The 57,671-nt window shown below is 54.2% G+C and carries 45 protein-coding genes and 10 pseudogenes (1 of these 55 running past the window's edge); 26 read left to right on the forward strand and 29 right to left on the reverse strand.

Features of this window, described 5'->3' with window-relative positions:
• Nucleotides 1-353: 353 nt before the first annotated feature.
• The 3 genes and pseudogenes from NJU76_RS25680 to NJU76_RS25690 all read left to right on the forward strand — a co-directional run bounded on the left by NJU76_RS25680 (nucleotide 354) and on the right by NJU76_RS25690 (nucleotide 2,287).
• Nucleotides 354-1,265 carry a ParA family protein gene (locus tag NJU76_RS25680; RefSeq protein WP_254534016.1) on the forward strand — a complete coding sequence of 304 codons (912 nt, stop codon included), beginning with the start codon at nucleotides 354-356 and terminating at the stop codon, nucleotides 1,263-1,265.
• A gap of 14 nt (nucleotides 1,266-1,279) precedes the next feature.
• A complete protein-coding gene (locus NJU76_RS25685) occupies nucleotides 1,280-1,714 on the forward strand; it encodes a DUF8160 family protein (protein ID WP_254534017.1) in 435 nt (144 codons plus the stop codon).
• A 92-nt stretch (nucleotides 1,715-1,806) separates the two neighbouring features.
• Nucleotides 1,807-2,287 (forward strand): annotated as a pseudogene (locus NJU76_RS25690) (transcriptional regulator).
• 25 nt (nucleotides 2,288-2,312) lie between these two features.
• Here NJU76_RS25690 and NJU76_RS25695 read toward each other — a convergent pair.
• The 3 genes from NJU76_RS25695 to NJU76_RS25705 form a co-directional block, all read right to left on the reverse strand.
• Nucleotides 2,313-2,636: a DUF6788 family protein gene (locus NJU76_RS25695; protein ID WP_254534018.1), complete on the reverse strand. Its 324-nt coding sequence runs from the start codon at nucleotides 2,634-2,636 to the stop codon at nucleotides 2,313-2,315.
• 66 nt (nucleotides 2,637-2,702) lie between these two features.
• Entirely contained in the window at nucleotides 2,703-3,674 is a 972-nt protein-coding gene (locus NJU76_RS25700) for an IS1595 family transposase (protein WP_254533813.1), read from the reverse strand.
• 354 nt (nucleotides 3,675-4,028) lie between these two features.
• On the reverse strand, nucleotides 4,029-4,505 hold the full coding sequence (locus tag NJU76_RS25705) for a hypothetical protein (protein ID WP_254534019.1): 477 nt from the start codon (nucleotides 4,503-4,505) through the stop codon (nucleotides 4,029-4,031).
• 358 nt (nucleotides 4,506-4,863) lie between these two features.
• Between NJU76_RS25705 and NJU76_RS25710 the strand changes: the two genes are divergently transcribed.
• Complete coding sequence (locus tag NJU76_RS25710) at nucleotides 4,864-5,220, forward strand: calcium-binding protein (protein ID WP_254534020.1); 357 nt, start codon at nucleotides 4,864-4,866, stop codon at nucleotides 5,218-5,220.
• Between the two features lie 389 nt (nucleotides 5,221-5,609).
• Nucleotides 5,610-6,596, forward strand: a complete 987-nt coding sequence (locus NJU76_RS25715; protein ID WP_254534021.1) for an HNH endonuclease — start codon at nucleotides 5,610-5,612, stop codon at nucleotides 6,594-6,596.
• A 116-nt stretch (nucleotides 6,597-6,712) separates the two neighbouring features.
• Here NJU76_RS25715 and NJU76_RS25720 read toward each other — a convergent pair.
• Nucleotides 6,713-7,063: pseudogene (locus tag NJU76_RS25720) on the reverse strand (IS1595 family transposase); the annotation flags it as partial.
• A 117-nt stretch (nucleotides 7,064-7,180) separates the two neighbouring features.
• Here NJU76_RS25720 and NJU76_RS25725 point away from each other — a divergent pair.
• Complete coding sequence (locus NJU76_RS25725; protein WP_226778710.1) at nucleotides 7,181-7,528, forward strand: DUF7964 domain-containing protein; 348 nt, start codon at nucleotides 7,181-7,183, stop codon at nucleotides 7,526-7,528.
• Nucleotides 7,529-8,265: 737 nt separating this feature from the next.
• Here NJU76_RS25725 and NJU76_RS25730 read toward each other — a convergent pair.
• From NJU76_RS25730 to NJU76_RS25740, 3 genes and pseudogenes are all read right to left on the reverse strand, one after another.
• Nucleotides 8,266-9,368 (reverse strand): annotated as a pseudogene (locus NJU76_RS25730) (IS630 family transposase).
• 333 nt (nucleotides 9,369-9,701) lie between these two features.
• Complete coding sequence (locus tag NJU76_RS25735) at nucleotides 9,702-11,027, reverse strand: Cdc6/Cdc18 family protein (RefSeq protein WP_254534022.1); 1,326 nt, start codon at nucleotides 11,025-11,027, stop codon at nucleotides 9,702-9,704.
• Between the two features lie 699 nt (nucleotides 11,028-11,726).
• Entirely contained in the window at nucleotides 11,727-11,927 is a 201-nt protein-coding gene (locus NJU76_RS25740) for a hypothetical protein (RefSeq protein ID WP_254534023.1), read from the reverse strand.
• Between the two features lie 698 nt (nucleotides 11,928-12,625).
• Here NJU76_RS25740 and NJU76_RS25745 point away from each other — a divergent pair.
• Nucleotides 12,626-13,879, forward strand: coding sequence for a Cdc6/Cdc18 family protein (locus NJU76_RS25745; RefSeq protein WP_254534024.1), 1,254 nt, complete (start codon nucleotides 12,626-12,628; stop codon nucleotides 13,877-13,879).
• A gap of 219 nt (nucleotides 13,880-14,098) precedes the next feature.
• Here NJU76_RS25745 and NJU76_RS25750 read toward each other — a convergent pair whose 3' ends face one another.
• The 4 genes from NJU76_RS25750 to NJU76_RS25765 all read right to left on the reverse strand — a co-directional run bounded on the left by NJU76_RS25750 (nucleotide 14,099) and on the right by NJU76_RS25765 (nucleotide 17,066).
• Nucleotides 14,099-14,299, reverse strand: coding sequence for a hypothetical protein (locus tag NJU76_RS25750; RefSeq protein WP_254534025.1), 201 nt, complete (start codon nucleotides 14,297-14,299; stop codon nucleotides 14,099-14,101).
• Nucleotides 14,299-14,463 (reverse strand): hypothetical protein, encoded by a 165-nt coding sequence (locus NJU76_RS25755; RefSeq protein WP_254534026.1) that lies wholly within the window; start codon nucleotides 14,461-14,463, stop codon nucleotides 14,299-14,301. The genes NJU76_RS25750 and NJU76_RS25755 overlap by 1 nt, the downstream gene beginning before the upstream one ends.
• 367 nt (nucleotides 14,464-14,830) lie before the next feature.
• Nucleotides 14,831-15,682 (reverse strand): DUF2971 domain-containing protein, encoded by an 852-nt coding sequence (locus NJU76_RS25760; protein WP_254534027.1) that lies wholly within the window; start codon nucleotides 15,680-15,682, stop codon nucleotides 14,831-14,833.
• 292 nt (nucleotides 15,683-15,974) lie between these two features.
• The gene (locus NJU76_RS25765) at nucleotides 15,975-17,066 is read right to left on the reverse strand and encodes an IS630 family transposase (protein ID WP_254534028.1); all 1,092 of its coding nucleotides are present in this window, start codon (nucleotides 17,064-17,066) and stop codon (nucleotides 15,975-15,977) included.
• Nucleotides 17,067-17,115: 49 nt separating this feature from the next.
• Here NJU76_RS25765 and NJU76_RS25770 point away from each other — a divergent pair.
• A pseudogene (locus NJU76_RS25770) lies at nucleotides 17,116-17,892 on the forward strand (IS1595 family transposase); the annotation flags it as partial.
• Nucleotides 17,893-17,979: 87 nt separating this feature from the next.
• Here the strand turns inward: NJU76_RS25770 and NJU76_RS25775 are convergent.
• Nucleotides 17,980-18,933, reverse strand: a complete 954-nt coding sequence (locus tag NJU76_RS25775; RefSeq protein ID WP_254534083.1) for a hypothetical protein — start codon at nucleotides 18,931-18,933, stop codon at nucleotides 17,980-17,982.
• Between the two features lie 90 nt (nucleotides 18,934-19,023).
• Nucleotides 19,024-19,221 (reverse strand): annotated as a pseudogene (locus tag NJU76_RS25780) (HNH endonuclease); the annotation flags it as partial.
• Between the two features lie 105 nt (nucleotides 19,222-19,326).
• Here NJU76_RS25780 and NJU76_RS26680 point away from each other — a divergent pair.
• Both NJU76_RS26680 and NJU76_RS25785 read left to right on the forward strand, forming a co-directional pair.
• Nucleotides 19,327-19,449 (forward strand): hypothetical protein, encoded by a 123-nt coding sequence (locus NJU76_RS26680; protein ID WP_256567248.1) that lies wholly within the window; start codon nucleotides 19,327-19,329, stop codon nucleotides 19,447-19,449.
• On the forward strand, nucleotides 19,446-19,595 hold the full coding sequence (locus NJU76_RS25785; protein WP_254534029.1) for a hypothetical protein: 150 nt from the start codon (nucleotides 19,446-19,448) through the stop codon (nucleotides 19,593-19,595). Before NJU76_RS26680 ends, NJU76_RS25785 begins: the two co-directional genes overlap by 4 nt.
• Nucleotides 19,596-19,737: 142 nt before the next feature.
• Here the strand turns inward: NJU76_RS25785 and NJU76_RS25790 are convergent, their stop codons facing one another.
• A complete protein-coding gene (locus NJU76_RS25790; RefSeq protein WP_254534030.1) occupies nucleotides 19,738-20,568 on the reverse strand; it encodes an IS5 family transposase in 831 nt (276 codons plus the stop codon).
• Between the two features lie 145 nt (nucleotides 20,569-20,713).
• Between NJU76_RS25790 and NJU76_RS25795 the strand changes: the two are divergent.
• From NJU76_RS25795 to NJU76_RS25805, 3 pseudogenes are all read left to right on the forward strand, one after another.
• Nucleotides 20,714-20,875: pseudogene (locus NJU76_RS25795) on the forward strand (IS4 family transposase); the annotation flags it as partial.
• Nucleotides 20,876-20,922: 47 nt separating this feature from the next.
• A pseudogene (locus NJU76_RS25800) lies at nucleotides 20,923-21,982 on the forward strand (IS630 family transposase).
• A pseudogene (locus NJU76_RS25805) lies at nucleotides 21,983-23,125 on the forward strand (IS4 family transposase); the annotation flags it as partial.
• Between the two features lie 136 nt (nucleotides 23,126-23,261).
• Here the strand turns inward: NJU76_RS25805 and NJU76_RS25810 are convergent.
• Nucleotides 23,262-24,088: pseudogene (locus NJU76_RS25810) on the reverse strand (transposase).
• Nucleotides 24,089-24,463: 375 nt separating this feature from the next.
• On the opposite strand from NJU76_RS25810, the gene NJU76_RS25815 reads away from it, so the two are divergent.
• Nucleotides 24,464-24,847 (forward strand): PDDEXK family nuclease, encoded by a 384-nt coding sequence (locus NJU76_RS25815; RefSeq protein ID WP_254534031.1) that lies wholly within the window; start codon nucleotides 24,464-24,466, stop codon nucleotides 24,845-24,847.
• 166 nt (nucleotides 24,848-25,013) lie between these two features.
• Here the strand turns inward: NJU76_RS25815 and NJU76_RS25820 are convergent, their stop codons facing one another.
• From NJU76_RS25820 to NJU76_RS25830, 3 genes are read right to left on the reverse strand one after another with little or no spacing between them, the layout of a single operon-like run.
• Complete coding sequence (locus tag NJU76_RS25820; RefSeq protein ID WP_254534032.1) at nucleotides 25,014-30,362, reverse strand: DEAD/DEAH box helicase; 5,349 nt, start codon at nucleotides 30,360-30,362, stop codon at nucleotides 25,014-25,016.
• Nucleotides 30,362-34,663 carry an Eco57I restriction-modification methylase domain-containing protein gene (locus tag NJU76_RS25825; RefSeq protein ID WP_254534033.1) on the reverse strand — a complete coding sequence of 1,434 codons (4,302 nt, stop codon included), beginning with the start codon at nucleotides 34,661-34,663 and terminating at the stop codon, nucleotides 30,362-30,364. The genes NJU76_RS25820 and NJU76_RS25825 overlap by 1 nt, the downstream gene beginning before the upstream one ends.
• A gap of 2 nt (nucleotides 34,664-34,665) precedes the next feature.
• Nucleotides 34,666-37,527 carry a helicase-related protein gene (locus NJU76_RS25830; protein WP_256567249.1) on the reverse strand — a complete coding sequence of 954 codons (2,862 nt, stop codon included), beginning with the start codon at nucleotides 37,525-37,527 and terminating at the stop codon, nucleotides 34,666-34,668.
• Nucleotides 37,528-38,099: 572 nt separating this feature from the next.
• Between NJU76_RS25830 and NJU76_RS25835 the strand changes: the two genes are divergently transcribed.
• Nucleotides 38,100-38,705 carry a site-specific integrase gene (locus NJU76_RS25835; protein WP_254534035.1) on the forward strand — a complete coding sequence of 202 codons (606 nt, stop codon included), beginning with the start codon at nucleotides 38,100-38,102 and terminating at the stop codon, nucleotides 38,703-38,705.
• A gap of 395 nt (nucleotides 38,706-39,100) precedes the next feature.
• On the opposite strand, the gene NJU76_RS25840 is transcribed toward NJU76_RS25835, so the two are convergent.
• Nucleotides 39,101-40,174, reverse strand: coding sequence for a transcription initiation factor IIB (locus NJU76_RS25840; protein ID WP_254534036.1), 1,074 nt, complete (start codon nucleotides 40,172-40,174; stop codon nucleotides 39,101-39,103).
• An 858-nt stretch (nucleotides 40,175-41,032) separates the two neighbouring features.
• Between NJU76_RS25840 and NJU76_RS25845 the strand changes: the two genes are divergently transcribed.
• From NJU76_RS25845 to NJU76_RS25865, 5 genes are all read left to right on the forward strand, one after another.
• Nucleotides 41,033-41,329 (forward strand): hypothetical protein, encoded by a 297-nt coding sequence (locus NJU76_RS25845; protein ID WP_254534037.1) that lies wholly within the window; start codon nucleotides 41,033-41,035, stop codon nucleotides 41,327-41,329.
• Between the two features lie 423 nt (nucleotides 41,330-41,752).
• Complete coding sequence (locus tag NJU76_RS25850; RefSeq protein WP_254534038.1) at nucleotides 41,753-42,073, forward strand: hypothetical protein; 321 nt, start codon at nucleotides 41,753-41,755, stop codon at nucleotides 42,071-42,073.
• Nucleotides 42,074-42,598, forward strand: a complete 525-nt coding sequence (locus NJU76_RS25855; RefSeq protein WP_254534039.1) for a PIN domain-containing protein — start codon at nucleotides 42,074-42,076, stop codon at nucleotides 42,596-42,598. It abuts the gene before it with no gap.
• 399 nt (nucleotides 42,599-42,997) lie between these two features.
• Nucleotides 42,998-43,225, forward strand: a complete 228-nt coding sequence (locus NJU76_RS25860) for a hypothetical protein (protein WP_254534040.1) — start codon at nucleotides 42,998-43,000, stop codon at nucleotides 43,223-43,225.
• A gap of 12 nt (nucleotides 43,226-43,237) precedes the next feature.
• Nucleotides 43,238-43,924 (forward strand): DUF6338 family protein, encoded by a 687-nt coding sequence (locus tag NJU76_RS25865; RefSeq protein ID WP_254534041.1) that lies wholly within the window; start codon nucleotides 43,238-43,240, stop codon nucleotides 43,922-43,924.
• A 201-nt stretch (nucleotides 43,925-44,125) separates the two neighbouring features.
• On the opposite strand, the gene NJU76_RS25870 is transcribed toward NJU76_RS25865, so the two are convergent.
• On the reverse strand, nucleotides 44,126-45,394 hold the full coding sequence (locus NJU76_RS25870) for a phage NrS-1 polymerase family protein (RefSeq protein WP_425604351.1): 1,269 nt from the start codon (nucleotides 45,392-45,394) through the stop codon (nucleotides 44,126-44,128).
• Nucleotides 45,395-46,032: 638 nt separating this feature from the next.
• Nucleotides 46,033-46,434 (reverse strand): hypothetical protein, encoded by a 402-nt coding sequence (locus NJU76_RS26815; RefSeq protein ID WP_340681274.1) that lies wholly within the window; start codon nucleotides 46,432-46,434, stop codon nucleotides 46,033-46,035.
• Between the two features lie 186 nt (nucleotides 46,435-46,620).
• Here NJU76_RS26815 and NJU76_RS25880 point away from each other — a divergent pair, with 186 nt between their 5' ends.
• The 3 genes from NJU76_RS25880 (at nucleotide 46,621) to NJU76_RS25890 (ending at nucleotide 48,684) form a co-directional block, all read left to right on the forward strand.
• Nucleotides 46,621-46,926 carry a hypothetical protein gene (locus tag NJU76_RS25880; RefSeq protein WP_254534042.1) on the forward strand — a complete coding sequence of 102 codons (306 nt, stop codon included), beginning with the start codon at nucleotides 46,621-46,623 and terminating at the stop codon, nucleotides 46,924-46,926.
• Nucleotides 46,923-47,555 (forward strand): hypothetical protein, encoded by a 633-nt coding sequence (locus NJU76_RS25885; protein ID WP_254534043.1) that lies wholly within the window; start codon nucleotides 46,923-46,925, stop codon nucleotides 47,553-47,555. The genes NJU76_RS25880 and NJU76_RS25885 overlap by 4 nt, the downstream gene beginning before the upstream one ends.
• Nucleotides 47,556-47,817: 262 nt before the next feature.
• Nucleotides 47,818-48,684, forward strand: coding sequence for a DUF8008 family protein (locus NJU76_RS25890; protein WP_254534044.1), 867 nt, complete (start codon nucleotides 47,818-47,820; stop codon nucleotides 48,682-48,684).
• A gap of 673 nt (nucleotides 48,685-49,357) precedes the next feature.
• Here the strand turns inward: NJU76_RS25890 and NJU76_RS25895 are convergent.
• The 4 genes and pseudogenes from NJU76_RS25895 to NJU76_RS25910 form a co-directional block, all read right to left on the reverse strand.
• Nucleotides 49,358-50,707, reverse strand: a complete 1,350-nt coding sequence (locus NJU76_RS25895; protein WP_254534045.1) for a sodium/calcium exchanger protein — start codon at nucleotides 50,705-50,707, stop codon at nucleotides 49,358-49,360.
• A gap of 248 nt (nucleotides 50,708-50,955) precedes the next feature.
• Nucleotides 50,956-51,150 (reverse strand): HVO_2922 family protein, encoded by a 195-nt coding sequence (locus NJU76_RS25900; protein WP_254534046.1) that lies wholly within the window; start codon nucleotides 51,148-51,150, stop codon nucleotides 50,956-50,958.
• A gap of 379 nt (nucleotides 51,151-51,529) precedes the next feature.
• A pseudogene (locus NJU76_RS27290) lies at nucleotides 51,530-51,772 on the reverse strand (IS630 family transposase); the annotation flags it as partial.
• Entirely contained in the window at nucleotides 51,766-52,941 is a 1,176-nt protein-coding gene (locus tag NJU76_RS25910) for an inorganic phosphate transporter (RefSeq protein WP_254534047.1), read from the reverse strand. The pseudogene NJU76_RS27290 and the gene NJU76_RS25910, both read right to left, overlap by 7 nt.
• Before the next feature lie 380 nt (nucleotides 52,942-53,321).
• Here NJU76_RS25910 and NJU76_RS25915 point away from each other — a divergent pair, with 380 nt between their 5' ends.
• Complete coding sequence (locus tag NJU76_RS25915; protein ID WP_254534048.1) at nucleotides 53,322-53,591, forward strand: hypothetical protein; 270 nt, start codon at nucleotides 53,322-53,324, stop codon at nucleotides 53,589-53,591.
• Nucleotides 53,592-53,594: 3 nt separating this feature from the next.
• Here NJU76_RS25915 and NJU76_RS25920 read toward each other — a convergent pair whose 3' ends face one another.
• From NJU76_RS25920 to NJU76_RS25930, 3 genes are all read right to left on the reverse strand, one after another.
• A complete protein-coding gene (locus tag NJU76_RS25920) occupies nucleotides 53,595-54,086 on the reverse strand; it encodes a PIN domain-containing protein (protein ID WP_254534049.1) in 492 nt (163 codons plus the stop codon).
• Between the two features lie 6 nt (nucleotides 54,087-54,092).
• Entirely contained in the window at nucleotides 54,093-54,395 is a 303-nt protein-coding gene (locus NJU76_RS25925; RefSeq protein WP_254534050.1) for a ribbon-helix-helix domain-containing protein, read from the reverse strand.
• A gap of 86 nt (nucleotides 54,396-54,481) precedes the next feature.
• A complete protein-coding gene (locus NJU76_RS25930; RefSeq protein ID WP_254534051.1) occupies nucleotides 54,482-56,191 on the reverse strand; it encodes an ATP-binding protein in 1,710 nt (569 codons plus the stop codon).
• Nucleotides 56,192-56,361: 170 nt separating this feature from the next.
• On the opposite strand from NJU76_RS25930, the gene NJU76_RS25935 reads away from it, so the two are divergent.
• Together NJU76_RS25935 and NJU76_RS25940 are read left to right on the forward strand one after the other, a co-directional pair.
• A complete protein-coding gene (locus NJU76_RS25935) occupies nucleotides 56,362-56,877 on the forward strand; it encodes a helix-turn-helix domain-containing protein (protein WP_254534052.1) in 516 nt (171 codons plus the stop codon).
• 5 nt (nucleotides 56,878-56,882) lie between these two features.
• Nucleotides 56,883-57,428, forward strand: a complete 546-nt coding sequence (locus tag NJU76_RS25940) for a PIN domain-containing protein (RefSeq protein ID WP_254534053.1) — start codon at nucleotides 56,883-56,885, stop codon at nucleotides 57,426-57,428.
• Between the two features lie 60 nt (nucleotides 57,429-57,488).
• Here NJU76_RS25940 and NJU76_RS25945 read toward each other — a convergent pair whose 3' ends face one another.
• Nucleotides 57,489-57,671, reverse strand: partial view of a HalOD1 output domain-containing protein gene (locus NJU76_RS25945; protein ID WP_254534054.1) — the 3' portion only. Its footprint extends 36 nt past the window's final position; only the last 183 of its 219 coding nucleotides appear in the window; its start codon lies beyond the right edge, outside the window — the gene reads right to left on this strand; the stop codon is at nucleotides 57,489-57,491.

Here is a 57,671-nt window from a genome sequence, read left to right on the forward strand (position 1 = left end):
AGTGAGTAACTGAAGCATTGAATTGAGGATTCAGGAATCCACGCAACTCAAGTCACAGATTCATTGAATCCTTGAATCCATGAATCCATGAGTGTTTGAATCAGTGAGTGCTTGAAACATTGAATCGGGGATTCCAGAATCCCCGCAATCCAAGTTACAAATCATTGAATCTATGAATCAGTGAAATACAGATGCTGTGAATCTGTGAATCAAAGATTCAATGACAGTAACTGTATGACATGAAATCGTATCTCTCAGCCCGACAAACATCGATACTCGCCATAATCGTGTTGAGAGAAACACAACAAAGTGTCTGACGTGGATTTATGAGTCATTGATTCAATGATTGAGCTATGACCGAGTCACCTCGTGGATGGGGCGTCACACCATCGACTGGCATCCCCACGATCGCCTTCGGTAACCAGAAAGGCGGGACTGGAAAGACAACTGCAACGATCAACAGTGCCGCGGCGCTGGCCACTCGCGACCACGATGTTCTTGCAATCGATATGGACCCACAAGCCGACATGACGAAAGGGCTTGGACTGGGTCCAGGCGACGACAACGATCCATCAAGCCCGAAGAACGAACTCCCCAACACACTGGTCACCGATGACGAGAACCTGCTCGACGTACTCGTCGACAATCCGCGCACGCACGACACTAGTCTTTCGGAGATTGTGATTGAAGCCGACGAGTACGACCATCTGAATTTCGACCTGATTCCCAGTCACAAGGATATGGGCCTTGCTCGAGATTGGATGGACGATGCGAATGCCCGTCTCTCGCTGAAACTTGCCCTCGAAAAGATGGTTGACGACGGATACAACTACGATTTTATCGTAGTCGACTGCCCTCCCGACCTCTCAGTCCTGACGGACGCGGCATTCATCGCGGCCCAGAACGTCTTCCTGGCTGCACAGACCCAAGCAACATCACGGGATGCACTGGACGACCTGTGGGATCAGCTGGAGTCCATCGAGGACAACCAGCACATCGAGATTGCTATCGTCGGGCTCCTTGCAAATATGTATCGTGACGACGGTCAGTCGCAAAAGTTCCTCAACGCATTCGACGAGTCTTTCGCGTCAATGGCACCGATTTTCAAACTCCCGATGCGAGTTGCGATTCAGCGCGCGTGGGATAACGGACGAGATATTTTCGAATGGGAGGATGCAAACGACCAGCAAGTAGAGCGCGATATCTTCCTCGAGATTGCAGAAACGATGGAACGGGCGTTCGACAAAACGCAGGTGGAGGTGTAAGTATGCCTCGAGGAATGGATGAGCGGTTCGACGATCCTTCAGACGAACGAGAAGAGGAGGACGGTGGCACCGAGGAAGAGTCCATGGAGACGTCGACAAAATCAGAGGGTCGTGAAACCGGAGCAGCCACCGATCAACAGTCGAACCAACAGAGGACCGCATCCACGACGACCACCGAATCGTCTATGAGTGGAGCAGACGAATCAGACGACGAAACGCTGAACATCCGCGAAGATTGGGATTCAGCCACGATATACGTTGAACCAGAGCAAAGCGAAGACATCGAGATCACATTTACTCGCCTGAAGAAGCAGCTTAAACGGGAGGACATTACGCTGGAGAAGAACAAGCACTTCTATCACGGGGTTTTTGAGGTGGCATTCGGCGAGCACCAGGAAGAAACAAAAGAGAAGATTCGCGAACTCGCAAAGCAAGACGTCGATCAGTGAATCACTGATTCACAGAATCTCGAAAGTTGTGAGAATGGCACACGTCTGTGGAGGCGCCCGATATTGACCTTCGCCATCCTCACAACGAGGTAATGAGTACGTCCGATCACCCGCCAAGCGACCTGGAGTCCGTTCGGAAGCAGTTCAACGTCGTCACCCAAGAAACGCGATTTGCGCTCCTCCAGGACATCCTCGGGCACCCATCGGAACTGCCTCGGGCATCCGTCGGAACTGCCGACGCTGAAGGAACTCGACTACGTCAACTCGAGCAAGAGCCAGACGACGATCCGCCAGCACCTCCAGCAGTTCGTCGACGCCGGCATCGTCGAAGAAGTGCTCCTGCCCGATGACCGTCGGCGGAACGACCTACCGTACAAGTTCTACGGAATCAGCGAGAGCGGTCGGCAGTTTCTCGAGGAGCATAAGCTCCTCCGAGCGCAGGATACCCTCCGAGAGATCTACGACCGGGTGGAGAAAACCGACGACATCACACGCTATGAGACTGCTCCGCGACCCGAGCGTAGCAGCTCCCGTCGTTCACTTCGCAGCCGGGAGATCCTCCCAAACAACTAGCCATTCGACTGGGGTGCTATTTCGTTTACTCGTCTGGATTCACTGGGGATTTGTATTTTGACTTGACGCGATCTCCCTCTCGCCACTGCCAGTAGTAGTAACGGTTATCGTTAATCTCCTTGATCGTGACCGTCGCTTTCGAGGGGACGTCATCGGGAAGATCATCGGGGCGCTCGTCGATCTCGTCTTCGTCCTCCGCTTCGGCAAGGCGGGCCTCACGCTCGCGATACTCGGCGAGTTCCTCGGCATAGCGTGCAACGTGCCGGAGCAGTTCAGGCGAGTAGTCGTTGAGCGTGTCGACGACGTCTGTGGGAAGTTCCGCTGAGGGCGCCGGTGGTTCGTAGGACATGAGCCGATCTCTGTTAACCAACACAGACGCCAGAGACATAGATGTGTTGGTTAAACCGCTACGCTCTTATGTAGAGCTGGGGAATGCCCCCATAGCAAGGCAGTCGATGACGCTTACGAGGGATGCGCCAGCGAGATTCAATGAACGGATGATTCCAAATGTGTGAGCGGCCTGCTCCAAGCCGTGCTTGGACAGGCCGCGGAACTTCCGTAGCCACGGTTTGATGAGTGAAAAGAGGCACTCAACCTGGTTAATATGGACACCGTCAGGCGAGACGTACGTCTCGTCGTGCACAACGATCTGGTGAGTGTACTCCATCTGCCGATACGCTTGGAGACCATCAGTCCAGACCTCTCCCAGCGGCTGGGAGAGGTCTTCAGCCTCCTGTATTACTGGATCAAGGTCTGTTTCGTAACTGATGCCAAGCTGGCCGTGAACAACCCGTAGCACGTCGCGGCACGCCGCGACGAGCGTTATCTGGTCGCCGTGTCGTCCACGCCAGCGCGAGCGTCCTGATCGAGACGACCCGCCGCGGTGACGGCTGTTCCGCGGCGGGTCTTGGCCTTTGTATCCTGAACAGACGCTGCTGGATTCATCGATTTGTACCGGTCCGTCGATTTCCTGCTGGAACTGGTTCCAGTCGACCGGGAAGCCTCGCTGAACCGCGGCTTCGACCTCTCGAATGGCGTAGTAGACGGTCTTGTACGCTCGATCGAGCAGTGTCGCAATTTTCGAGATACTCAACAGCGTGTCGGCATAGAGGATGAATGCGAGAAGCACCTCTCCAGTGGTGAGGTGCTTCTCGTGAAACGGTGTTCCGTAGGTGCAAACCGGCTTGAACCCACAGCTTCGGCAGATAACACGATTCGATGACGGCCACGTTTGGATGCTTGGATCACCGCATTCTGGACACGGAGCCTGCTCCCAGAATTTCTTGAGTCGCCGCTCGATTTGATCATCGAGCGGCTTCGTCTGCAGTTCAACCACTCCAAGATCAACGAGCTGTTGCAGCATCTTCCCGAATGCTGGCTGAGACATATTCTCTTGAGATCAGCCATCACAGTGTAACCGTGGGGCATTCCCCAGCTCTACATAAGAGCGAACCGCTACCAACCGCTCTCAACAGTCCTCAATCCTCAAGCAGCTGTACCGCTACTCGAAACTCTCCATCTCATAACACTTCTCTGTCTGCTCGCTGGTAGGTGAGAATAACGACGCCCGCTCCGACTGACTTGGTGTCCACGAGTCGCAACGTCGTCGTCTCGCCGCTTTCACTGAAAACGAGGGGTGTGAGCACCAACCCGTTTTTCACTGAAAATCAGGGGTGTCCCTCTTTCATTCCTCCTCGAACGTATCACGGCAGCACCGAAGATCAGCGAATATGGGAAAAATTTACGTCACACGGCGGACGGCACTTTCTACCTGACTTTTTGGAATCCACTCCTCCGATAATTTGGGAACGTCCTCTCGCTGCTCGAATTCCTGTTGTTTCGCCTGCAACCGATTCTCCAACCAATCGTGCCGGGATTCATCAGCGGCGGCGTTCTCAAGGCCTTCCTCAAGTTTGTAAATGCGGTGGGCGAGCTGCATGAGCGGTGGTGCGGCGGCCGAGTCAGCGAGCCGGATTGCCTTTTCTGATTCGCGGTCGATTCGGCCAACGAACTCGATGGGCGTTCCGCTATCGACGTATCCCACTTTCTCTTCTGCGAGCCACTCTGGGAGCTGGATCAAGAGTTCGTCTTCGCCAAGCTGGCCGAGTAGCTGCCATCGTAAACGGGTTTCCGTGGTATCGGACTCATTGCTGTCACCCTGCCACTCCTGAGCAAAGGTCTCATAGTCACTATATTCGGTGATTTCCAGATCAGGCATTGTTTTCAGTACGGACTGAAGCAGAATACGGGTGTCGCATGAGTGGTCTGCGTCACTTCTGAATCGTGGCTGCGTCGGTCCGCTATTCGAATTCGGCAACTCGAGCGAACGCTTTCGAAACGAGTATTCAAACCAAACCCCGATCACTCTTAGCCGCCGACGCGACAGCTCACTGAATTCACTAGACGAATCAGCACCAAACTGTTCCGTGCCAGGACAGAACAAGCGACTCAGATCACGTTAGCTTTCGACGCTTTGTGAGGTACTGAGGACTGAGCGACTCTTGGATTGGTTGGCAAGTGGTTTCAGCCACCTCCCTACCCCGAGCATCTTGAGGCTAGGATGAGTACTGGTGGGTATGGCATGGACCGAGAAAGACGAAGAGCGGGAAGAGCGAATCAGTATGCGTATCATCGTTGATACATATAGCCCTGAAGAGCAGGCGTGGGGATGGCACGCCTATTTGGACGATACGATGGACTTCCCGTTCGAAGCGCGCTGTGTAACCGAGCGAGAGGAGTCTCCCCTCAAAGAAGGCGAAACGATACGCGTGGTTGGAATGTCCCCGACAGATCCGACTCTCAGTCAGATGTTTGTGACGATAGAGTGGATGGACAGAGAACTAGGCGTGCCGCTGGAGCAACTGGAGCCTCTCGAAGCTGGTCATGATACAGAACAAGCGATTGCAGACTGGCAGTACTGGCTCGACCGCTGACAACCGTGACTCCCTGAAAGAACCTTCCACAACCGTGAACCCTCCAGGAGTCGAGCCCCCGAAACACAAAAAACTGAAGTACAATTCCGCACTCTTGGTCAGAAATCTATTTGTGTGGTGAAAGTAGAGCCCAGTGATGAGCCCATAGAAGTTGACGGCGACAAACTATACGTGAGGACAGGAAGTGACACAAATCAGCTCAGCACCAGAGTTTCTAACGATTATATCAAGAAGCATTTCAGGAATTAACTTTCATATCTCCTAGCAAATTCCTCCTATCAAAGCGGATTAACCCGGAACCTCAGCAAAAAACACATTTCTTCTACTTGTTTTACAGAAGATATATTTGCGGAGAAAGATCCATACAGTAGTACTGTCACTGTCACCCCATGCCAACTGATCGGCTTCGCAGTATTGTCCCAATGTTTGGCGGTGGAACGCGCTACGTTGAGACGTTGGACGCGATTCTTGAGTTCGTGGAGGCGCATCACCCGACGTCGGATGAGCTCGTTGGGTGGCATCGCGGATCGTTTGCGAACGTGTCGAGTCGGGAGTCGATTATGCGGCGGGTGAGTTATCTGCAGCAGGTTGGCTTCCTTCAGCAGGCAGACGAGCAGTGGATGCTCGGGGATGCTGGCCACGAGTACATTGAGCAGGGTGATGTGGGGACGTTGCTTCGGATTATGTGTGATTGGAACGTGGGGCTTCGGAGTCTGCTGTATGCGTTATCTGCTGGGTCGATGACGCTCAGGGAGGTGAGTGACCAGCAGTTGGATACGCATCCGGAGTTGGGGTGGAGTCGCGGGGAGACGGACATGGCGAGACAGCGAGTGAATTGGTTGCGAAGCATGGGGCTCGTGGAGGAGCGAGGTGATTCGTACGTGTTGACTGATGAGGGCAGGTCGTTCGTCGAGAACGCCGTTGCAGAGTGGAGTGACTCAGACTGGACACCGGCGACGAGCGATGCCGAGGTAAGTGCTGGGACGTACACGACGACGATTCACGCCCGAGCGGTTGATCCTGAGTTCCGTGCGACGGTGATTTCGCGTCATGACCGAGAATGCCCGATCTCGGGTGTAGATCACCCTGGTTTGCTGGACGTGGCTCACGTGTTATCGTGGAGTGACTACCCGGAGTACAGGGCGGATTTGACGAACGTGCTCCCGCTGAGTAAGACGCATCACGCTGCGTTTGACCGTGGTCTGTTCACGATCGATCGAGACTACCGACTGCATGTGAATCCGTCGTTTGAGACGCAAAGCGAGTTGCTGCAGCGAACGATTATCGAGCAAGATGGTGAACAAGTTGCGCTTCCCGATGAGTGCTTGAATCCGGAGTACCTCGCACAGCATAACGCGTCACTCGTGTGGGTGTAGAATAGAGATTGAACTGACGGGGCAACGTGGTATAATATAGCGGTTAGTACGGCTGTGTTGAATCGCTGTAAGGCGTTGGAATCCGCTGTTTGACGGAGCGTTTAATATTGTAGTGCTCATCCCGATGACTCGCAACTTAGGATTTTGCTGAACCAGTTGGTGCGATCGTTCAACAAGAGGGACAAGAAGTTGAGGTATCCCTGAAGATGATGTTTTGAGACACCTCGGAACTTCGCCAGCCACTGGCGAAGGAAGCTATGACGGTTCTCGCAACTGTTTACACGAGCGTCGCCGATCACGTACGTCTCATCGTACGTGATCGCCAGATGAGCGTCAATTCCGTCGTACTCGTCGATGCCATCGTAGATCGTATAGTCATCAGTGCAGAGAATCACCGTCTCATCACCTCGGTCGGCTATTTCCTCGTCCACGTCTTGGAGATTCTCTCGAACCAAAAACTCAACTCGTCGATGTTAGATGCAATTAACAGTCAGTCCAGATACTGAAACCGAAGGAGAGACTCCCCATTAGGGTATTTGGACCCACGCCGAACGGTTATTTACGCGCCAAGAGCTACTTGGAGTATGGCTCAAGATGGATCCCTTGTTGAATCGCTTCCAGACCGCCCCCTCAAGGATACTGAGCGTGACTCACTCGAACGACACGAGAGCATCCAGTCAATAATGCCTCAGACGACGAAATTTGATCCGGAACACGGGATGGTTATGGACACTGCGATGTTCATTGGCTACGACTGGGTGACAGCCGTGACCTACGAAGCAGGTCACGGCTGGAGGGTTGTCTACGAGAGCGGTATGGAAGATAACATCCTCTCAGATGGGTTTCTGCGAAGCGAGGAACTCTACGAAGAGCATCCGATTCAGCAAGGAATGGACGCTATGAGTGCTGTTGCCTCGGAAGACGAAGAATAGTTTCTTTTTCAAACATCTTCTCTGAGGACGATCGTAACGGGTGTCAGCTGTATGGTGGTTTGTAGAATTTGAGATCTCGAAGTTGTGCTCGTCCAGTTCGGGAAGGAACACTTCGACCGAGTCCCTGTCCATCAACAGTAACCAACAAACTCCTCGTTACTGGAAGTTACGGCTGACAGGAATGAGCGAAGGTCTGGTGGGGACACCATACTGCAAGTGTTCTTCAATCAGATCTCTAGGTTATTTATTGGTAATCAAATAATAGTAACGGTATGACACAGACACCACCCTGCAAGTGTTTTCTCTGGTAAGACGCGCTCAAGAACCCATTTAACACAGATTTCAACCACACGGTTTTGAGAGAGTATTCCATTTTATTTGACCTGTGGAGTTTAGCTGTAATTGAGGGCGCTCAGCCCCCTTCTGCTCACGGCGACGCCGTTCGCATGGTCAGCGGGACCGACGGTCCCGCGCTATCCTCAGCGAGCGAAGCGAGCAGGGAGGGTGATACAACGCCCGTACGTCTTGATTTCGTGTGAATCGGCACCCTTATTATCCCTTCGATCGAAGGTGAGAGTAAGATGCTCACCACACTTCCGGCGGTGTTCAAACGCGACAACAAGCATGCATCGTCGGTTGTGGTCGAGTGTCCAACCGGTAGGAGTGGGACACTCCGAACCACCTGTCAAGGGAAGTCGCCTGCGGAGTCTGGAACCGTCCGCAGAACGCCGTAATGATCAAGATAACTTTTGCAAATATGGACTGAGGAATTGATCGATCCAGGACTTGGCAAATCCGAGTCGGTCGGTAAGGGTGTCGAAGAGACGGCGAGCGAGAGTTCGGAACGCGCTCTCGCTCGCCACCACGATTGGCGAGGCAGTGCGTTTGAGGACTTTCCAGACCTGTTCAATCGGGTTGAGGTGCGGTGAGCCGACCGGAAGAAAGACGAGATCAATACCGAGTTGATGTGCGCGCTTGCGCGTGTGTTCACAGATGTGAGACGAGAAGTTATCCAAGACGAGCAGAATCCGCGTTCCCGGATTCTGCTCGCGGACTTGCTCCAATAGCGCACAGATGTTCTCTTTCGATTGATCTTCAGGGAACGTCAGGACACTTTCGCCGTTGAGCGTATAGCATCCGACCGCTGGTTCGTCAAGCTTCACCAGCGGTCGTTCCAGTGTCGGATCATCAACGTACCACAGTCGATGCGAATTGTCGTATGGTGTGGATGCGAAGCATCACAAAAACCGACGACAGTTCCCCCATCCGTGCAAATATCGTCGTCGAGGACCCATCCTTCGTCCTCATCATCAGGACGCTTGTTATGTGCCGTCTCTGTCTCCTCGTCGAACGCGTCTGCGACGCGTTCTTCGAGGATTTCATCTGCGTTTTCTGGCCGAGAGGGGCGCTTTGGACGTGGTTTAGCGTAGGACAGTCCGAGATTCCGGAGGAATCGACCGAGATAATCCGGATGGTACTCTACACCGAACTCTTCGTCCAAGAGCTGATGAACTTCCTGTGCTTTCCAGGGTTGCCCCTCCCGGAGAAGTTCTAACAGACGCTCTTGTTCCTCGTCACCGAGCTTCGGGGGCCTTCCGCCCCCGAAGTTCGGTGTCAACTGACCAAGTCCGCCATCGTTCCATCGACGCGCCCAGCGACTTCCAGTCGACGCAGATTTGCCAACGTCGTCGGCTGCTTCCTCGTACGTTGCTCCCTTGTAGAGACGTTTGACAAAGGTGAGTCGCTTGATGATCTTTGGATCGTCTGCTGGACGAAGCAGACGATCCAACTCCTGCTCACTTAGATGACGAACAAGATCGCCTCGCCGGTCTCCTCCCATTACTCGCCCGTCTCAGTCTATGCCCATAACTTCCGTCACTCATTATGGCGTTCTGCCGGGCCGCACGAGACGCTCCGCGTCTTGTGGACGCTGTGGGATCTGTTCCTGCACGTTCCGACACAGAAACAGGAAGCTCCGTCCGCAACAAGCGAGGGCCGAGGAGGCCCGAGCGCGGGAGGGCGGAGTAGTTCACAGTCTATAGGTGAACAAGGGTACCTCGGGATCAAGTCCCGAGGTGGTCTACTAGGACACCACCCTGCAAGTGTTCTCGGAATACACTGGGACACCATATTGCAAGTGTTCTCTATTATGTCGAAAGAAAGACCATATGGCCTACGTGAATTTCCATAGATTTTCCTGATGTTGATCAGATATGTCTGGTGCTTCGTATTCAGATGCTTCTTCTTCCAAATAATAGGCTAGCATTTCGTCTATATTACTCGGAACAGCATTGTTGTACGATGACTTGCGGGCAGCCTCGATAATGTCACGTGGGTCGTCTGTAATATCGTACACGTACCGCCGACCTCCTTCACGTCCAAGGTTCTGCTCAGCCGATCGTACCAAGCCCTGCATGGATAACTGATCCAAGAACTCGTAGATTTTCCGTTCACTCTTTACATGGGACACGACTGATTCCGCTACAGACGAATATAATTTGTAAATACGTTTCGTCGTTGCTTCCTGTTTCGGTTCAATGACTGCGAGTGCGGTCGCTAAGTACGTCATCGCTTGATGTGATGTGAGATCCTGCTCAAAATAGTCCAAAATCTCGTCTGTTTCAACGGTCTCTGTCGCTTCATGTGTGTGTTCAGAAGTCACGACTTCTTTACCGTCCATACGGGCGAGTTCACCTGCTTTCTGTAGGATCCGTTTTCCTTGCCGAACGTCACCGCGCTCTTGTGCGGAGAACGCAGCTGCAAGCGGGATTACATCTTCTTCAAGGACACTATCTTTGAACGCCATATCTGCATAATACTCCAGAATATCGTTGAGCTCATTCGCGTTGTACGGTCCAAACTTGATCTCCCGTTCTCCGAGCGTTGACTTGACTTTTGGCTCAAGCACGTCAACGAATTTTAGATCGTTTGAAATACCGATTAACCCGATTTTCGCATCTGTGATCGGCGTGTTCTCATTTGCTTCAGCGCGAGGTAACTCATAGAGGAAATCATTTCGAGCGTCCGGTGGGATGTTATCGATCTCGTCCAAGATGACGAGTACGTTCCCCCCAGCATTCTCGATCTCCTGGTATAGAAAATCGAATACTTTGTCCGTGGAGTATCCGCTATTCGGTAGTTGGTTGTTAGGCGGACGAAAGTCATTGACGAGTGCCGTGGCGAGCGCGTATGCTGATTTGTAGTTCCTACAATTAATTGGCCCGACTACATTCAACGGGACGCCGGTTTCCGCAGCTTTCTCCTTGAGTTTGTTTCGCATCCAGAGTGTGACAGCGGTTTTCCCGACGCCAGTTGGGCCGTAAATGAAGACATTGTTGGGATCATGCCCAACAATGATATCTTCAAGAGCGATTGTGTACTGCTGGATTTCCTCGTCTCGATGAAAGATCTCGTCAGGCATTTCATCCTTCTTGAGAATTTGTTTTTGTTTAAAAATAGGATCCATCGTATTAAACGGATTTTCATCGAGATCAGTCATACCCTGAAAGTCAAGCGAATCCAACATAAAGTTTGCTGACCACCCTGCAAGTGTTACAAGTGTTCTTCATCAGGACACACACACACACCACCTTGCAAGTGTTCTACCGATCACGAAAGCCTCCCCCCATCTCCATATGAAATACCGGTGAAGAATAGATGCGGAAGGAAAACAATGGATTAGACCACACTGAAACACTAGAGATTCGGCATCTCACCACTCAGAATGATTCTACAGAGAGGGTCATATCCAGTATTTCAACTGGACGCCATACTACTAGCTAGTACTAATATGAATGTTGTTGTTGTTGCTGTAATTACCGGTATGTGGAAACAACCTTTAGAGCGCTTAGAGTGGAGAATTTCCGTGAATTACCGCAGTATAGATTCCGCTCTAAAACGTGCTAGACCTAATCTTTATAAATAGTTTTCTCCTGCTCTATTACATAGACCCTTTCGGAAGACCATGAACACTTGCAGAGTGGTGTGTGGGTGTCTTCAATACAGATAACGAGGACATCGGATACATCATCTGTCGCGTGATCCGCTACACGCGACATTATCCGATCATTCCCACTCCTCAGTTAAGTCCAGTGCTAATCTTTGTCCTTGATCCACCGGACATATCGCTTTTCGACACTCAAGACACACCATGTGCAGAATGAACGGGTCGAGGTCACCACAAGGGGAATGTTCGGTATTATCGTTCGAGTACCCAAACATCCGGATTAGTACCGTCTGATCCAGCGACTGCCTTCGCACGCTCGAGTTCACGGATCTCTCTTTGAGCCTGTCGTTCGAGCAGTTCGGCTCGCCGATAACGGTCACGAGCGACATCGTCGACGACATCCTTATTACCGATCGTGAAACGCTTGCCACGGTGATCGATCTGTCCAAGCACCAGTGCTGACCTTCGTCTCGTCGAACGCGACAACTCCTCGGCGTGCCACTACAGTTGAGCAGAGAACTGTGTGGAACAGCTGTTTTCCGGTATGGATAGCCTGTTGATACAACCCGCCGGGGGAGGGGGTATCGGAGTGTAAACTTGAGACGAAAGTGTCTCCGATCATTTTGAACTCAAGATAGAGGAAGATCGTTATACATCGGATAGACAGCTTGTCTGTAAAAATATCGAGTGAATAGCGGATCAAAGTCTTCCTCACTGAGGAGCTATTATAACTATTATAAATTTTTCTATTATAATAAATAAATAAGTGATAGCATTTGCTAGATGGAGCTGGACAGAAGCGCGCTTGTCCAGCTTTCGGTTATGTATGATTAGTTTCTATACCTTGCTTTTAGGGCCATCTTTATATTTTCTTGAGCTGAGCCGATCCAGTTCCCCCTTCCTTCTCAAATTTACACTCCGATACCCCCTCCCCATCTCTCCTAGATTGAGTCTTCTTATTCTCTTGACCAAGAACGGTCGTGAACCACATAGCCTACTCACCTGCTTTCACTAGTCCCTTGAGAATGAGTGCTTAGCACCCTAAATGTCAGATAATACACTCCGATACCCCCTCTAATCACTCTGTTCACTCTCATCACTCTGTTCACTCCCCTGAATTTATAACGGAGTGGTGTATTGTGCGAAGTAACATGGAACCGTTCGGTGCTGAACAGGGAATCTACAAAGATGTCGACGTTCTTGACCCGGAACCTGATACATACAAGCCAACCGAACTTCCAGAGCGGGAGGACGAACTTTCACGGATTCACTCAGCGCTTCGGCCGATCACTCTTGGCGGTTCCCCTCGCAATATTCTTGTCTACGGCCCAACCGGACAGGGAAAAACCGTTGGGGTAGATCTCAAGACGAAACAGCTCCAACAGTGGGCAGATAGCGAGAGTGATGTCTCTCTCACAGTTCTTCGTGTGAGCTGCAAAGGCGCTGGGAAGTCATGGAATGTCCTTGCAAATCTTGTCAAGAAAGCTCGCGAGACTCGCTACGGCAAAACCGTTGAAAAACCACGTGGACCGACGAAAGTCGAGTTGTTCGAGATGCTTTCGGAGGACCTCCAGGCGATCAGTGGCATGATTATCATCGTTCTTGATGAGATTGACGGCATCCAGGAAGATAGTTACGTTCTCTACGAACTCCCTCGCGCGTCGATCGACAGCGTCTCGATTGGTGTGATTGGTATCACGAACGATTATCAGTTCCACGAGAATCTTGATGCCGATATCCGGTCGTCACTGGGTAGTCGTGAAGTTGTTTTTAGCCCATACGACGCTGATCAACTCCGTGACATTCTCGCTCGACGCGCGGCACATGCACTTCGTGACACATATTTTGAGGATGATATTAAGGACTCAGATCATCTTCAGAGTGATGTTCTTTCTGGAGATGTGATACCCCTCTGTGCGGCGCTTGCTGGTCAAGATACAGGCGACGCACGCCAGGCGATCCATCTCTTATCCACTGCGTGTGATCTTGCGCTAGACGATGGTAGTGATACTGTCTCGGAATCCCATGTTCGAGATGCCCGTGAAGAAATTCAGGAAGAGACAATTGGAAAGGGAATTCGTGGTGAGACGATCCAACGAAAAATCGCTCTATTAACCGTCCTTGAGTCCGAATTATCGGGTGATGCGCCTGAAGGGACAACTCAACTCTATCGTCGATACAAGCGGTTTACGAAACAGATTGGGGTCGACACTTACCAGCAGGGCACCTTCAGGGAGAAACTCAATGATTTGGCACATGGGAATATTCTTGAGAGCGACCGCCGCGGTCGTGGGCGTGGACGTGGAATGACGAATATGTACAGCCTTTCAGTTGATCCTGATCTCGTGATCGACAAAGTTGGTGATGACAACCGGTTGAGTCAGATCACGGAACGATTTGAGTAGCACGACTTGTCACAATTCGTCTTGAGGCTCTTTTCCACGGACTAGCCGCCTCTTGGTCGATATCACCGGCTTACACTCCGATACCCCCTCCTCCGAAGAATGTATTCTGCTACCAAGTTGATATCGACCAAGGAGAGTTCACTCGGTGTTTAAAACTGATACCTTTTTTATCTTTTTCTCAGGAAATACGGTGTGTCTCTCATTCCACAAAGCTCCGTCTCATCGGTCGAGTACTCCAGCATCAGAATCTGGACTGTCTGGTCCAGCGACTGCTTTCGCACGCTCGAGTTCACGGATCTCTCGCTGAGCCTGCCGTTCGAACAGTTCAGCTCGACGACACCGTTCACGAGCCACGTCGTCAACAACATCCTCGTCACCGATCATGAAATGCTTGCCACGATGATCGATCTGCTCGAGCATCAGTATCGATCCTCGGCTTCATCCACTGCAGTATCTCGAGCGTCCGGTTGGAGGTGCTCGTAGCGGACCTCACAGCTGTCCGAATAGAACCGACCAGCGTATCCTGCACGGTCGCGAGCAGGTTCCGAACACGTCGGCATCCGACACTCATCGCGGTCAGTCATCTGCCGATCCCTCGATTCAGGAGTCGAGTCGTTTCAGTAGCTGTCGACGTGATTGCAGTCTCTCTTTGTCTCATGGGTTGCTGCGGTGGACTCCCTTTCGATCCCCCGAACCCAACAGGCACCCGCGGAGCCGTCACAATTTTTCTGTTCCTCGTCTGGGCGACCATGATCCTCGGTGTCAAGGTCGACCACGCGATCGTCACGCTGCAGTACGGCGCTGGTCAGTATATCCAACACCTGTTGACAGCACTCGTGTTTCTCGTGATCGGGCGGATGTGGGGTATTGAGGTTGATTCTCTCGTTCAAAGACACAATATATCGGCTAATCAGGATGATAACGAGTAGAAAGAGTCAGGAATCCCGTTTGTTAGAAGAATGGGTCCTTGTGTAATTTCGAGGAAACCACATCAAAATCGTATCCGTATATTTTAGTAACTGATTCGATAATTTCTACAAAACTGTCTGAGGCAGTCGGTGAAACAACCACTTCCTCAATAAGTTCAGAAGCGTCAACCGGTATAGGAATACCAACAGGACTCAAATCTTTAAAGTTGAATTGTTCACCCACTGATCTGCCAGATCCAGATATAAGCTCGTCAGGTAAAAACTGGACAAGTATTCTATACTCTTTTTCAAATTCAAAGGCTTTCCTTTTATGGAATAGTGGCGCAAGTATACTGTCTACAGGTATTTCAGAATTATTATAATCCTTGTACTTAACTTCGCCCATAGTTGCCTTTTTAACAGTACTCTTCTTTGGATTGTTTTTTGAATGAATGGGCTCTAGAGCGTGTTTGAGTTGCCCATGTGTGGATTTTATCGCTACACCATCTCCGCTATTAGAATAGAGCCGCCACATAGCATCTGATTCGTGTTCTTCACTATACCAGCAATTCAGGTATGTCGTATATCTGTATTTATGCCGGGCTGTTGAGCGAGCCCTATTTATTTCGCTATCATATAATTTATTTCTATTCCTAATATTTTCTCCCGGAATAGACCCCTCAAATGGGTCTTCAAATTGGTCAGGGCGGGAAAACCAGAGATACTCTTCATCTAATATAGATATGTATCTTTTGAGGCTCCGATAGCGCCAAATTTCAGTATCGTCTGAAACGGATTCTGGTTTCCAGTTAAGGCTAAGGGTCCCTTGTTCCTCATCTCCATTAACTACTATTTTCGTCCTTGGAATAATTTCCCCTTCTGGATCTTTTGGCATATGCGAGAATAACAGGTTAGAAGGTTATATTATACGGTTTAGTAGTCTTATTATCTATATTATATTTTTAGAGTGAATAGAAGAATAGCGTTCCAACCGAGTCTCGCTATATAATGAGTGAACTTAAAGAAACGCTCTTGCGTAGCACGTTGTTGATTTCAGAGAGTCGCCTGGATAGCGTGTTTGAGTGCGTCTCGTCCCGGTTTTCGATATACGCTCTTCCATAGTTGATTGTTGATACTGCTGAGCTGTCGCTGCAAAGTCGAAGAGGACAAGGGCACCGCGTTAATGACTAAGATAACTTTTGAAAGTCAAGGAACTTCTGACACCACTTCTTTGCAAAGCTGATACGCTGTGTTATTTGTTCAAACGTTTCCTCAACGAGGTTTTTGAACCCGTCTTCATCGTCAACGATGATTGGACACATTGTCCACTTGAGGTAGTCCCAGACCTTCTCGATTGGGTTAAGGTGCGGTGAGCTTGTTGGGAGAAAGATCAGATCAATCCCGAGGTGATGAGCGTGCTTGCGCGTGTGTTTACAGATATGAGATCCGTGCTTATCCAAGACGAGCAGAATCCGCTTGCCGGGATTCTGCTCGCGAATCCTCTCTAAGACCTCGCAAATCCGTTCTTTCTCCTCGGTTTCTTTGAACGTGACGAGGCTCTCACCGTTGAGTGCGTAGAACCCGACAGCCGAGTCTTCCGTCTTGACGAGCGGTCGTTCGATGTGAGGATCATCCACGTACCACACCCGGCGCGAATTATCGTACGGCTGTGGTTTTGACGCGTCAAAGAAGCCGAGGACGGTGCCGCCATCGGTGCAAATCTCCTCGTCAACGACCCAGCCGTCGTCAGTTTCACCCTCGCGTTTGTTGTGTGGCTGATCGTCCTCGTCGAGCGCGTCATCGACGCGCTCTTCGAGGATCTCGTCTGGATTCTCCGGCTGGTGCGGACGCTTTGGCCGTGGTTTTGCGTAGGAGAGCCCGAGATTCCGAAGAAAGGTACCGAGATAATTTGGACTGTACTGGACACCGAATTCTTCCTGGAGGAGGTGCTGGATCTCCTGTGATTTCCAGGGCTGATCTTCACGAAGCATCTCAACCAGCTCTTCTTGTTGGTCTTCGTCGAGTTTCGGGGGTCTGCCGCCCCCGAAACTCGGCATAAGCTCTTCAAAGCCACCTTCATTCCAATCTTCCGCCCAGCGAGTCCCGGTGGCTGGAGACCGGCCTTCTCGATCGGCAGCCTCTGGAATTGTATCGCCTTGATAGAGATTCTTGACAAAACCAATTCGTCGAATATGGTGCTTGTCTTCGGCTTCTCGCAGCAACTCATCAATCTCTTCCTCTGGCAGGTGACGCTTAATCTCCGTTCGGCGTGATCCCATTACCTACGTATCAACTTCCACTTGCAAAAGTATTCATACTCATTAAATGGTCAGAAACGGCAGCTATGGGCACTTTCAGCGGTATCTCTGTAAGGATTGCGACCGCACATTCAACGATAAGACGGGCACGATTTTTGCTCACTCGAAGATTGCGCTCCGCCGGTGGTTGTTCTCGATCTACGCGTTTCTCCGGTTTAACACGAGTCTCCGGCAGCTACAGTGCGAAACCGAGGTGACACACAAGACGATCCACCGGCGCATCGAGCGCTTCGCCAGAGCGCTCGATGCGCCTTACCTCGATCTCGTCGGGCCGGTCGAAATCGACGAAGTGTACGTATCTGCCGGGAAGAAAGGCCGCGAGCGCGACCAAGAGTCGCGCTCGCGTGGCCTCTCCACGCGTGGGCGCGGAACGTATGATGGCGACAAGCCACCCGTGTTCATCCTCGCTGATCGCGGGACCGGCCAGCGGTACGTGATCCCAGCGAAAGCCGCTGACGAATCGACGATTCGACTCCTCTTGGCCGACCGCCAAGAAGAGTCGCTGACTGTCTTTACTGACGGCTTTCGAGCGTACGAGCCACTCGAAGAGGACGACGCATTCACTCGTGAATACGTCGTCCACGGTGACGGTGAATACGCCGACGACGAGATCTACGTCAATACCTGCGAGAACCACGCGTCGCTGACACGACGGTGGCTCTCGCCACATCGAGGTATCTCAAAAGATAAGCTAACAAACTATCTCAGAGCGTTCCAACTCCGCCGGGAATTATATCGAAAACCGGGACGAGACGCACTCAAACACGCTATCCAGGCAACTCTCTGAAATCAACAACGTGCTACGCAAGAGCGATGAGAAAAACATGGCCGAGCAGTACGGACTCGACGACTTCGAGGACGCGGATTTCGACGACTAAACTTCTATTTTAGACTCCAATTGCCTTTTAGAGAGGTATACGACCCCCGCGCCAATCAGTAAGGAAAGGAAAAATAATAGCGTTGAACCACCAAAAATACTAATACCTACCATCAGAAGTGTGGCACAACCAATAAGTATTGTTCGCTTCCTCAAAGTCCTAACAATCTTGGCTGAGTGCTGTGTGATCTCTTGTACAGATTTGGTAGTTTCAAACTCATTCTCTCCAAGTCTCTTCCAATATTCATCTAAGATCTCTACGCTATTCCATTCCGACGGGCCATTGACCAAACTATAAAGTCGACTATCCTCCTGTCTGAGTTCTATTTTGCATCCTTGACATTTCACAATTCCATCCTTTGGTGTATTGAGATCAGAGGATTTCCCACAAAACGGACATTTATCAAATGAGTATACATTCTTTTCAGTATCATCATATGAAGCGGCTTCTAACACTTTAATATCTATAAGTGAAGAGAAAGCCGAAGTCAGTTCCCCGAACGCATCACCCGTCTCTTCCACAGAGTCATGCATCCTCTTACTCGCTAATTTGATCTCAAGAAACTCAGCTTCAGACGTATCACTATTCCCAAGTAATTCGACTATGGTATCCAAATACGCATCGAATTTCTCTATATCCCTCTCAACTTCTTCAACAAACGACTGATACGGGTTCTCGACTTGGACTGAAAACTGGTCCGTATATGCTTCGTTCAAAGCCTCCACATCACGTTCTAAATCTCTAATCTCACTATCCGCGTTCTCAAATGCTTGTAAACACTGCTCTAGTAGTTGATCCGGTATTTCATCTTCTGGAATACTCGATGCCATCTCCATATAGTTCACTACTTCGTCAATAGCATCATCAATAGCGTTGTAATCGTCATAACACTCTTTCATAGCATTGATACACCTAATATCGTCAATAGCAGTATACGGGTAATCATCCACATCCAGTGGATACCTGTCATTTAGATCCGCATCAGTAGAGTACGGCGATTGCTGCGCTGATGGAGCAACACTATTCCCATGAATCGCATTGTGACAATCTTTACATACAGTTTTCAAGTTACTCAACTTGTGCGTCCCACCCTTTGACTTCGGGACAATATGGTGCGCATGAAGCTCCGCATTCCCGCCCGTCCCACCCTGTGCTCCACAATTCTGGCAAGTATGATTATCGCGTTTGTAGACCTGCTTCCGACGAGAGTCCCAATTCGACGGATACTGCTGTGACATTGATTGGTCATAAATTCCTACATTATCATATCAAACCATCGCTCGGAACCCCGCCACTTCCTGCTGAACATTAAATATTTACTAGCCGATACCACAGGTATAACTATGACAGATACTACCACAACCTGCATCATCTGCGACACTCAACCAGACGACTCCCAGTATGCACTCTGCAACGGGTGCGTCTCCTTGCAAGAGGACAAGTTCGAACGCGAGGTGATTCAATGAAGATTAAAAACGACCGCGTCAGTGTCCTCGACATTTACGACGTTGTCCGAGCTGAGGACGGAGAAATCCAAGCTGTCTCAGAGATGTGGGACCTCGACGCTGATCTCGTCCGCGAAGCTGTGGAATGGTGTGACAAGAATCGCTAGTTGTCCACTCTCTCGAGAACGGCGACAGCAAAAGTTCGGTCTCACACCAGACGAACGCCGAAACGAGTCGAAGAGCTTGACAAACGCTACCATCCGTGTTCGGTTAAGACGGCTCTATTGAATCCGCAGAGGGCGACGGGATTCATTGTTTGACGGCTTGTTCGACGTTATAGACTGCGGCTACGAGAGTGATTTCACGGAACTGGCGATACCATGCACGCGCTCGGACGGCGGAGCCGTACGAGCGCTTGATCACCGAGTTCACGGTTTCACAGATTGAGCGCTGGTTGTAGAGTTCATCCTCTATCCGCGCATTGTGCGCGTGATCGTAGGGTGCGAAGACGCGATGTTTGATCAGTGGTCTTACTTCTTCAGCACGAAGCTCTTCGCGGAAGCTCATGTCGTCGTAGCCTTTGTCAGCGGCGAGGCTGAGCAGGTCGCCGGCGTTGCGCCGGGCGACCTGCGGCCCGATGTTGGTTCCGTTAGGCCACTTCGTGCTGCAGTGAACGTCGATAACCGCGCCCTGCGCGGTATCGACGAGAAACGTCGCTTGTATCGTCCGTACGTCTCGGTCACACCGGTTGAGATAGTGGGTTGATGCCTGTCGACGGTCGAAGTACGTGGCATCAATGGCGGCGTGACCAGACTGCTTGAGCAGCTCCGACGAAAGTCGGAGCAGCTCTCGCCAAATCTGCATCGGCGCTCGGTCAAACGACTTGCAGAGCGCGGATGGGCCGGGGAACTCGCCGCGCTCGAGATTGAGCGCGGCTCGTACCCGCTCCATCTCTTCGGCCCAATCGAGGACTTCTTCAAGCGTTGCTTCCATGTGAAGCCGAAGAAAATGCAGGACAGTGTGCTTCCAGCCGGCAACTCCGTTGCCGGCAGGATGGCTGATCTGCATCAGCGCTGCATCAGTAAGTTTTCGTGCGATCGACACAGCCTGTTTAACGAAGCGGAAGAGAGTCTTTTGCACAAAGCTTCCTCTTCCGCTTCAATTCAATCATTCTGACGACTTACCCTGACGCCGTCAGTGGATTCAATAGAACCGTTAAGACAAGAAACCGAGAGACTGCGCTCGATTGACGAAGCTATCGTTGTAGACCGCGTGGGGAGAGAATGTGTTCAAGACGCTCTCCCCGGACCTCATACGACGGCGGCTGACTTCCCTGTTTCCAGCCGAACGTATCGAAGACATCGCGCGCGAGCGCGATGTCGTCCAACGCCACCGGACAATCGACATCACGATGCTCGTCTGGACGCTCATCATGGGCTTCGCCGTCGAGTGGTCTGCGAAAGGATTGACCCGTTCGGAAGCGTATAGTCCGCGATGAAGAGCAGCTCACGAGGCCGTTTGGTGAAACATCTTGCAGAGGCAGAACTAGATCAGGCAATCGAAAAGGCGCAGAAGGCGGACGAGACCCGTCTCGTCCGGCGGTTGTGTTTCGTGAAGAACCTCTATCAGGGAGATACGCGCGAACAAGCGGGCAACCGCGTCGGAATCTCCCGATCCACGACGCGTCGGTGGGCGTGTGCATGGAATGATGGTGGTGTCGAGGGGCTCCGCCCGGGCTTCGGCGGCGGCAGGCCGCCGAAGCTCTCGTCCGAACAGTTTGAGGAACTCTGTGAAATCCTCGAAAGCGACCAACCGTGGACGCCTACACAGATTCACACGCTTATCAAGGATCGCTACGGCGTCACGTATCATCCGGCACATCTCAGCCGAAAGTTACGTGAAGCCGGAATGAACTATGCCAAGCCACGTCCAATGGACCCTCGCCATCCCGACGACGCTGAGGAGATTCTCGCCGAGCGCCTCGATCAGGCGCTCGGCGAGGAAGCCCACGAAGAGAAGGACGACGAGCCTGTCGTGTTCGGGTTCTTTCGATGAGGCGTGGCCCCAACCGTTCGAGAACTCTCAGCGGATGTGGTCGTTTGACCGGACTGTGACGATTGAGAAACCGCTCGTAACGGTTTCGTGGCGGTCGATCGGGTTCTATGCACTAACTGGTCAGAGCGTGATTACGTTCAAAGAGCGGTTGGTCAAGGAGACGATCGTCGAGGCGCTCGAAGAGATCCGCGAGCAGAATCCGGGTGGGCGAATTCTGCTCGTGGCCGACAACTATGGGTCTCATCATGCGCGTCTCACCCAGCAACGGGCCGACGAACTCGGCATCGAGTTCGTCTTCCTCCCGCCGTATTCGCCGACATTGAACGCGATCGAACCGCTGTGGAAAGACGTGAAACGCGAGATTTCGCCAGAGATCTTTGCGGATCGTGACCACTTCAAAACATTTCTCACCGAGACATTTCTCCAGTTGAGTCATCGGCTGAGCTTCGCTACTGACTGGATCGAGACGTTTCTCCCAGATGTTCAGAAGTTACGCTGATCACTCGACGGCGAAGCCCGCACGATCGCCGGATTTCAGCGGGCCTACTCCGCAGCGACTAACCAGACTGTTGCTCGCTCTAGTTTCTATGACCGGTTCACACCAGCACTTGGTGCCCTGTTGAGCGACCTCCTCGAGCACGCTCTCGAGGAGGTCGCGGTTCCCCACACGATCGCGCCACAGTTTGAGTTGTTTCGTGATGTGCTGATCGCCGATGCAACCGGAAAACGGTTGCATCGGCTCCTTAGCGAGTTTCCAGCGACTCACTCGGATCAGTCCGGCGCGAAGCTTCACCTCGTCCATAACGCCACTACTCAGAGCCTCGAACAGTTCCAGCTCACCGACGAACGCACCCAGGAGAGCAGCCAGCTCCGCACAGGGAGCTGGCTGCGAGGCCGGTTGTTACTGTTCGATCTCGGGTTCTACAGTTTCCGCCGGTTCGCGTTGATCGAAGAAAATGGCGGGTTCTTTTTGACGCGGCTAAAGTCAAACGCGAACCCATTGATCGTCGGGGAGCGGCGGAAATGGCGCGGGCGCGCCATTTCCTTGCCAGGCCGTCGTCTCCAGGATGTTCTGGGCGACCTCACACGTGAGATCGTGGACGTGACTGTGGAGATCACGTTCAAGCGACGGCCGTACGCTGGGAAACAATCAACCGACACGATGGAGTTTCGCATCGTCGGTGTCCGCAACGAGGACACCGACGACTACCATCTGTACGTTACGAACCTGCCCGATGAGTTCACTCCGAGGCAGGTTGCGGCGCTGTATGGGTTGCGGTGGGAAGTGGAATTGCTGTTCCGGGAGTTGAAATCGCTGTATGGGCTGGAGAAGTTCCAGACAAGTGATCCAGCAATCGTGGAACTGCTGGTTGTGGCGGCTCTGCTGACGCTTGTGGTCAGCAGAGCCTTACTCGGTATATTTCAGGAGTTGTTTCCTGAGACGGTGTTCCCTCGGGAACGCTGGGCGAGGACCTTCAGGTCTCTCGCCCAGCTCATCCTCGAAGAGTTGGCCCAGTCGTTCGGACATCCACCGCCGAACCTGCCGGAGTTGCTGTTTCGTGACGCTCGTCAACCAGAGAAATCACGCCTCTTACTTAGTGAACGAGTGGCTGAAGCCTTCATGAGGCGATCCAGTGCTTAACCGAACACCAATGCAAACGCTACAGAGAGCCCAAAAAATGTCAAATCAACCACTTTTTCCTTTCTAGGGGCGGAGCTAAAACACCTCTCCATTGGTCTTTAGCTTGCTCTATTGAAAATGCGGTACGGCAGCACGATCATAGCTTCTCAGCCATCTTCTTGATGTTGTGAAGAGCGAACATGAGGACAATTTCACGGAACTGTCGGTACTAGAACCGCGAACGCAAGGCGGAGTCTTGCGTTCGCTTCGTGGTTGAATAAGACGTTTCTGCCATCCAGCGTTGCGTGTACCTGTTCTCCTGATTGAGTGCGTTGTGCGCAGCAGCCATCGGCATTGATCCACGGTGATGAACGAGGTATTCGAGATCGCACCCAGACAACTCGTACTCGGTGTGCCAGTCCTGAAATCCGTTATCGGCGACGACGGCCCGCGGGTCGTCCGCATTTCCGCGGACGACCCGCGGGCCAGCCTTCGTGTCATGTTCACGCTCGATACAACAATGCACGTCCAGCACCGCCAGCGACTCTGTATCGGTGAGTGTCGTCGCTTTGATCGTCTTCACCGCTTGACCCTGTCGCTGCAGGTAGTACTGTGAGGCTTGCTTCCGTTCGAAGAACGTACTCTCGAGAGCGACGTGGCTGGAGTGGCGGAGTTGCTGCGCGGAAGCGCGCAGCAACGCCCGCCAGACGTACATCGCGTATCGGTCAAGCGAGTGGTAGAACGTCGTTGGGTCAGGCAATGCATCTGGGTGAATGCCAAGACGCTCACAGATATCTGGCATAAAAGCCCGAGCCGATCAACGAGTTCGGTGAACGTGTGGCCTTCTTCCTTCCGAATACAATGAGCAACGATGTGTGCTTCGCGGGGAAGCCCGCCTGACTCAGGCTTCCCCGCGTGATTCCCCAAAGCTTGTTTTGCTACACGTAGTGCCTTCTCAACGAGGCCGAGGAGTGCGACTGCCATAATCGGCTTCTCGACCTCGTTCTCTCAAATTATTACGGAACAGTCCGGACGCCGTCTGTCGTTTTCAATAAAGCAGGCCAATCAACCTTTGAACAGGGTCTACGCGATGACATCGTCGCTGCACTGGCGTTCTATCTTCGCATTAGCGAAGTCCTGGGTACCTCAACAGAAGAGCTGATCGAGGACGCCATCATTCGGACGTATGAGCAAGAGCGTCCGGACTGGGCGGTCGGACACGCAACGGTAGATGTCGCTGCCGACGACCGGACGAAGGCTGCCAAACAAGGTTCGAGGAAACTCACAGAGGGTGACACTCGACTGTCCAGCACGGAACTCAGAGCAATCGCCGAGACTAAACTAAGCCTATTGAGCAACATGCAACGACAGCGTGAACTCACAGCGAGAGAATTTCGAAAAGCGGCTCTCGAAAACCCGGGTCAGTTAGAGGAAGGCCTTGAGATTGTGGACGCACAGCCCGATGCGCCGGGGAATACAGTCGTTCCAGATCTCGTGGCAAAAGATACGGATGGGAATCCCGTCTTGATCAAACTCAATCGTTTGGCGAACATCGAACAGCGCCCTGAATCGACGGTAGATCGCGTCCGAGAACTCATCAACCAGTACGGGGGCGAGGATCGAGTACGTGCTTTCATTGTGGTTCCCGATTTTGAACTCGAAGAGGGGGACGAGGAGACGTCACTGCACAACCTCCGAGACCCTGAAAGTCCAATTGAATTGAAGTCGGTGGTATTGGTTTGATCTCAATAGCTATAGCTCAAAGGGTTGGATTCAGTACGCGCTGCACGATACTTTCAATTCAGGACGGTTCTAAGAGCATCAATTGGAGGTGGTAGCGCCGATGAGATCATTCGAAGAGTTAATTAGTCCTTGTTAGTATTTGCAGTCTTCTTGACCCATAATTTGTTTAGAGTGCATCGCCTATCTCGAATACATTTTCAATATCTGATATGGCCACGATTCGATAGCCCATTCTACGGAGCCGTCGCCGCTTCTCCCGGTCGTCCCGGATAATGTGGTCTAACTTGTGAGGATCTCCATCAACAAAAATCAGAAGTGGTTGTGGGGCCAGATCGTAGTAGAAGTCGGCTTCTGCAATCGGTTCGTCATCCTCGTAAATCGTTTTTTGGGCCGCTGAAGGCAGCTGATATCCTCGATCCCGGATTTCCGTAAGGACCTCCAGCTCGAAGCCCGACTCACATAGCTCCGCTAAGTCATCAAACTCCCTCTCAGTCGAACCATCAATGCCCTCTTCCTCCAGCGTGAGGCCACTCATCTCATTGAGCCACGGCTGAATAAGTGTCCGATTCAGTAGAGCGTGCTCACGTTGGTTGTAAAAGGTCATGAGACACTCGTAGCAGGCCTTCTCGCACCCCGTTTCGCTGTCGCCATGGATGATCTCTTTTGCTTCCGCGATCACCTGTCTGAGCCGGACCTCGTCCACGAGAGCATGGAGTGCCCCTGCACCACCTTCGCTCGTTTCATAGAACACAATAGTGTAGGAACCGCTTCCATCAGCAGCTGGTTTGAGGAAGGAATCGAGTTCCTGGGCGTCAAGGTCGAACGCAACGAGAATCCCTTGATACAGCGCCTCCTTGAGCGTTCTATAGAACGATTCTACGTTTTCAATACCGTCAGGGATAGGCGTAGTCAGCGTGACCGTGTCGTGGTTGCCAGCCGTGTACAGTTCGACGTCCCGCAGGATGTCATCGGGGTTCGCGTTGTTCTTGCATTCATGTTTCCCATCCTGGGCAGTATGGTTGTCTACGGCGTTGTCACTCAGGAGCCACTTGTTGCATTCTGTACAGAGGGCAAAGCCGTCGATAGTGCTATCCTCGGACTGATTTTTCGGCCCACTGTTGACAGCGACAATCGTTGCGTTTCCTTCATAGGTGAGCACCGTGTCGTTTTCAGGTCCGAACGTGTACTGACGTGCATCCGCGGTCATCTCGTAGTAGGAGTTAATATCGTACCCTCTGCGGATGCGTTCCTCTTCGTCGCTCGTGATATTTCCACGCGGAATCGAATACTGATCGGGGAATTCCATCGCGTGCATATTGGGGTGGGTCTCCTCGAACGAGTGCTCGCAGTTCGGGCATGCAGCGGCTGTCTCCGCTTTCGTTCCCATGAGGATCGCCTCGCATTCCTCACAAACACGCATTTGTTGGGTTACCGGTTGGGCGTCCTCAGTACGGGGCCGTGCGTACTGGATCTGGAAGCGTTCGCCACCGAAGTAGACCGTATTCCCCGGCGCGAACTCACGAAGTGCGAGAACTTTGTCCCGTTCGATGTCGTCCTCGAGTGTCTGGAACGTCAGCGTCGTATTCGATCGGGGGAATGCGTAATTCGGCAGGAAACCTTGCGAGCCGAGATAGCGATACGTATAGAAACTCTTCTCGCCGGCCCGCATATCGTCGAGCCGTGCTTCGACAGTAGTACGACGGCGGTACTTGTCTTTACCTCCATCTCCTCGACCGATTTCCCGATTCAGGCGCCGTCGTTCCTGAGTCAGTCGGTCGTACTCAGTACGCCACGCATCGAAGGCACGGTCGAAATTCTCGACGAACGAATCGACCTGTTCCTCGATGAACTCGTCTGTCAGCCACTCGCCGATACTATCGTCGTCTCGTTCCTGCTCGAACGCTTCCTTGACGGCGGCGATGATTCGTTCACGACCGTCGCTGACTTTGGTTTCGAGTTCGTCACAGAAATCTTCGACGAGCGGACACCGGCCATCCTGCTCATCACCCAGATCCAAGAATGCCCCAATCTCGTTCTGGAGCTTGATATCAATCGTTTCCAGAACCAGTGAGTTGATATGTGTACGGAGGAGGTCCTCGTTGTTCATCAGGAACTTCGGTGGGCTGATTTCACCGGCGATGATCCGATCTGGATGCTGGTAGAAATACTGGTCGTGCGATCCACGACCGTACCCGCTCCCGCAGAAGGTCGTGATAATCGAGGGCTGGTTTTTCCGGCCAGCACGGCCTGCCCGCTGTGCGTAGTTACTGGGACTTGGCGGGACGTTCCGCATATATACGCTAGAGAGGGCACCGATGTCGATGCCTAGCTCCATCGTGGGGGTACAGACGATGACATTCATATCGTCGCCCTCACGGAACCGGTTCTCGATTTCTTTCCGGTCATCACCATCTACCTGTCCACTGTGTTCGCCAGCAAGGACGTTGACAGCAGTCTCGAACGGTTCTGTGTAGAGCGAGTGGAAGTAGGACTCCGTTGAATCTCGTGCCTCTGGTTCTAGCTGTCCACATCCAGTTCTGGTACACAGTGAAATGTGTATACGGGTCGTTGGTGAGTCACACTTCGGGCAGTAACTGACGTCATCCGGATTCGCCGGAACGATTTGCATGAGCCGGTGATTTAGCATCAGCAGGTTTCCAACACCCTTGACGCTCTCTTCCCGCAGGATCTCACCGTAGTCCGGTTGACTGAGGACGTTTTTGGTCTTGTTGACCACCTCTTCCGCTACTTCACGGTCCACGTCGAGGGTCCGTTTCGTCCACATGAGATGCCGGGAACGTGGGCTCGTGATTCGGTGGACACGCGCTTTCCACGAATCGTTGGCCGCAGTGTCGCTGTAGCCCACCGGGAAACGGAAGCGGATTCCTCCGTGGAACTGGGCCTCGTCCTTGATTTTCTCTATCGTATTGCGCTCGAAGTCCCAGTACTGGAGCACGCTCTCATGGTCAACTGCGAGTTCACGACGGAAGATGTCAAGGAAACCCTGAAGATAGTCTTCTCGCTCCTCAGTAGAGAGGCGTTTTAGTTGCGGGATATGATCCCATGCCTCTTCGAGTTCGGCTAGCTGGTCAAGGAACTCGTACTCGACATCGATAAGCGCAGTATCTTCGAGGTTCTGTTGGGTCCGCTGCTGGCTCGATCCGAGTTCGAGAATCGTATTGAACAGCAGATAGTTGCTGTACTGAGTTTGGGCTGCCCGGCTAGGCCCAAACCGGCTCTCAGTGACCGCATATTGAGGCAACGCATCGAAGTCGTCCATCGCATCGAAGATGCTCGTTCCAGCATCGGACAATGCCAATGGGTCGCCGCCACGCCGGTTCTTATCGCCTTCGGTGAGTGAATGATACAGCGCACGGCGGAAATGGACGCGCTGGTAGAGATTATTGAGGTGAGCAGCTTGGAGTGCTGTGTCCTGACGATTGTCGCTGAACGCGATGACTTTGCGCTCGTCCACGGTGACCTCGCCGTCTCGTTCCTCATAGGGAAGATTTCGAAGGTTCCCTTCGACGAGGACGTCAGTCGCCGTGGACCGGCCAACACTACCAAACGTGAACAGCTTGTTGAACTCGTTCGGGCGGCGGTCGTAGTGGACACCGCAGTTCGAACAGAACAGGAACGGAGCCTGCGATGCCGTCACCTGGATGCCTTGGACGGCGAAACAGCCACAGTCGAGTTGACCCTCCGTATCCTGCACGCCGAAGGTTAGGGTGTTGTGTTGGGGACAGTAGGTCGCCGAAACAGGTTCGGCCTCCCTGTATCGGTCGCGGATGTCCCCTCGATCCGTGATCCAGTCGTCCGGGATCGGAGTCTCATCGCTGTCCCACTCGTCTGGGCTGAGATACCAACCGGTGGTGGGGTCATCCTCATCCGGCGCTTCGTCGATCTCCTTTTGTACCAGTTCTCCATCCTCGGTGATGAGTACGCTGTAGTACTCTTGACCGCAGGACCGGCAGAATATGAGTGGGAACGCCGACCGCTCGTTGCCGTGGAAACGCGCGCAGTGCTGGCACTTCAAGTCGCCAGCTGTGCTCAGGTGCGGAGAGGAGTCCTCGAACGTCTGGTCTGTGATGCAGGCAACCAGTTCGGAACCCTGGCTGAAGAACGAGTGGAGCTTGGGGACGAAAATCGGCTGCTGCTCACCTTGGACGTCGATCGTTCCAATCGTTCCGGCGAGGAGCGCCGCCTGTAGCTCACGCTCACACACCCGTGGTGGCGAAGCACTACGGTGTTCACGACGATACGTGTCCACGAGGTCGTCTTCGTCGTCATCGCCCGTGCTTCGGACGGGCTGACTCTCCTCGTTCAGCGAGTCCTGGAGGAACTTGACCGTCGGATGGCCAGCAAGCGCATCGCCGAGCGCGTTTTCGTCTTCGCGTTCTTCCGCGGTCAGTCCCCGATCGAGAATCTTCTCGGCCAGCACGGCAGCCGAATCGATCGAGCCGTCGAACGCCTCGATGTCTTCGCTCGCCACTTGGACGCGATCCGGGAGCGACTCTCCCTCAGTGAATGGAAGCGAGTAGTGAGATTCCCCGACAACGCTACTCTGCGCCACGGGCTCGCCAAACAGCTTCTCGGCGAAGTCGGCGATTTCCTTTTCCGCGTCGATACCCTCGCCGCTCTGGACGGTTGCACTCGTTCCAATGCAAGCGATGTTGCCAATGGTTCCCGTGTGTTGTTTGAGGCGGCGGATGAGTGAGGCGACGTCAGCCCCCTGCTTTCCAGTGTAGGTATGGACCTCGTCGAGGACGAGATACTGGAGAACACCCTGGTGTTCCTCTGGGAAGAGCTGCTTGTCCTCTAACCGGGTGAGGATAAGCTCAAGCATGGCGTAGTTGGTCATGAGGATGTCCGGGGGGTCCTCGCGGATTTCCTCGCGGGAGAGCACTTCACAGTCATACGGCGTATCTCTACCCATGCTTTGCTTTATGAACTCGCGTCCCTCGTCCGGGTTGTATGGGGTGTCGCCTGTGTACAACGCTAGCCGAAGTCCCGTGCCGTCGAGGCGCTCGGAGAAGTCCTCGTACTGGGAATTCGCCAGCGCGTTCATCGGATAGACGATTACCGCTTTGATGCCGTCCTCGCCGCGTTCGTGGGCGTCGAGACAGTGGCTGACGATGGGCATCCCGAAGGCGAAGCTCTTGCCGGACCCTGTCCCGGTCGCAACGATGGTGTTGTTACCGTCTACGACCGAGCGCACGGCCTCGGCTTGGTGCATGTAGGGTTGGATTGGCTTACCTTCATCGGCAGTGAATACGTCGAGGACACCCTCGTGGAGCAGGTCCTCCTCGACGAAGGATTCGAGCGGTTGGCCTTCTTCGAAGCGCTGGTTCAGTTGTACGTATGGCTCCTTCCAGAGTACTGATCCCCGGTCGATGCGTTGAGTCACCCAGTCCTCGATGGTCTCGTTCTCGAACTGCTGGAACGTCTCAACGTAGGAGCGGTAAGACTGCTGAATATCGGCGAGCGCTTCGAAGGGGTTCATGCGGGTTGCCATTAGACGTTTACCTCGGGTACTTCGAACCGTGACTCATACTCATCGAAGTACTCTAAAATCAGGTTCTTGGTCCGATAGTCGCCGTACTCGTTCTCGTCCTTTTGCTTCACAATTGGGAAAGTGTCGAGGATATAGGCCAAATCTTCGCGTTTTAAGCCGTAGAGGTGGCTGTAGAGTGCATCAATTTCTGCCCGTAAGTGTATGCGGCGTTCTTTGTCCCATAAGAACGGAGGGCGAGGAAAGCGCTCATCTTGTTTGTGGCTATGCTCGACCCATTCCGGTGGATCTGAATCCGCCAGCCCACCATCGGTGGTTTCAGCATTTTCTTGCCACTGTTTCTCAATTGCCAGACGAAGTTCTTCATCCGCAGCACCCCAAACATCGTCAGCGAATGCGGTGAGATCCCATGCTGTATAGGTGAGTTCGAGAATGCGTGGAACGATGAATTGAAGTAACCCCGACGTATACCGTTCTGGCGGATGAATGGGGAGTTGCTTGACAATATAGAAATTCAACCCAATATAATTTAATTTACACCTTGTCGCATAATCAAGCACCATTGAACAGAGATTGGCTAAGAAACCACAGACATGAGGGGCATTCTGTTTCACCATAATCTGAGGTAATTTGTTCCCCACTGCTGTCCGAGGTATAATGCTACAGACCATTGTTCGCTCTGCCGTTGGTGTTGTCACATCTCGAAATCCGAGGAGCCATCCCTGTGTATTATCGCCCAATTGCTGGTTGACTTTCTCCTCATCCACCCAATAGCGAGGCCACGCACAGAATTCACGATCTCGATGTTCTGAATAGGTCGTTTCTTCAGTACTCGCTGACCGGTATATGGAATTCGCGCTTTCACCAATCGAAGATGCTCGATGATCATATAACCAAACTGTCCTACCTTCATATAGTGGAAAATAGGCTGATTCTTCCTGGATAAATCGATTCCCGATTTTCTTGCACCCACTTTCCTTTAAGTCATTATGGGTGTTGAAAACACCGCTATCATTACTCATATGAAACATGGTGGAAAGCGATGCGCCCCACGGGTTTTCGTCTTTGTTTTCATTAATCAGTACAGGATTGTTTCGATATAATCGGCGGTTTAACTCAGCATCTCTTCGGTTCTTATAAATCGGGCAAGTTTTCGTATTCGGATTGATTCGCTGTAGATCCTCCTCTGTCAACTCGAAAATTCTCTCTTCATCCCGAAGCTCTCTTAATGAATGTAGGGCGAAAGCAATTCTTGCTTTTCGGGCTCGCTTATCCATTTTGTCAAGCGTCAGCAACCCAAATTTAAATTCGCGGTGTACTTCTGGGAATAACCCATACTTATTTTCAAACCCATAGAAACTATCCAAATCATTACTCTCCACTAAGTCTGCAAAGAAATCTCTGTACGTGAAGTCTGTCAATAAACCACTTGGAACGATCAGTCCGGCTCGACTTCCGTTAGCTATCAACTGCCTTGCCAATCCAGTAAAGACTTGATAGGTGTTGATGTCGCCTACCGCAGTTAGAGGAAATCGACCGCTATTGCGCAGGAAATTGCTGAGAGACTCACTTGCATGCACTGCCTCTTGATACTCCTTGTAGAGCGTAGGGTCCTTTTCTGATAATTCTTCAATGAGTTGTTTCCGTTTGGCCTTCGTCGATGCCTCTACAATCTTTTCGTTCCGCATTTCAAAGAATTCATTTTCTTGAAGCTTGATCTTCTCCCAGGGCGGGTTCCCGAGAATACAATCAAATCCGTTTTTACGATACACCTCGGGGAACTCCAGCTCCCAGTGGAAGAATCGCTGACTCTCCGCCGTCTGCCGTGCACGTCTAACTACGTCGAGTATGTCGGTATCGACTGAAGCAACGGATTCGGACCACTCGTCAGCTTGATTCACATGCTGGAGGATTTCACTCAACTCGGAATCGGATACCCGTGACTCCTTCCGAATCTTCTTGATCGTCTTAGGTGTGGGGTACTCCTTGGCGGAGCCATCCAGTGGCCAGAAGAACGCCGCAGCCCACACGTCGTAGGCGAGCTTCTCACGCTGATACGCTAGATCGTCTTGGAACTCCTCATAGACCATTTCCTTTTTGTGGATATCATCGGATGAGTCCTCCTCGATTTCGTTCAGTCGCTCCGTATGCGACGCGTATTCGTCGATCCCGCCGCCGAACTGGTCGAGTGTCCGACTATTTGATGAACTGTAATCCTTGTTCTCCTTACGAACGCGTTTTCGAAGCTCGTTCCCGACGTGTCCCTCTCGTCCCTTGGAAGTTTCATAGGCGTCCACTGGGACGCCCTGCTCAACGAGATCCTGAGTCGTCCCCAGTAACGAGTTTCCACACTTGATATGGTGATCGAGGAAGTTCAGAGGTTTATCCTCAACCGCAGAGTCGATCCACAAGCTCACCTTGGCCAACTCTACCGCCATTGGGTTAAGATCTACACCGTAGATACAATGCTGGAGCACCGACCGGCGAGCATCCCGAACGTCGTCTTCGAGCGGATATTCCATCTCCTCGCGAATCTGTGCCAACCGCTTCCCGAGATAATTTGTCGCCGCAATCAAGAATGCGGCACTCCCACAGGCGGGATCAACAACCGTGATATCCAGAAGCGCTTCTTCTTGGGCTTCTTTCGTATCGTCAGCACTCTCCAGTCGGTCGTCCACTACTGGCTCAAGTGCGCTCTTGATGAGTTCCTGAACGAGTTGAGGGTCCGTGTAGTAACTCCCGGTTTCCTTGCGCTCAGTGCCGCGGTCGTCCAGGTAGAACTCGCCCGACGCAATCGACTGATCGTCGAATTCGACGTGTTCCTCGGCGAGCCGCGGCGTGAACTCCAGTAAGCTTTCATAGATCGACCCAACCTCTTCGACACCCAAGTCAGCGTATGAAATCCGCTGGAGAACGCCCTCGCGTTCAATGAGTGTAAGATCGGCGATAGCGCTGAGCAACGCCTCGTTCGTACACTCACTGCCAGAGATGTGCTCCAGTCGATCGGAGTCGAATAACATCCCGTTGTAGGCAGGTACGCCGAGGTCCTCGCTACCTTTCTCCGCGAGTTCGAACGTCGCTTGCAGTCCGTGCCAAAGGTCAGTATTGTTATCGTCCTGGCCACGCCGACGCTCGGCACGCTCACGGAGCTTTGTTATGCTATACTCGTCGGTGTAGAGGCTGTCGCGGCCCGGCATCATGCCGCGCTGCTCAGCGTAGAGGAGGAATAGGAGCCGGTAGATGACCATCAACAACTCCTGATAGTACTCCTGGGCTTCCTCCTCACCACCCTCTCGAAGGAACTCCCGAATATCCGGATTTAGCAATCCGTTGCCCAGGGTCTCGAGTGCGCTGATGACGTTCGACTGGAGGTCCTGGCCGACTTTGATACCGGTAGAGAGGCTCGCCTGGTAGAGCATCTCCAGCGGGGTCGATATCTCCGCCTCATCATCCTGTGTGGACTCGTCTCTGTCATCCTTCAGAACCTCGGAAACAGACTTGTTTAGGGCGTCCTCGTCGCGAGGAAGGAAGCGTGACGGGTGGCAGAGTCGATAGAGTGCACGGAAGTCCTGGTAGTTACGGGAGGTGAAGATATTCTCCAGGTCGAACTCAACGTACCCCCTAGTATAGGTGTGATAGTAGTCGCGGAGCACGCGGAGCGTAACGCCGTCGGTGATGATCGCCCAGTTGTGGTCCTGACTTGCGTTCAGGAAGTTCTGGAGGGTATCGTGTGGAGTCGAAGCACCGCGACCTGCACCCTCCGGTTTCCGGTCGAGCTTGTTCTCTTTGTCCTGGTCGCGCTCGCTCTCCGGTGCAACGGTGTGCAGGATTGGTGCGGTCGCTCCACCCATCTCGCCGTAGTCGGCGATCTCGTCGTCCGGCCAGCCCTTATGGGAGAGGTCGAACTCCATGCCCTCGACTTCCAGATGGGCGCGCTGATAGACGGGCTCGAAGTCGAGTGTTTGGAACAGCTTGAGTATCCACTTCGAACGCGCTTCGGAGATATCCATCTCGAACAGCTTGCCCTTCTGGGTGACTTCGTCCCAGCGTTCGACGAGGTCCTCCCATACGAGGGCGATTTCTTCTTCAAGTTCGTTCTCTGTCGGCGGCGTCTCACCGGGGAGGGCAAACGTCTCGGGCTTGGCTGCCGGGTGGTCGAAGCGTTCCTGTCGCAACGAGAGAATCGTCTGTTCAGTCAGCAAACCGCCGCTAGTCTCGATGAACGACGTCGATTCGTTCGACGGGATGTACGTAGGGTCGGTGCCGGGGGCGGACGAGTCGGACGTATGTTCTGATTTGCTCATTGTTAGTTGGGGTAGTAGAGGGTCACGGCGAGCAGGTCAGTGCTGCCGACGGTCACGTCATCGATTCCATCGAGCCACGAGGAATCGCTCACCGATTCGAGGCGTTCGCGCATCGATGCGCGCTCGGCCTCGATTTCGGCTTCACGAGTCGAAACGCGGTTATCGATAGCAGCTTCGAGGTGCGGGCGGTCGAGCGCCTCTTCGAGGTCGGCCTTGATTTCCTGTTCTGCACGTCCCACAGGCTTAGCGTCGCTCTCGGTGATACGCTCGATTACTCCTGGTTCGAGCGGTTCGTCGCCGAGTAGTGGCAGCGCAACCTCGACGAGTTCCTCCATGATCGTCGGGTCCGGTTCGGTGTGTGCGACGTACCGAGCCAAAATCGTATACACCGCTGTTTCTTCCTCGACAACCGCCGACCCCTGTGCTGCTGTACGCCCGTTCCGGTCATCATCAGTGAAGGCAGTCTGTTTGGCAATCTCGATTAGTCGCTGGACAAGTGGGTGTGCCACGTCCAGCATCTCGACGTTCGGATGTTCCTCGGCGTACCGAGCATCGAATGTCACCTGTGCATATTCACGCTTGACGTCACCCGCCAGCAGCCGGTCGTCCGTGATCGTGACGTTGAACGTACTGTCCGCATTCATCTCGACCGGGCAGCCAAACAGGTTCAGTGCACTACGTACGAATCGATGTAGCCCGTTTTCGCCACCCATCCGCTCTTGTGTCTCCCGGAGTCGTTCCCTGACGTCTTGGAGATCAACTTCAGTATGTCCGTAGAACGAATCGGATTTGATCCGTTCGAGCGTATCCTCGTCGAATGTGTTTGAGCTTCCTTGGTCCGGGGTCTGCTGGGTAAACTCATCGAGTGTCGTCTGAGGGATGCCAGCATCAAGCCCTTGTTCTTCGATGATGGCGAGTACGCCGGTATCGTCTCCAAAGTAGGGCGGGGAGAATCCGTAGTCACCGCGGATCTGCTCGGCTTTCTTTACCAGTGTTTGGAGGATGGCGGCGTCCATTTCGTCTTCAACCACCATCGTTCGAATGTAGGCGACATTTTTCGGTTGGCCGTAGCGGTCGATACGACCGTTACGCTGTTCGAGACGGTTTGGGTTCCAGGGAAGCTCGTAATGGATGATCTGGTTGCATGCGTGCTGGAGGTTCATCCCCTCAGAGATGACGTCAGTCGAAATCAGGACAGCACGGTTGGAAGACTCGAACTCCTGGAAGCGGTCCTTCCGTTGGCCCTCGCTCAATTCTCCGTGGAGGGTGAATAGGTCACAGTCATCGTATCGTCCGCTCTCTTCGACCTGCTCTGCGAGGTACTCCAACGTGTCTGTGTACTTTGTGAAAATGATGACGCGTGAATCGGTGTTCAACCGATTCCTGAGCGTGTTCTTCAGCAGCTCCTGAAGCTTGCTGTCACGTGTTTTAGTTACTTTTGCGGCCTTCTCGGCAACCTCGTTTAGAACGTCGAGTTCGTGTTCGATCGCCGTTTTATCCCCGCTCACGACGCGCTCGACGCGCTCACCGGCCTCTTCCTCGGTGTACTGTTCGCCGGTATCGTTGTCCAGCGCGTTCGCACGTGCGATATCCTCGGAAATTCCTGCGTCCTCCTCGATGGTCTCGTCGTCGGCTTCTTCGAGCCGTTCTTCTAGCTTCTCTCGTCGGTTCGAAAGGGAACGACGAAGCGCTTCTGGGCTGCTCAGCGTCCTCTTGAGGAAATGGATCACCGACCAGCGAGCGAGCGTCTGGCCGTGAGCAGACCCCGACCTAGCCGTCGAGATGAGTGTATCGCCATAGGTCCGAACGGCATCGAGAACCTCCTCTTCGTACGTGGTTGGCCGCACGTAGACTTCGTCTTGATCTCGGTCCGGAAACGGACTCTCCTCATCGTCATTCTTGAACCATTCTTTGACGTCGTCTCGACGGCGTTGAACGATGTGGTTCTTCGCAACGTCTCTATTAATGATCGGCTCGTGTTGTGGACCCGATACAGCGCCGACATCGAGCATTCGGAGAAGGCTGGCGAAAGAGTCGGAGTAGCCATTGTGCGGGGTTGCAGTTAGCAGCAAGAGGTGCTCAGCGTGATCGGCGAGGTCCGTTGCGACATTCCATCGCTGCATATCGATGCTCTGATCGGCAGACGTCTGGTGGGGTTTCGCCGCATTGTGTGCTTCATCGATAATACAGAGGTCCCAGTCCTGTTCGAGGATCTGGTTTCGGATTGAGGGCTGTTTCGCGTAATCGATGCTCGCAATGAGTTTTGAGTGATGCTCCCATGGGTTTGCCCCCGGCGGTAGCTCCTTCTCCATCGCTTTCCGGTGCCGAGTGCTGATTATATCTGCGTCGATGTGGAAGAAGTGATTGAACGCATCCTTCCATTGCTCACGGAGATTTGCTGGCGTGATGATCAGAATGCGTTCCGCCCGGTTGCGAGCGAGAAGCTCGCTAATGATAAGCCCGGCCTCGATGGTTTTACCCAAACCAACGTCATCTGCTAGTAACATTCGGACCCGCGGCATATCGAGAGCCATCACGACGGGGGTTAGCTGGTACTCCGTTGGTATGACACGGGAGCGCTGAAGGCTCACGAGAGGTGCCGTCCCGTGGAGCATTGAGAGCCGATTTGCCTGAAGGTGAAGCTGTTGATATTGTGGATTCCCAATCCGGCTCGCACTGGGTGGGTCAAGACGTCCCTCTGAGATGGTTTCGATCGGGTAGTAGAAGCGATGTGTGTCAGCTGCAGTACCACCTAGCGCGGTAGCAACGATTTCTTGTCCTTCGATACTATCGACTCGCCAGAGCCGATTTCGGTTCTGGATAACTGCTCCCGGCTGAATATTTTGTGGAAGGCCTGAACTCATAGGTTTGTTATGGATGAATCGCGGTATGCGATTGTCTCGTAGATGAAAGTGTCTGTCTGAGGCAGTAACTTATATTTATTGTTGAATCGATCAGGGCGCTAGCTTCTACATTTTATTTGATAACTATAAATTAGTGGCCTCGAAACTGCTTCGATAGCGGCTCTGTTGAAACCCTCTTGCAGTCTTGCGATTTGCTGAGAAGCTAGTTTCGCATCGAATCCTGCGAATCCGATGGGAAGAGCGCCTCTCCCCAATATCAACCCTGATGGATTTCAACAGAGCCTCAATAGCATGTTGTGAGCAGAGTTGCTGAACTACTTGGCTTCGCGTGTTTCCACTCACTGTTGTACCATGAGGGTACGAACCATGTACTCAGAGGTTCCTTCTTCACCACTCTAGTTTACTACGACGAATTCTAATTCGAAATTTTCACATAGTTATTTTCCAACTTGTACAAGAAGTCGTCACTGAAAATCCACTCCTCGCCGCTGAACCGGCCTAATCGAAGGGTAACATACCACAATTTCTGATGCTCGACAGATATATGGTGCAAGCTTGTCATAAAAGTGACTATGCGACTGGAGGCAACCGCCAAGTCGGACGAATACAAGGTCTGGATGACCGACGGCGAACTCGAGGAGCTGCGTCGCTCGACGATGAACCCGCGCGATGATCTCGTCATTCAGCTCGGTGGCTACGTCGGACTCCGTGCCTTCGAGATTCCACAGATCCACCCGGAACACGTCAAGCGAACAGCCGACGGTCAGCACTACCGCCTTCGCGTGCCAGAGGGCAAGGACACGACCGGGAGTGGCGGGAAGCCTCGCGACGCCTACCTCTCCACGGACATCGAGAGCGATATTCATCGCTACCAGACCCACGAGGATATCGCACCCTCCGACCCGCTCGTGGACCTCACAGAGCGCGGCGTCAGAGACGTCGTCAAACGGACTGCCGAACGTGCCGCCGACGAGACCGGCGACGACGACTTCCGCTACGTGAGTTCTCACGATCTCCGCCGGCGGTTTGCCCAACGCCTCCTCGTCGACCGCCAGATGAACCCCCGTGTCGTGATGGCCGTCGGCGGCTGGGACTCCTTCCAAGCGATCGAACCGTATCTGAATGCGCCGACGCCCAACGTCGTCAACGAAGCCTTCGACGAGGCAGGGCTGGTATGAATCGCTTCAAGACACGCAGGGGCGACTCCCCCGTCGTCCGAGTCGAAGCTGCGAAGCTTCCTCGAAAATCGGACCAAGGATACGTGACCCAATGAAGGGCGACGCTGGGGAATAACGATGCTGCGGGTGAATTAGCTGTCCGCGTTTGGGTGGCGTTTTAACCCTCGATAGAGAATGGCGTGCTATGACTGTGTCAGATTCGTCGGACCTCGTTAGCGGTGTGAGAACTCTTCTATGACACCCTCTAATCCCAGCTAAAATACGGCGTTCATTCAGATGTTGTCAATGAGGTTGTGGCTGCCGGCTGACCGGAGGGAAGCCGGAAGCGGAGGGTGGGGAGGTGGGGCGTTACCGGGCGGTGGTTACGATAAAAAAGAGGGGGTTCGAGAGCCCCGTTACCGCAGTCGGATGCGGCCGCGCTCGAGGACTGCGTCTGGATCATCGCTTCCGTGCCTGTCCACGTAGGCGTCGTCCAGAGCCTGCGAGTACCGGCTCACTCGACTCTTCGAGGTGTCGACGACGGTGCTCGCCGCCTCAGCCACCTGCGCCTGGGTAACGGTCTTTCCGTCAGTGAGCCGATCCGCCGCATAGACGGCCGCCGCCCCCATCGTCAGACGCGACGTCCCCGGCCCGACCGGTTTCTCGTCGGCGATCTCCAGGAGGTGATCACTGAGTTCCCGCAACTCCAGACACGTCTGCACGTCGAGGACGTCGTCGAGCGCAATGAGCACATCATCGACGACTCCCTCTCGCGCTGGGGGCACGTTCAGACTGAGTTCACAGCGCAGCTTCCGCGCTGCCGCGCTCACTCGCTCGTACGGGGACTTCGTGTACTGCACGACCTCGTCACACGACCGGGGGAAGCCGGCTTGGTTCGCTGCGAGCAGCACTGCTCCGCCAGCGAGTGCCTCCCACGACATCCGTCCACCGGGCAGGCGCGCATCGGCCGCTTGCTTCAGGAACAACCCTGCGTCCTCGGCCACGAACCCGGGAAGTGCTAGATTCCCGGTGATCGACTCGATGTCGCGGAAGCCTTCGTTGAGCCGAATTGCGCGCTTGTCTTCGACCTGGAAGCGCTTGTGCCGCTGGCGCAGCCGCTCGAATTTGTCCATCTGCTCACTCGACAGGGAGTTTCCGTACCCGTCACTGCCGAGGAAGAACGTCGTATGAAGCCCCTTGTCGACCCGCAACGGGTTGATCGACTCGCAGCTCCACTCCGCGGGACCACTTTCGTCCGACGGCCCATGCACGCCCCGCGTCGGTCGGTGATCGACGTGCTCTGCGGAGACGACGAGGCCACACTTCTGACAGTAGGACTCCTGACCGCTGGTGACGACCTGGCCGTCACACTGGGGACACGTCGACTGCCGCGCCGGCTCGCGCTCAACGACCGACTCCTCGGACGCTTCGCTGTTCTCGAATGCCTGTTCGACCGAAGATTCATACCGCACAAAGCTCGTACTTGACATGGGTTTCAGACCCTGAAGGTGCTCACGCGCCCGACACCGCGATGCTACGACATCGCGGGTTTCCGACGACAACGACAACCAACAGACCCATCTGCGCGCTCTCGCTCGCGCCTTCGCGAGCGCCCCCTGGGGCGCGAGCGAGAGCGCATCCGAGTGAGGAACCCCATCCAGCACCGCGCGCGACCCGCCCGGAGCGAGTGACCAGCTGTAAGCCGTTTCTCGCGTCCGGCCCGGACTGCGGGTCCGTGTCCAGGGCGACGGTCGTGAGCACGGCGAGTCGTGGTGTGACTCGTCGCGCGGAACGGCCCAAAGCGCTGGAACGCGAAAGCCCGCGAGGGGCGCAACCGAAAACGCGCTTACTGCTGGCGTCGAGACCAGATTCATTTTAGCCCGGAACGGCGAGCTTGCTCGCCGCATGCCCGGAATGGTCGGTCGCGAGCGACGCGGAGGGCGGCAGCGGCGAGCGGGGCGGGCCGTAACGAAGCACCTGTTCAGCCGACCACGTCGCTCGGCGAACCACCCGCCAGCCTGGTGGACTCAGAAAGGGCGAGGCCGTCTCGGTCGTCCCCCGACCCCGCTAGCACTGAGCGGATGCGAGGCGCGCAGCGGCGGTCGCGGGATGCCGAGCGGCCGAGGGCTTTCGAAATCAGAGGTGGCCTGTGTATCGTTTACACCAACAGAATAGCAGCAGGTGCGACAAGGTGATTAACCAACAGAGACCCGCTTGAATCCGCGGGTGTTGGTTAACAGGGTAGCTGCCTCGACTGTGCTGAACCCCTCCATCGCTTCCGAAGCGTTCACGCGATTGGGATTCACGGAGGCCCGGCATACTTGTACTGACGGATAGTATCGGCTGCTATGGCGGGCGATGAGGAGCCGGTACAGCAGTGTACGGTGGCCGAACCAGTCGATCTCCGCGCTGCACTCGACACGGCGGCGATTGAACATCTCGGCGTCGACGACCACCGAACGATCGTAATCTACCAACAGACTATTCTCATGATCATCGTCACAGAGGGAGAGGCGACCGCAGCGCAGGCGTTCGACGTCGAACTCTGGAAGGAATCCCCGGATCATCCTAATCGAGATTCAGAAGACCTACTCACCGCATTTATCGATGAACTGGCGGCGACTACGGACACGATTCGTCGGTAATCACGAGATGACTCCGTTCTGGGTTTGTCCTTCGATCGGACTCTGCTGAGTCAATAATCTCCGCACGAGTGATCCACTTCCAAAACCAGCTTGGCATGGTTGACCGGATGTCAGCAATGATCGCTTCGCACAGGTACTCACCCAAAACGTCCGCGTGTAGGTGTTCGGTGGCGAGGGGGGGTGTCGTCGTGAGAGAGCCGCTCAGATAGCAGCGATTGTTCTGGAAATCAACGTCGGTATTTCTCGATTGCGTCGGCGCAGGTTGATCGAAACCCGTCGAGAAATTCCACCTCGTCCATCTCTGTTCACCGAGGAATTGGAGTGACCAACCATCAATTCGTGGTGGAGGTACGGGTCCAGTCCGTCGGTCCCGGTGAGCCGTGTGAGGGAAGTGTTTTACTGCTGCGCTCACAATGTACACACATGAGTTCCGACTCGGAGAAAAAGCGCGTCCAGTTCCGAGCGCCTCGGGGGTTGGTCGATCGAGCTGACACCCTCGCAGCAGTGTTCGAAACGGACCGGACGGATATCCTCATCTCCGCCCTCCAAGAGTACCTCCGAGACGCGGCGCACTCCGACGAGATGAAACAGGAGATCGCGGAGGCTTACTACGACGACGACATCACGTTCGAGGAGCTGAAAGCCCTCGTCGGTCACGAGGAGGCAGCGAACTTCCGGCTCCTGAAACAACAGTTGAGCGAGGCGTTCGTCGAGGACGTGGCGGAAGAGTTGGCCGACGGCTAAATGGTACGCATCGTCGCCGATACGTCCGCTTTCGTCAGTTTAGGGACCGTCGCAGATTCCACCCCAAACCCACTCGATCTACTGCTTGACGCGCACGACGTAATCCTCCCCGAGCAGGTCGTCGACGAACTCACTGAGACGGCCTCCTACGACGATGCGTCGGGTGAGGCAGCACAGGCCGTCCTCGATCGTCAGGCCGCGTTCGAGGTCCGCAGTATTGAGCTCGACGAGACGTTCCCGCTCGACGATGGCGAGAACGCGGCAGTCACACTGGCCAATGACGTCGATGCCGTCCAACTGCTCTGTGACGAGTTCAACCGATTCGCGTTGATTCATGCGTCACTAGCGGATACGCGCCTCGTGACGACACCGATCGTCCTCACGGCGCTCGTCCGCAACGAAGTGCTCTCTCCAGAGGCTGCCGAGGGGTTCCTTGACGAGATGAGTGACGCCCGTAGCTGGTCAGCGAACACCTACGTCGCACGGGCGAGATCCACACTGCAACAGCAACAAAACGACGAGTGAGACCACCTATAGCCACACGTCTCAGACAGGCATCAATAGGACTGGCCTTGTTGAGTCCCCTAGTCGCAGACCTGTTTTGAGAGGCATGCGAGGTAGATCGCGCGAATCGATTACCCACTATCGTCGTCTGTGACGAGAACGGAGTGGTAGAGCGGCGTCATCTTTCTAACAAAACCGGCAAGTACTGCAGTAGCCAATTACGCCTCGTTCCTACATTAAGCGCGCTGGTTGCAATTTCTGACCCTATACGTTTCGTCGGCGAGCCTCACGGACCGTTGCCATTCTTGAAGCGGTGAACCCGCACGATGAACCGATCTCCAGCCACTGAGCAACAACATGAACGCAGCCGATAATACCATACGAAACGGTTATACCCGACAATCAGTAAAACATTCATATATGAGTGATGACAAGCAAGAGCAGGACGTCAACGACCGAATGACCCGAGCCAATTCTAAAAAACGGACGACAGACGGCGAGTTTTCCAAGTCCCGCTCTCGCGACCTCGACGAAGCCCTCGGAGGTGAGCGAGAGGTCCCCGAGGACGCGGAGCACGTCACAATGGTCCCCGAACACGTCCCGATGCAGATGCGAACAGACGACAAATCGGATTCCGAAGACGAGTAGAGAGCTGCTTGGATGTCAGCGCTCTCTCCAGAGAACGTCCTTCTGTCGCTAATCGTCGTTGCACCCGGCTTCATCGCAGTCTACACCGCCATCATCTTCGGAGGACTCAAAGAATCACTCTCAGACGGACGGCTACTCGGCGCGAGCATTGCAGCGACGTTCATCATCGATCCGCTATTCTTCTGGGGCTACACGCTGTCCGGTGGTGAGATCACCGACCCAACAGCAGCGGTTAGATTGTTCTTCGAAGGGGGATTCAGGCCAGGGCGGGTTCTCATACTCGCTCTTCTCTCTGTAGGGGTCGGAGTCGTCGGTGCCGTGGCCGTCGGTGGCGATTTCGCGTATGCCGTTCGCGAAAGACTTCAACGACGGTTTGACGTGAACAGCCATCCACACCAGCCCTGGGAGGGTTCGCTGAAAACGGCGAACATCGTCCGAGTGTTGACTACTGAGTCATGGTTCCAGGGGTACATTGCCGAGTGGAGTGAGTCGGGGAATGAACGGCAAATTGCCCTCGGTCGCCCTGCGGAGTGGGATGGAGAGGGCTGGTCAAAGATGGGCTTGACAAAAATGCTCCTCTTCGAAGAAGACATCAAGCAGATTCAAGTCGTGAACGAGGTCGGTCCCGAAGGAAGGAGAACGCACTCCGCTGGCGACGGCGAGGACGAAGAAGATGATGACGGTCCCGACTCCAAGTGACGCTAGAGGCGATGCCGGTGCGGTAGCGGGCGAGAGTTTTCTCTTTCTCTGCACCATGGTTCCCGTTCGACACGTGATCTGCCTCAATCGGCCAGCTCGCTCCTTCAAGAACGAGATGAAGGGTGGTAGCTACTGAATACATCTCCTGTATCTCACACCGCGTTTCTATCATCGATTGAGAGTTTCAACAGAGTTGCTATTCTACTCCACATTCACGCCGAGCACTCGCTTTATCCGTTTCCAGAGCGACGAACCCTCCGATTGGGTACCGTCGTCAGCTGAACGGGCATCAGTACTTTCGGATGTCGATAGATCCTGATCAGTACGAGTGGCCTGTGTTGCTTCCATCTCTTCGAGTTCTGTTTCGAGTGCATCGATACGCTCGGTCTTGGTTTCCAGTGTCGCTTCGAGTGTGGCAACGCGTTCTCGCAACAGCTGATTCTTCTCGATGAGATACGCTCGACTCCGCTCTGGGTCGCCGCTGGCGGTGGCTCGGTCGGCGGCCGTGTCTGTCGGCTCGGACGCTGCTTGAGACTGCGGCTCGTAGAACTCTGAGGTGGTCTGGAGTGCATGCTCGATCGTCTTCTCACCGTACGTCGACCCATCGGCGTAATGCACTTCGTCCCATTTCTCGCGCATCAATCCGGACTGCTGGAACAGCTGATCAATTCGCGACCGGGCGCCACCAGTCCAGAATGCCAGCAGACAGCACAGGGCCATGTCGGCCTCTGAATGGCTATCATACCCGGAGATACTACCGTTCCAGAGCCGATCGAACTTCGCGCCGTTCGACGCGGTCCGTGCTTTCCGCAGGAGCTCCTCGTCGTCAAGATCGATATCGCCTGTCGGTTCAGACGCGTCCTCGGCCACAGGACCACGACGGTCTATCTCGGACGTCGTGTCTGACTCGGGTTCCTGGATGTACTCGCGATGAATCGCCTCGAGGGCATCCTGCCGATGCGCAACGCGTCCGGGAGTGACGTCGACGTGATCGCCGGTGACGGTGAAGAACCGGGCCGTGTCGTACAGCTCGACGCTCCCCCGTCGATTCCGACCGCCAGGGAGATCACCGGTGATCAGCACATGGTAGCCGGTCCCGGACGGCGAAATCTCCGTGTAGGAGTCAAGGCGCTCGATGATATCCCGTGCGGTGTCGTCGACGTCGCCGGTCTCTGGGTCGCGAATGTCATCGAAGTCGAGGAGACCAACGTGCGGTTCACTGGGCACGTCTTCCTCGGGATCGACCCAGGCGTACTTCTCGTCGTCGTCCCAGTCGTCATGGTCGGGACCGGTGTGGTAGTACGCGAACCCGAGGTCGTCGTCGTGGTCGACCCAGTTGCTGGCGGTCTCGAAGTCGAACCAGGCGTTGGGATCTTTGGCGCCGACGAACGCGTAGCCGACAGCTTGATCCAAGTAGCCCCAGCTGGGGTTCCGGGGCACCTTTCGGTCGTCGCTGTACTGCCAGAGCAACCAGCGGGCGCCATGTTCGGTGAGATCGGTGGGGAAGGTGTTAGGCTCGACGCCGTGGAGGTCGACCTCCGCATCGTCTTGCCGGCCGTTAGTGGCTCGGTCTGCGTGCGTGGGTTCCTTCGCTTGCGACGTCGAAGACACCGCAGACGAAGGGTCCTGAGAGGTTTCAGTCTCGTCAGGGTCCGAGTCTCCGGTGTCCACGCTCAGTCGATTGACGTGGTAATCGCAGAGCGAACCAGCGCCGACGGACGTCGTGGCTTCCTGCTCGCACGACGGCATCGAGCACTGCTGGTCCGCGGGGACGGTGCGCCTCACGCAACCACCCCCGAATGGACGATGAAGCCACTCTGGCCCTTTTTATACGCAAGATTTAACCAAAGTACAGTAAGCCTAGATCGGGATTAAAACTGCCCGGTTTGTTCCGTGGGTGGTTGGCAGTGAGGTGTCGCGACGCGGTAGAAACCCGCTCCGGAAATGAAACCGTCGTAGACGATGTCGCGCCCGTCGTGCTCGATCAAGACCTCGTCAGCTCCAGTGAGCATCGTGCCGGCGATACAGTGGATCGAATCGTACTCGGAGTGTGGTCGACCTAATACCAGTTCTTCCCGTCTATCATCACCTCATAGTCGGCCGATTATTCAGTCATCTAGACAAGTTTTTGAGATTGCTTCTTGGGCTCGCTCGAGGGCTGTACGTGCTGCCTCTGGGTCGCCGCGATCAAACGCAGCTTCGATTTCATCGAGTTCGCTGTGGACCTCGTTTAACGGCCCCTCCGCGTCCGAAACGCCTTCTCGAGGGTCTTCTTTGAGTTCATACAACCCACGAGCAACCCGCTCGATCCAACCGGCGTTGCGAAGGCTTCGAAGCGAAAACTCGATGTTACCCTTCTCAAGATTCGTTTCGTTAATGAGGTAGCGCGGGTTCGCACGCCCCCACGGCTGATCGTTGTTACGACCGTCTTTCAGCGCTTCAAGAACCTTCTCGTCGTTATCTGACGGTTCGTAGTTCTCGTTGACCATTTTCCCAGTATGTACACTCATGGCGCATTTCCAAGTACACACTCATTTCTAATACTGTTTGTGATGCAATTGCATTTATACTTTGTAATACAAAGCTATAAAGGGGTAGCAGATACACTATAGAGTAGAGACACAGGAGGGCCGGGAAAACCGATTCTCGGCCGGGTGTTCCAGCACCCGACCTGCGTCCTCCGTGCTAGAAGGACAATGAGTGTTCAACCGCGAACCCACGAAACGGTTTCGGAAGCACAGACTACCGACCCACGCGCCGATTACATTTCCGTCGGCATCGACAACGAGGGCGCACACCACGTCTATCGGACGACCGGCGAGTCCGTTCACGTTATCGAGAACGGCGAGCGCACCGTCCGCTACGACCTCAAGGACATCGAGAAGACGATCGACGACTGGATCGACTACACTGCCGACCGTCGCGGCGGCTTCGAAGTACAGTACCTGTTCAAGACGATGGCTGACGCGATCGTCGGCGCTGTCGAGGTGAGCGACCAATGACGATCGTCAACGATCACGAAGCTGTCGCAAAGCGTGCCGAACAACTCGAGCGTGAAGGCGCTCGTGAGATGCGCCTACGAGCGGAGGCCCGCGCCGTCGCCGGCTACGAACCGGGCGACATCGAAGCAACCGACGGCTCGGAGATCATTATCGCCGACGACGATAGCCAAGCTCCCACTCTCGAGACCGAGGACGGAATTCTACTCGTCGATACCGATGACGACCCAAGTCTTGCAACTGATGGCGGCTGTGACCAGTTCACCGAAACGACCATCGAATTTGTGTTCGAGTACACGGCGATCAACGGCCGTCGCCGACGGGTGATGGTTGTCCCCGATACCGGTGGCGAAGCCTGGCGGATCGAACACGAATGTCGCAATAGCAATTGGAGAGAAACCGGTCGCGAACCGATTACCGAAGTCGACCTTCACATACAGAAACGGCCCAGTGAACACGATTCCAGTGAAAGTGATCAACAAAGACAGTCTGCCATGCCCGATGGCGGCCACATGAACCGTGAGACGTTCCTCACCGAGCAGAGACACTACTGCGATATGTGTGAGTGTCCGTTCGACTCGCTCCCCAAGCTAGCGAGCCATGACTGTCGACTCCAACCCGAGGGTGGCTAGCTGATCCAGCTCACCACCTCGGGATCGTGTTAACTCTCAAGCACAGTAGACCGCCGCACTTCGCCACTCGAGACAGAGCCACCAATTCCGGTAGATCGACACCGGACTTTCGAACACGAAGACGTCTTTCGGGGGGACGGCCACTTCGCTTCCTCGAGACGGCTCTCGAGTCGGTAGTCTACTGTTCCACCAGCGTTCCCGATATCGACCAGTAGTGAGTGCGAGTCGAATCGTCCGACAATGACACCGGATTCAGAACCCAATGAGCGCGAACACAGACTGTCCCGACCCTGATGCACAGACTCTCCAAACACTCGTCGACGAACTCGAGCGGCTTCGCGACCGTGTCACAACCCTCGAGGACGAACTCACCCAAAAAGACGACCGCATAGGGCATCTTGAGGCCGAACTCGAGGAGGCCCACACTGAAAACAAGGATTTCGAAGCACGGCTCGAGGACCTAGAGCAATCACAGACACCCATCGAAGCACGGCTAGATGCCCACGAGAAGAAACTCAACGCCAACAAAGATCGCGTCGGTGAACTCCAAGCACGAGAACTCGAGAAAGGCGCACACCTCCTGGAAAAACACATCGATAATGGGGAGATCGACGTTGTGGATGGCCGCCTCGAGCGCATCCGCAAAGACGACGGTAAGAACTACTTCCGCTTACCCGAGAGTGACGACCCACTCGAACGTGGTGGCGATATCTCACTCTCGTATGGGGATCTACTTCCACTCCAGCAGCTCGCGAAGATGGATGAAGATATGCTCCGGGCGACGACATCGTCGCTACCATCACGGCTCGCTGCAAAGCTCTGGAAGGCACGTACCGATCCGGCAGTTGGAGACAACCCCTGGCGGAAAGGGAGTGCAAGCGTTCGGGAGTACGTCACTGCCGGCGACATGAAACACTGGATACGGCGGCAGGAAAAGGGGATCAGCGACGACTATGCGAAGAAATTGGTCTCCCGAACGATCGACGCGTTACTCGATCTCTCGAAGAGCAGGCTGGCAGTCAAAAAGCGGACACAGCGCAAGAACGGCCTCGAGTACACGGAACGACGCGTCTTGTTAATGAACGACGTCGACATCCCCGGTGAAATGGCCGGTCCCGGAGACACCTGACGTCGACGGTTGGGGGTGTCTCTCGACTACCCACAACCCCTGAGAAGGGTATCACTCTATCCGCCCACCTAATATCCAGCCCAGGAGCGGTTGTATGCAGCGTACTGTTACTCTGTAGTATGTCATTTGATCGGTCGTTGTCGGTCTTACTCGAACGACTTTCCTGTGGATGTGTCTGAAGACGCCAGCTGTCACCGGAATCCTCTCGGCTCGAGAATGTCGTGTGGGTTTTCTGATCAACAGGTTTCCACCAGTATTTCTTTGGGAAAACTGATCAACCACGGGAGGAACGCAGATCACCAATAGAATCAAGATGCTATTCTAGCTTTGTACTGGAAACAAGGTGTTCTGATGGAAGTTCCAGACAATTTGGTCTGCCTACAGCGTGTCATAGAATACGTCTCATACCCTTTCCCTCGCGATTATACAGCCTCCAATTCGCGTGTGACCCTATGAGATTTGGCAGTCATGGGTGTTGCTCGACAGCAAGACGGTGAATACTGCTTGTTGGGAACCATTGTATGACACGCTCCTGCCTATACAATGCAGAACTCAAAGAACCAAGACGGCAGCTACGTAATCGAAGTACCTGCTCGTGAGGTTTCTAACAACCAGATCGCTTCAGACGAAGATGTATGCGGCAGATCGCAGGTCTTTGACGCTGACGGTATCGTCAATCTGCGTGTTCTGGCTGAGATGATTCTGTTGCTATCGCTTCGCGGGCAGTCGATGCAGTCCGTTCCAGCAGTTCTTGGACACTCTCACGCCGCCGAAGAAGCAGACCGACACCGAGAACGACGTACACGGCGGTATAGGCGTAGAGGATAGTCATACTTAGACCGGTCGCGGTCGGTTCTGCGTACACCTGGACGACGTAGAACTCGGCAACCACCTGCGTCACGAACAGGCCGAGCAACGCCACCGCCTCGCGGGTGCTAATCTCGAAGTTCGTCAGGATGGCGATGGCGAAAAAGCTCTGGGCGGCGGTGATCCAGATCTCGGCGGCCTGCTTCGAGTCGAACGGGAGCGTCCCGACTTGGCCTGCGGATATCGAATAGACGACTGCGAGCGTGCCGATGAGTAGCGTCCACTGGTTGAGCTTCGAGGAGATGAGCGCGTTGAACCCCGCGGTCGTCCGCGCCTTGTTCACGAGATAGGCTACGACGATTAACTCGGGACTCTCCGAGGCCAGGGGAGCGAGCCACTGAATCATGAAGAACTTGGGAACGCCGTACTGGAGGCCAACGTGTTCGAGGCCCTCGGCGAACGGGTGTACCGCCGTGAAGATGATCGCACCGGAGAATGCAAACCCGAAGAGGACCACGAGCACCCGTGGGATCTTCCGATACTGCTGGAAGTATGCGGGAACACCCACGTGTTGCTCGGTCTCGTCAATACCCCCCCTGACGATCACGAGGAGATAGAGCAGGTAGAGCCCGACCAGCACGACCGAGTCGAGTGGTCCGATTCCACCGCTAAGCGGGACGAGAAACGCGACCATCGTTGCGGCCAGCAAGAAAACAATCTCTAAAGAAATACCGCGATCGAGTGTGATTACATCTGCGAGCGTGCCTGACCGGTGTTCAACCGCCGAATCGGATGCCTGCTTCGCACGGTAGATGCTGAACAGTGCGATACCCGACCAGCCAAGGCCGATGAGGATACGGTTCGCGCCCGTCATATTCGCAACGGCGAGGTTGGCCGCTTCGCTTGATCCGCCGCCAGCCTGCCAGGCGTACAGCGCGTCAACGGCATACTCCGGAGCGACGGCGAGAACCGCCAGGACTGCGATGGCAAAGGCGCGCGGGACATCCTTTTCGGCTGTCTCGGCGGCCCACGCGAGCAGGAACGCTGCTCCAAGGATGGCCGCTCCGCCGACGAGGACGGCCATCCACGACGCGATGTTCTTGCCCGGGTGGACTGTGCCGTAGCCACCATAGGAGACAAATGTCCCAATCCAAGGCACTGTCAGGAGCAACGTGGCGGCGACTGCAATGAGCGGGTGACGCAATCGGGATGACATTGAGTTGTGCGTCAGCAGAACGCGCTGACGTAAAATCTACAAGATGTACCGATACCTGTTGATATCCGGTGCTACGGCCATTGAACTGGCAAAATACTGTTTTCAGCGACTGTTCGGCGATACGGGATTCTTACGGCTTCAGATCCCGAAAATCGGCAGTATCGGCGATAGAGGCGATAGAAGCCCTGTCAGAGCTGGTGTAAGTAGCCCCATTCGACCCGGAGGATGTCTCGCGGTCGGCTACCATCTTACGTATCGGTCACAAACTGAACGTTCGCGTTAGTGGCACTCCGTTTCACGCTATCGATGCCGCGCTGGACGCCTTGTTTCGATCGATACCCCTCGCCACTGTCGGCGATGATCTTTCCGTTACCGGCGACAAGCCGCCATCGCCACTCGCCAGCGTTGTCGCGGAAGACCTCGAATGTGGCCGTGCGGGACATATAGTCACACTCTACGGGGACGATCATTAAAACAGGGGAATGAAGCCCGACAATACGATTTACGGGGCGTTTGGAATTCGTCGCTTTTTGTCCTCAGTGGTGGTACTCAATTTGCAGCCGATCTCCGTCTTCACGAGAAGGCTGTCTCCCACAAAGAGGATTGTGAGATGCTCAATTCATCTCATTAAAATCGGTCAATTCGGGGTCACGGTTTACAGCTGCGATACGATCGACAATCACATCGTGGAACGCGTGCCCCCCGAAGACTACGATCTCGTACTGCTCGAGATACTCGTATCGACGTTCCATCTCTTCTTCTGACACGTCTAACGTTGACGCGAGTTCGCTGACGGATTTTGCGGTGTCTTTGTCTAACTGCAACCGGATTTCGCTCTAGCGAGTACGCCGCCAACGTCACGAAGGCGAGATCGTCGCGGGCCGCCAAGTCTGTGACGGCCGACGCCCGGAAAGACGACGATCCATCCAGCACGATGATCAGATCAGCTTCGTTTCTTTCCATGATAAAAATGAAATTTTACCCGTGAACGGCGGTAACGTACTCTTCGAACCGAGAGAAGAAGCGATCAGCCGGCTGATTGGTCGAATTCGCCGATATCACGCAGCGCCGCCCATCGGGATAGCGATAAAGAACGCGTATGAGAGAGTCGTCGCGACACTTGGTCCGATAATCCAGAACGAGACGAACCGGGCAACGGCTGATGGGTCGAACAGTTGCGCGACGGGTTGGACGTCTTCAGTCGTTTCTTCACCGATCGTGGTTGGCTCGCTCGGCGTCTCGGCGGTAATCGCATCGACCGTGATCTCCGTTTTCGCCTCCCCTTTCACCATCTCGCCAGCAGTCGCCGTCCGACTGGCCCGACCCCAGCCGAGCCCGACGATCGTCATCACAGTCGACATTGCTAGACTGATTGGCACGCCGAGCGACGATGCGACCGTCGTGATACTTGCTGCCACGACCATCACGATTGTCGCCGCGAGCAACGGAAGCGCCGTGAGATCGTTGCCGACGGACTCCATCGTCCGACGGGCGATCGTAAATGCACCGAGACCGATCGCTCCGGTACCGAGCAGCACTGCCGCTTCAATCTCGATCACCTCGCCGCCCACGAGCGGCGCGACGGCGTTGGCGACGTTGCTCGCTCCTGCGCTGAACGACATATAACAGGCGATGATCAGCACGATGAGCGTACTGGCGAACTCACGCGACGTCGTCTTCGGGCCGAGCACGGGACGTGGCAGCAAGCCAGTCCGGTCGAGAGTGACGAGTGGGCCCTCCGATTGCTCGAGGGCAAACCGCCGGTCGAGTGAGGGATACAGATATCGCCCGACAACGGCACCACACCAGAAGCCAACGATCGGTGCGACGATCCACCAGATGACGATACCGCCGAGTACACCCATGTCCAGCGTTCCCGTCGCGAAGCCGTAGCCAGCGATTGCTCCAACGGCGGTCATCGAGGTCGAGACGGGGACGCCGTAGATGTTAGCTAGCAGCATCCCGAGTCCGATGAATGTCAACACCACGATGCTCGCTTGAATCGTGAACATCGACTGGGGAACGATATCGCCGCCCATCGTTTCGATGACGTTGCGGCCGACCGTCCATCCGCCGAGAAAGACGAAAAACGTCATGAGCGCCGCAGCAACTGTTTTATTGATGATATTTGCGCCAACAGATGGCCCCCATGCGACGCCGGTTGACGACCCACCGATGTTGAACCCCACAAACGTCGCAACGATCACTCCGAGTAGAAATAGTCCAGTAACCATAGTATAACTTATTGGAGTAATCAGTGAATAAGCTTTTCATTTCCTTTCCATTTCTCTTGAGTAGGGCAGAATCGATTGCCAGATGTGCTCTTTTCGTGAAAGACAGCCATCAGTTCCGCCTCGATTTGCGCTGGACATAGCACACCAGTTCGGCTATCGACCCACGTTGGCGCTCGTGCGAATAGCCACCTGAACCTGACGCTGAAACAGATTTTCTCCTGACGTGGTGGGGTAGAAGGAATGGTCAAACGTATTTGTGCGGGGGGTAGCAGCGTTCCCATGCCCCACAATCAAATTTGAGGGTAAAACTCACGAGCAAAATCCGTATTCAACGGGTACTGTTAAGCGGATGACTGTCGAAACCACCAGACAGAACTGCAATGGCTGGCATTACTGATCCACGCCCACCACTTCCGGAGTGGATTCTCGAGTGCTACGACCGACTGTGTACGCAGGCATGTCGGCCAGACCATGGAGAAGACAGTGTTCCGCTGATCGAGTACGACGAAGCCGTTAACGTATTGAGCTCCGATGCAGAGTTAGCGCTCGAACAACGGGACGTCGAGTACGCACTCACTCGGCTCCTCGAGCGGGGCTACTTCTACGAAGTCGAGGACGAACTTCGGATCACATCGCCAGAACAACGGTGATAACTACTCATCAAGGAGTTGCCGTGCACGACGATAGATCGGCGCACCAAGCCAGTCCCGGGTCTTGGCAATCTGCTCAAGGCGGTCCTGTGCGTCCTGTCTTTCAAGTACGCCCCGCTTGACGAGTGCCTGGAGTACAATTGGTGAGAGCGCGACTCGGGTAGTCGTGAGATTCTGAATCTCTGGGAGGGCTCGGAGGTCGTCGGTCAGAAGAAACGCGGGTTCAAGCTGATTTTCCAACGTAATACAACTTGCCTCCCCCTGATCGATTGTCGATGACTCAAACTGTTCTCCGTCAATAGTGTGAACAGAAAATTGCGCTTGCTGCTCGAGCACATCCCGAGCTGCCTGTCCATGTGGATCGTCGTACTCAGCTGTCTCCTCGAGTTCTTGCATGACCACACTTGTCGTGTGTACCTCGAACTCGGCGAAGACAAGGTCAGATACTTCGGCTGTCGCTAACGAAATGAGTGCACTCGTATCGGCAACGATCATTGCCAACTACAGCCCCGCAAGCTCGTCAGCGAGATCGTCACCTTGGTCAAGAACGGCTTTTGAGGCACGAACCGCCTCGGCGTCTTGGCGACCGATAAACGTTTTGAGGACATCAAAATTGATCTCATCTTCAAGATATAGCTCGACGATCGCTTCGTTGAACGCGTCTTCGTCTTCGATTTCGTTTAGATAGGATCGAAGTGCCTCGATCACGATCTCCGTCCGATTCTTGTGAGTAATCTTCGCTGCGATATCGGCCCTCTCGACTAATTCATCTGGAATACGGAAGTTTACTCGAGTTGTTCCCATAACCTTCCCTCTGTACATACGTTGTACCCACAGTCAAATAACATTGCCCCTGTGATCGACCTCGATTGATGCTGGTCGCTCGTCTCTCAGTGGGGCCTTGTCTCGTATTCCTCAAACATGACCTCAAATCCCTCGTCGATGACCTGTTGAACAAGCTCCGCGAACGAACTTCGATTATCTGGATCCTCAACGAGCGACCGATACGTACTCTCGAAGTGATGCCCATGAGAAGGCCGATCCCGACTCGAGGTTTCGTGTGCTGCTTCGTGCAACACCACCAGATACAGGTCGTGCATCCAGACGGCACGCTGGCGGCTCGTCACGGCCGAGTCGGTGATCACGATATATGTCCTGCTGTCGGTCCAGGCATCGGCACTCGCCTCGCCATAGTACACATCTCGCTCAATTCCAAGCTCCGTTGCGAGCACTCGAGCAAAGCGAAGATAGCGTCGCTGGTCAGCATTCAACTGCGACTCATCCTCAATGCGATGATAGCCCGTCCACACACCCTCTGACTCTGCTTGCTCGCCAACATCGAACATCTCCGGAAACGTTATCGATGTATCCTCGTCCGTGGCGAGATCGCGAAGCCGTTGTGTTGCCGTATCACTCGTATCAAGGACTATGTAGCCGCGTTCGACGAGTTTGTCCGCGCCCTTTTCGGCACCGTCAACCCACCCGATTTTCGGGGCTGCCTGGATCTCCTCGAGGCTGATACGGGACTCCGTTGCTAGCTGGAACAGCTTTCGATCGGCCCATTGCGTGGCCGATGCATCATCGCCGTCAGATACCATCGCTTCGATCATCACCTCCCGACTCTCGGCAGTCAGCCGATCATCTGAGATATCCGCGTACAGGTCATCGCGTGCCTGCTCGAGTGCGTCGTCGATCCGCTGCCACCGATCACAGCCCGACTGGATGTCGTTACGCGCAAAGTTCAGCGTCAAATTCCCCTTCGAGACGACAACCCCGCCGAGTCCGTACTCACGCTTCGTTGTCACATACAATCCGTTGCTGTATATGTCGAGCCCCTCATGGGGCGTGTACTCGAGTGCGAGGATCGCGTCGTCGGTTTCACGAGTGAGTGACGGGCGTGGCGAGTTTGCCACCGCCTCGAGTGGGTCTCCTTGATCGACCGGTTCGCCATTGATCACGACCGTGACGCCCGTTCGTGACTGGACGTACGCGAAGCGCTTGCGAAGATCGCGAACGTAGCGCCGCCAGCGGTAGCTGTCCGGATCCGGCACTTCGTCTTCGTAGTGATCGATCTCGACGAGCATCCCCTCGAGATGTTTCTCAGCGTCCATGAGTTTGCCGTCGCGCCCGCTGACGTCTCCCCACGATCCCGAGTCGCGTCGATCTCGGTAGTCGAAACACAGTGCAGTGTCGTGACTCCAGATGCGAACGGCGCCCTTCGCGATGATCGCACCCTTGCCGATGCCCCACTCGCCGATCGTCTCGTCGTCCGACCGTTGCTTGCTTCCCGCACCAAGCACCGACAGGTTGCGTCGCCCTTCGGCCGACTCGAGATCGACACCAGCACCGTCATCGAGGATGAGCGATCGTTCGGGTGAGATGCTAACCAAAACACGGGATGACCCAGGACTGTCGATGCCATTTTGGACGGCTTCGCGAATCGCGTCTGTGAGATCCGCCATCTGATCTTCGATGAGGTATGTTGCAACTCGCTCGTCAGCCGTCATCGTCACGGTTTCATCGGTTGGTGGCTGACTGGTCGGCTTCGAGTCAGTTGTCTCGTTCGTAGCGAACTCCGATAACGTCGGATGTTCTGTCATGGTGTCCACCCCTGTGGCACCACAGAAACTGAACGGCAGAACTCGAGCGCTTTCGCTAGACGCGGTTGCTGCTGGAATTGTGAAACAGATTTGGACAACGGCAGTCTGCTTCGTTCTATCAGTATTTCCTGAAAAAGCTTATTGTGATCTGCGTGCAATTCGCTATTAGGATGTCTACGAAAGAAGCGGATTGGAATACGCCTCTCGATACCGGAGAAGAGGCGTTTGAACTCCTCAGGAACGCCCGGAAAGCGTGGATCTATACCTACATTCGTCATAATGCGGACACCACTATCGACGATATCGTCGACTCCCTTGAGATTCCACAGCGGACTGCCTACGACTATATCCACGATCTCGAATCTGCTGGATTCATTGAGCAGTCAAACGAGAGACGACCGGCACGATATGCAGCTCGTGAGATCGATCTTCAACTGGTACAGGATGATGTCCAGCGGCAGATCACGCCAGCATTGATCGAGGCGATTGCACGCCGGGAGAGGGATGACGATATCGATACGTACATAGAACGCCACGGCTTGGATGGGCTTGCGGTCGCTCTCGAGTATGCTCGGGAATATGCTGGTGGATCAGTAACCCATCGAATTATGGCTCGAGAGCAGGAGATCTCATCGTTAGAAGCGGGTATCATTCTGGACGCACTTCGCCCCGTCGTCGAAGAGTGATTTGAATGGATGCCGACAGAGAAATCGTTTTTCTTGACTCGTCAGTACTCATTAGTTGTGGACGACGAGAAAGCGGACGGTTCCAAGCGCTAGCTCGCGAAGCCAAGCAGCGAGACGTTGTATTTCGAATTTCTCCCCAAGTGTATGCCGAAGTCTCTGGTGAGACAGCGATCGATGGATACGAATCAAGTAATCTTGCTGTCGACGAAGCATTGCGCGAAGGCTGGCTGAAAGTCACCGAAAGCCCATCCTATTCGATATCGGATGTCTCGAAGATCATGGATCAATCGCGGAGATTCATCGCAACTGCCAGCGATCGGCCAGAAGATATCGTGGAAAAAGCTGACACGGAGATTATCGGATTATCACTCCAGATGCTCATTGACGGAACGGCTGATCAGGTCACTATTGTAACAAACGACATTCCACTCGGTGAAGCAACAGAGGCGCTGATTCCCAAGTACGGGTTCGCTGCCGACCAAGTGACTTGGCTTACTGGCGGCGATTTTACACCTGAACTCGGTGAGGACTTCGTACCTGAATTCGAATGACCCAATTCTGTTGAGTCTCTAGAGGGTGTCTTTCTTAGGCCCAGACGATGAATCCTCACTCTATGATGCTCTGGAGACAGTCACATCGGATTCTGTGACCAGTATACGGAACTCACCAACCGAGAATCGAATCTCGAGATCAGTCTGTGGGACCGTTGAGTCTACGATCCGCTTGAGGGCTTCGACGTCAATCACACGCTGCAACTGGTACTCGTTCCGGTCGAGGCCCTGTTCCTCGAGTGC

The organism is Natrinema gelatinilyticum (genome assembly GCF_024266705.1).
GTDB lineage: Archaea > Halobacteriota > Halobacteria > Halobacteriales > Natrialbaceae > Natrinema > Natrinema gelatinilyticum.

Coding starts and splice junctions, on each gene's coding strand:
- NJU76_RS25845 (WP_254534037.1), top strand. CDS start 41,033: ATGGCGGGCGATGAGGAGCCGGTACAGCAGTGTACGGTGGCCGAACCA.
- NJU76_RS25930 (WP_254534051.1), bottom strand. CDS start 56,191: ATGACAGAACATCCGACGTTATCGGAGTTCGCTACGAACGAGACAACT.
- NJU76_RS25700 (WP_254533813.1), bottom strand. CDS start 3,674: ATGTCTCAGCCAGCATTCGGGAAGATGCTGCAACAGCTCGTTGATCTT.
- NJU76_RS25760 (WP_254534027.1), bottom strand. CDS start 15,682: ATGCCAAAAGATCCAGAAGGGGAAATTATTCCAAGGACGAAAATAGTA.
- NJU76_RS25940 (WP_254534053.1), top strand. CDS start 56,883: ATGGATGCCGACAGAGAAATCGTTTTTCTTGACTCGTCAGTACTCATT.
- NJU76_RS25680 (WP_254534016.1), top strand. CDS start 354: ATGACCGAGTCACCTCGTGGATGGGGCGTCACACCATCGACTGGCATC.
- NJU76_RS25725 (WP_226778710.1), top strand. CDS start 7,181: ATGGCTCAAGATGGATCCCTTGTTGAATCGCTTCCAGACCGCCCCCTC.
- NJU76_RS25915 (WP_254534048.1), top strand. CDS start 53,322: ATGGCTGGCATTACTGATCCACGCCCACCACTTCCGGAGTGGATTCTC.
- NJU76_RS25910 (WP_254534047.1), bottom strand. CDS start 52,941: ATGGTTACTGGACTATTTCTACTCGGAGTGATCGTTGCGACGTTTGTG.
- NJU76_RS25830 (WP_256567249.1), bottom strand. CDS start 37,527: ATGAGTTCAGGCCTTCCACAAAATATTCAGCCGGGAGCAGTTATCCAG.
- NJU76_RS25935 (WP_254534052.1), top strand. CDS start 56,362: ATGTCTACGAAAGAAGCGGATTGGAATACGCCTCTCGATACCGGAGAA.
- NJU76_RS25750 (WP_254534025.1), bottom strand. CDS start 14,299: ATGCTCGAGCAGATCGATCATCGTGGCAAGCATTTCATGATCGGTGAC.
- NJU76_RS25815 (WP_254534031.1), top strand. CDS start 24,464: ATGCAACGACAGCGTGAACTCACAGCGAGAGAATTTCGAAAAGCGGCT.
- NJU76_RS25705 (WP_254534019.1), bottom strand. CDS start 4,505: ATGCCTGATCTGGAAATCACCGAATATAGTGACTATGAGACCTTTGCT.
- NJU76_RS25860 (WP_254534040.1), top strand. CDS start 42,998: ATGAGTGATGACAAGCAAGAGCAGGACGTCAACGACCGAATGACCCGA.
- NJU76_RS25840 (WP_254534036.1), bottom strand. CDS start 40,174: ATGTCAAGTACGAGCTTTGTGCGGTATGAATCTTCGGTCGAACAGGCA.
- NJU76_RS25885 (WP_254534043.1), top strand. CDS start 46,923: ATGACGATCGTCAACGATCACGAAGCTGTCGCAAAGCGTGCCGAACAA.
- NJU76_RS25785 (WP_254534029.1), top strand. CDS start 19,446: ATGAAGATTAAAAACGACCGCGTCAGTGTCCTCGACATTTACGACGTT.
- NJU76_RS25865 (WP_254534041.1), top strand. CDS start 43,238: ATGTCAGCGCTCTCTCCAGAGAACGTCCTTCTGTCGCTAATCGTCGTT.
- NJU76_RS25710 (WP_254534020.1), top strand. CDS start 4,864: ATGGCATGGACCGAGAAAGACGAAGAGCGGGAAGAGCGAATCAGTATG.
- NJU76_RS25715 (WP_254534021.1), top strand. CDS start 5,610: ATGCCAACTGATCGGCTTCGCAGTATTGTCCCAATGTTTGGCGGTGGA.
- NJU76_RS25745 (WP_254534024.1), top strand. CDS start 12,626: ATGGAACCGTTCGGTGCTGAACAGGGAATCTACAAAGATGTCGACGTT.
- NJU76_RS25755 (WP_254534026.1), bottom strand. CDS start 14,463: ATGACTGACCGCGATGAGTGTCGGATGCCGACGTGTTCGGAACCTGCT.
- NJU76_RS25900 (WP_254534046.1), bottom strand. CDS start 51,150: ATGTCCCGCACGGCCACATTCGAGGTCTTCCGCGACAACGCTGGCGAG.
- NJU76_RS26815 (WP_340681274.1), bottom strand. CDS start 46,434: ATGAGTGTACATACTGGGAAAATGGTCAACGAGAACTACGAACCGTCA.
- NJU76_RS25835 (WP_254534035.1), top strand. CDS start 38,100: ATGCGACTGGAGGCAACCGCCAAGTCGGACGAATACAAGGTCTGGATG.
- NJU76_RS25735 (WP_254534022.1), bottom strand. CDS start 11,027: ATGACTGATCTCGATGAAAATCCGTTTAATACGATGGATCCTATTTTT.
- NJU76_RS25890 (WP_254534044.1), top strand. CDS start 47,818: ATGAGCGCGAACACAGACTGTCCCGACCCTGATGCACAGACTCTCCAA.
- NJU76_RS25850 (WP_254534038.1), top strand. CDS start 41,753: ATGAGTTCCGACTCGGAGAAAAAGCGCGTCCAGTTCCGAGCGCCTCGG.
- NJU76_RS25855 (WP_254534039.1), top strand. CDS start 42,074: ATGGTACGCATCGTCGCCGATACGTCCGCTTTCGTCAGTTTAGGGACC.
- NJU76_RS25880 (WP_254534042.1), top strand. CDS start 46,621: ATGAGTGTTCAACCGCGAACCCACGAAACGGTTTCGGAAGCACAGACT.
- NJU76_RS25925 (WP_254534050.1), bottom strand. CDS start 54,395: ATGGGAACAACTCGAGTAAACTTCCGTATTCCAGATGAATTAGTCGAG.
- NJU76_RS25685 (WP_254534017.1), top strand. CDS start 1,280: ATGGATGAGCGGTTCGACGATCCTTCAGACGAACGAGAAGAGGAGGAC.
- NJU76_RS25920 (WP_254534049.1), bottom strand. CDS start 54,086: ATGATCGTTGCCGATACGAGTGCACTCATTTCGTTAGCGACAGCCGAA.
- NJU76_RS26680 (WP_256567248.1), top strand. CDS start 19,327: ATGACAGATACTACCACAACCTGCATCATCTGCGACACTCAACCAGAC.
- NJU76_RS25765 (WP_254534028.1), bottom strand. CDS start 17,066: ATGGGATCACGCCGAACGGAGATTAAGCGTCACCTGCCAGAGGAAGAG.
- NJU76_RS25820 (WP_254534032.1), bottom strand. CDS start 30,362: ATGGCAACCCGCATGAACCCCTTCGAAGCGCTCGCCGATATTCAGCAG.
- NJU76_RS25695 (WP_254534018.1), bottom strand. CDS start 2,636: ATGTCCTACGAACCACCGGCGCCCTCAGCGGAACTTCCCACAGACGTC.
- NJU76_RS25825 (WP_254534033.1), bottom strand. CDS start 34,663: ATGAGCAAATCAGAACATACGTCCGACTCGTCCGCCCCCGGCACCGAC.
- NJU76_RS25895 (WP_254534045.1), bottom strand. CDS start 50,707: ATGTCATCCCGATTGCGTCACCCGCTCATTGCAGTCGCCGCCACGTTG.